General features: G+C 52.8%; 65 protein-coding genes. 34 read left to right on the top strand and 31 right to left on the bottom strand.

All coding sequences use genetic code 11. From position 1 onward, the window contains the following. Positions 1–207: 207 nt before the first annotated feature. Positions 208–549: a transposase family protein gene (locus tag HJG54_RS35620; protein ID WP_420717426.1), complete on the bottom strand. Its 342-nt coding sequence runs from the start codon at positions 547–549 to the stop codon at positions 208–210. Then, a complete protein-coding gene (locus HJG54_RS28395) occupies positions 464–1,129 on the bottom strand; it encodes a transposase family protein (RefSeq protein ID WP_316436478.1) in 666 nt (221 codons plus the stop codon). Before HJG54_RS28395 ends, HJG54_RS35620 begins: the two co-directional genes overlap by 86 nt. Before the next feature lie 269 nt (positions 1,130–1,398). Between HJG54_RS28395 and HJG54_RS28400 the strand changes: the two genes are divergently transcribed. Next, positions 1,399–3,336, top strand: a complete 1,938-nt coding sequence (locus HJG54_RS28400; RefSeq protein WP_316436477.1) for a protelomerase family protein — start codon at positions 1,399–1,401, stop codon at positions 3,334–3,336. A gap of 1,270 nt (positions 3,337–4,606) precedes the next feature. Here the strand turns inward: HJG54_RS28400 and HJG54_RS28405 are convergent. The 7 genes from HJG54_RS28405 to psb34 form a co-directional block, all read right to left on the bottom strand. Then, positions 4,607–5,365, bottom strand: coding sequence for a phycobilisome rod-core linker polypeptide (locus HJG54_RS28405; protein ID WP_316436476.1), 759 nt, complete (start codon positions 5,363–5,365; stop codon positions 4,607–4,609). A gap of 98 nt (positions 5,366–5,463) precedes the next feature. Then, positions 5,464–6,204, bottom strand: coding sequence for a phycobilisome rod-core linker polypeptide (locus HJG54_RS28410; RefSeq protein ID WP_316436475.1), 741 nt, complete (start codon positions 6,202–6,204; stop codon positions 5,464–5,466). Positions 6,205–6,345: 141 nt separating this feature from the next. Further along, on the bottom strand, positions 6,346–7,206 hold the full coding sequence (locus HJG54_RS28415; RefSeq protein ID WP_316436474.1) for a phycobilisome linker polypeptide: 861 nt from the start codon (positions 7,204–7,206) through the stop codon (positions 6,346–6,348). A gap of 365 nt (positions 7,207–7,571) precedes the next feature. Continuing rightward, positions 7,572–8,126 carry a phycobiliprotein lyase gene (locus HJG54_RS28420; protein WP_316436473.1) on the bottom strand — a complete coding sequence of 185 codons (555 nt, stop codon included), beginning with the start codon at positions 8,124–8,126 and terminating at the stop codon, positions 7,572–7,574. 268 nt (positions 8,127–8,394) lie between these two features. Then, positions 8,395–9,099: an ankyrin repeat domain-containing protein gene (locus HJG54_RS28425; protein WP_316436472.1), complete on the bottom strand. Its 705-nt coding sequence runs from the start codon at positions 9,097–9,099 to the stop codon at positions 8,395–8,397. A gap of 54 nt (positions 9,100–9,153) precedes the next feature. Further along, positions 9,154–9,735: a phycobilisome protein gene (locus HJG54_RS28430; protein WP_316436471.1), complete on the bottom strand. Its 582-nt coding sequence runs from the start codon at positions 9,733–9,735 to the stop codon at positions 9,154–9,156. Between the two features lie 230 nt (positions 9,736–9,965). Further along, a complete protein-coding gene (gene psb34 / locus HJG54_RS28435) occupies positions 9,966–10,133 on the bottom strand; it encodes a photosystem II assembly protein Psb34 (protein WP_036009753.1) in 168 nt (55 codons plus the stop codon). A 248-nt stretch (positions 10,134–10,381) separates the two neighbouring features. On the opposite strand from psb34, the gene HJG54_RS28440 reads away from it, so the two are divergent. The 3 genes from HJG54_RS28440 to HJG54_RS28450 all read left to right on the top strand — a co-directional run bounded on the left by HJG54_RS28440 (position 10,382) and on the right by HJG54_RS28450 (position 12,644). Then, complete coding sequence (locus tag HJG54_RS28440; protein ID WP_316436470.1) at positions 10,382–11,041, top strand: HEAT repeat domain-containing protein; 660 nt, start codon at positions 10,382–10,384, stop codon at positions 11,039–11,041. A 560-nt stretch (positions 11,042–11,601) separates the two neighbouring features. Next, entirely contained in the window at positions 11,602–12,132 is a 531-nt protein-coding gene (locus tag HJG54_RS28445) for a phycobiliprotein lyase (RefSeq protein WP_316436469.1), read from the top strand. A 29-nt stretch (positions 12,133–12,161) separates the two neighbouring features. Continuing rightward, positions 12,162–12,644: a glutathione peroxidase gene (locus HJG54_RS28450; RefSeq protein ID WP_316436468.1), complete on the top strand. Its 483-nt coding sequence runs from the start codon at positions 12,162–12,164 to the stop codon at positions 12,642–12,644. 40 nt (positions 12,645–12,684) lie between these two features. Here HJG54_RS28450 and HJG54_RS28455 read toward each other — a convergent pair whose 3' ends face one another. The 6 genes from HJG54_RS28455 to HJG54_RS28480 form a co-directional block, all read right to left on the bottom strand. Then, positions 12,685–12,921, bottom strand: a complete 237-nt coding sequence (locus tag HJG54_RS28455; protein ID WP_316436466.1) for a hypothetical protein — start codon at positions 12,919–12,921, stop codon at positions 12,685–12,687. Between the two features lie 231 nt (positions 12,922–13,152). Further along, on the bottom strand, positions 13,153–14,151 hold the full coding sequence (locus HJG54_RS28460; RefSeq protein WP_316436464.1) for a L,D-transpeptidase family protein: 999 nt from the start codon (positions 14,149–14,151) through the stop codon (positions 13,153–13,155). Then, complete coding sequence (locus HJG54_RS28465; protein ID WP_316436463.1) at positions 14,148–15,218, bottom strand: WD40 repeat domain-containing protein; 1,071 nt, start codon at positions 15,216–15,218, stop codon at positions 14,148–14,150. The genes HJG54_RS28460 and HJG54_RS28465 overlap by 4 nt, the downstream gene beginning before the upstream one ends. A gap of 18 nt (positions 15,219–15,236) precedes the next feature. Continuing rightward, complete coding sequence (locus tag HJG54_RS28470) at positions 15,237–15,815, bottom strand: WD40 repeat domain-containing protein (RefSeq protein WP_316436462.1); 579 nt, start codon at positions 15,813–15,815, stop codon at positions 15,237–15,239. Positions 15,816–16,007: 192 nt separating this feature from the next. Further along, positions 16,008–16,322 carry a hypothetical protein gene (locus HJG54_RS28475; RefSeq protein WP_316436461.1) on the bottom strand — a complete coding sequence of 105 codons (315 nt, stop codon included), beginning with the start codon at positions 16,320–16,322 and terminating at the stop codon, positions 16,008–16,010. A 265-nt stretch (positions 16,323–16,587) separates the two neighbouring features. Then, on the bottom strand, positions 16,588–16,758 hold the full coding sequence (locus tag HJG54_RS28480; RefSeq protein WP_316436460.1) for a hypothetical protein: 171 nt from the start codon (positions 16,756–16,758) through the stop codon (positions 16,588–16,590). A 682-nt stretch (positions 16,759–17,440) separates the two neighbouring features. Between HJG54_RS28480 and HJG54_RS28485 the strand changes: the two genes are divergently transcribed. Then, positions 17,441–17,686 (top strand): hypothetical protein, encoded by a 246-nt coding sequence (locus HJG54_RS28485; protein WP_316436458.1) that lies wholly within the window; start codon positions 17,441–17,443, stop codon positions 17,684–17,686. Positions 17,687–17,781: 95 nt separating this feature from the next. Here the strand turns inward: HJG54_RS28485 and HJG54_RS28490 are convergent, their stop codons facing one another. From HJG54_RS28490 to HJG54_RS28520, 7 genes are all read right to left on the bottom strand, one after another. Continuing rightward, positions 17,782–18,594 (bottom strand): HEAT repeat domain-containing protein, encoded by an 813-nt coding sequence (locus HJG54_RS28490; RefSeq protein ID WP_316436457.1) that lies wholly within the window; start codon positions 18,592–18,594, stop codon positions 17,782–17,784. Positions 18,595–18,725: 131 nt separating this feature from the next. Next, on the bottom strand, positions 18,726–19,571 hold the full coding sequence (locus HJG54_RS28495) for a HEAT repeat domain-containing protein (RefSeq protein WP_316436456.1): 846 nt from the start codon (positions 19,569–19,571) through the stop codon (positions 18,726–18,728). A gap of 60 nt (positions 19,572–19,631) precedes the next feature. After that, the gene (locus tag HJG54_RS28500) at positions 19,632–19,976 is read right to left on the bottom strand and encodes a type II toxin-antitoxin system VapC family toxin (RefSeq protein WP_316436454.1); all 345 of its coding nucleotides are present in this window, start codon (positions 19,974–19,976) and stop codon (positions 19,632–19,634) included. Positions 19,977–20,014: 38 nt separating this feature from the next. Continuing rightward, the gene (locus HJG54_RS28505) at positions 20,015–20,242 is read right to left on the bottom strand and encodes a hypothetical protein (protein ID WP_316436453.1); all 228 of its coding nucleotides are present in this window, start codon (positions 20,240–20,242) and stop codon (positions 20,015–20,017) included. A gap of 28 nt (positions 20,243–20,270) precedes the next feature. Further along, positions 20,271–20,516, bottom strand: a complete 246-nt coding sequence (locus HJG54_RS28510; RefSeq protein ID WP_316436452.1) for a hypothetical protein — start codon at positions 20,514–20,516, stop codon at positions 20,271–20,273. After that, a complete protein-coding gene (locus tag HJG54_RS28515) occupies positions 20,513–20,809 on the bottom strand; it encodes a type II toxin-antitoxin system RelE family toxin (protein ID WP_316436450.1) in 297 nt (98 codons plus the stop codon). Before HJG54_RS28515 ends, HJG54_RS28510 begins: the two co-directional genes overlap by 4 nt. A gap of 55 nt (positions 20,810–20,864) precedes the next feature. Further along, positions 20,865–21,056, bottom strand: a complete 192-nt coding sequence (locus tag HJG54_RS28520; RefSeq protein WP_316436448.1) for a hypothetical protein — start codon at positions 21,054–21,056, stop codon at positions 20,865–20,867. A gap of 509 nt (positions 21,057–21,565) precedes the next feature. On the opposite strand from HJG54_RS28520, the gene HJG54_RS28525 reads away from it, so the two are divergent. From HJG54_RS28525 to HJG54_RS28535, 3 genes are all read left to right on the top strand, one after another. Next, positions 21,566–22,027 (top strand): DUF29 domain-containing protein, encoded by a 462-nt coding sequence (locus HJG54_RS28525; RefSeq protein ID WP_316436447.1) that lies wholly within the window; start codon positions 21,566–21,568, stop codon positions 22,025–22,027. Between the two features lie 104 nt (positions 22,028–22,131). Continuing rightward, the gene (locus HJG54_RS28530) at positions 22,132–22,389 is read left to right on the top strand and encodes a CopG family transcriptional regulator (protein ID WP_316436446.1); all 258 of its coding nucleotides are present in this window, start codon (positions 22,132–22,134) and stop codon (positions 22,387–22,389) included. Beyond that, the gene (locus HJG54_RS28535; RefSeq protein ID WP_316436445.1) at positions 22,379–22,819 is read left to right on the top strand and encodes a PIN domain-containing protein; all 441 of its coding nucleotides are present in this window, start codon (positions 22,379–22,381) and stop codon (positions 22,817–22,819) included. The genes HJG54_RS28530 and HJG54_RS28535 overlap by 11 nt, the downstream gene beginning before the upstream one ends. A 110-nt stretch (positions 22,820–22,929) precedes the next feature. Here the strand turns inward: HJG54_RS28535 and cpcA are convergent, their stop codons facing one another. From cpcA to HJG54_RS28550, 3 genes are all read right to left on the bottom strand, one after another. Beyond that, positions 22,930–23,418: a phycocyanin subunit alpha gene (cpcA, locus tag HJG54_RS28540; protein WP_036009782.1), complete on the bottom strand. Its 489-nt coding sequence runs from the start codon at positions 23,416–23,418 to the stop codon at positions 22,930–22,932. Between the two features lie 73 nt (positions 23,419–23,491). Further along, the gene (locus HJG54_RS28545; RefSeq protein WP_316436444.1) at positions 23,492–24,010 is read right to left on the bottom strand and encodes a phycocyanin subunit beta; all 519 of its coding nucleotides are present in this window, start codon (positions 24,008–24,010) and stop codon (positions 23,492–23,494) included. A gap of 387 nt (positions 24,011–24,397) precedes the next feature. After that, the gene (locus HJG54_RS28550; RefSeq protein WP_316436443.1) at positions 24,398–24,628 is read right to left on the bottom strand and encodes a hypothetical protein; all 231 of its coding nucleotides are present in this window, start codon (positions 24,626–24,628) and stop codon (positions 24,398–24,400) included. A 536-nt stretch (positions 24,629–25,164) separates the two neighbouring features. Between HJG54_RS28550 and HJG54_RS28555 the strand changes: the two genes are divergently transcribed. After that, the gene (locus tag HJG54_RS28555; RefSeq protein WP_316436441.1) at positions 25,165–25,914 is read left to right on the top strand and encodes a Uma2 family endonuclease; all 750 of its coding nucleotides are present in this window, start codon (positions 25,165–25,167) and stop codon (positions 25,912–25,914) included. A gap of 232 nt (positions 25,915–26,146) precedes the next feature. On the opposite strand, the gene HJG54_RS28560 is transcribed toward HJG54_RS28555, so the two are convergent. After that, the gene (locus tag HJG54_RS28560; protein ID WP_316436479.1) at positions 26,147–26,890 is read right to left on the bottom strand and encodes a phycoerythrobilin:ferredoxin oxidoreductase; all 744 of its coding nucleotides are present in this window, start codon (positions 26,888–26,890) and stop codon (positions 26,147–26,149) included. 58 nt (positions 26,891–26,948) lie between these two features. Beyond that, positions 26,949–27,680, bottom strand: a complete 732-nt coding sequence (locus HJG54_RS28565) for a 15,16-dihydrobiliverdin:ferredoxin oxidoreductase (RefSeq protein ID WP_316436436.1) — start codon at positions 27,678–27,680, stop codon at positions 26,949–26,951. A gap of 182 nt (positions 27,681–27,862) precedes the next feature. Between HJG54_RS28565 and HJG54_RS28570 the strand changes: the two genes are divergently transcribed. The 5 genes from HJG54_RS28570 to HJG54_RS28590 all read left to right on the top strand — a co-directional run bounded on the left by HJG54_RS28570 (position 27,863) and on the right by HJG54_RS28590 (position 32,047). Further along, positions 27,863–28,312 (top strand): hypothetical protein, encoded by a 450-nt coding sequence (locus HJG54_RS28570; RefSeq protein ID WP_316436434.1) that lies wholly within the window; start codon positions 27,863–27,865, stop codon positions 28,310–28,312. A 339-nt stretch (positions 28,313–28,651) separates the two neighbouring features. Then, positions 28,652–29,206: a C-phycoerythrin subunit beta gene (cpeB, locus tag HJG54_RS28575; protein WP_036011943.1), complete on the top strand. Its 555-nt coding sequence runs from the start codon at positions 28,652–28,654 to the stop codon at positions 29,204–29,206. A gap of 64 nt (positions 29,207–29,270) precedes the next feature. Further along, complete coding sequence (gene cpeA / locus HJG54_RS28580; RefSeq protein WP_036009800.1) at positions 29,271–29,765, top strand: C-phycoerythrin subunit alpha; 495 nt, start codon at positions 29,271–29,273, stop codon at positions 29,763–29,765. A 290-nt stretch (positions 29,766–30,055) separates the two neighbouring features. Next, positions 30,056–31,354 (top strand): HEAT repeat domain-containing protein, encoded by a 1,299-nt coding sequence (locus HJG54_RS28585; RefSeq protein ID WP_316436429.1) that lies wholly within the window; start codon positions 30,056–30,058, stop codon positions 31,352–31,354. Between the two features lie 75 nt (positions 31,355–31,429). Then, a complete protein-coding gene (locus tag HJG54_RS28590) occupies positions 31,430–32,047 on the top strand; it encodes a HEAT repeat domain-containing protein (RefSeq protein ID WP_316436427.1) in 618 nt (205 codons plus the stop codon). Positions 32,048–32,064: 17 nt separating this feature from the next. Here the strand turns inward: HJG54_RS28590 and HJG54_RS28595 are convergent, their stop codons facing one another. Together HJG54_RS28595 and HJG54_RS28600 are read right to left on the bottom strand one after the other, a co-directional pair. Continuing rightward, positions 32,065–32,964 carry a HEAT repeat domain-containing protein gene (locus tag HJG54_RS28595; protein WP_316436425.1) on the bottom strand — a complete coding sequence of 300 codons (900 nt, stop codon included), beginning with the start codon at positions 32,962–32,964 and terminating at the stop codon, positions 32,065–32,067. A gap of 86 nt (positions 32,965–33,050) precedes the next feature. After that, on the bottom strand, positions 33,051–33,839 hold the full coding sequence (locus HJG54_RS28600; RefSeq protein WP_316436424.1) for a phycobiliprotein lyase: 789 nt from the start codon (positions 33,837–33,839) through the stop codon (positions 33,051–33,053). On the opposite strand from HJG54_RS28600, the gene HJG54_RS28605 reads away from it, so the two are divergent. After that, positions 33,833–34,621, top strand: coding sequence for a pentapeptide repeat-containing protein (locus HJG54_RS28605; protein ID WP_316436423.1), 789 nt, complete (start codon positions 33,833–33,835; stop codon positions 34,619–34,621). The two genes, HJG54_RS28600 and HJG54_RS28605, sit on opposite strands and share 7 nt — an antisense overlap. A 12-nt stretch (positions 34,622–34,633) precedes the next feature. Here HJG54_RS28605 and HJG54_RS28610 read toward each other — a convergent pair whose 3' ends face one another. After that, complete coding sequence (locus HJG54_RS28610; protein ID WP_316436421.1) at positions 34,634–34,780, bottom strand: hypothetical protein; 147 nt, start codon at positions 34,778–34,780, stop codon at positions 34,634–34,636. A 435-nt stretch (positions 34,781–35,215) separates the two neighbouring features. Between HJG54_RS28610 and HJG54_RS28615 the strand changes: the two genes are divergently transcribed. From HJG54_RS28615 to HJG54_RS28690, 17 genes are all read left to right on the top strand, one after another. Then, complete coding sequence (locus tag HJG54_RS28615; RefSeq protein ID WP_316436419.1) at positions 35,216–35,746, top strand: phycobiliprotein lyase; 531 nt, start codon at positions 35,216–35,218, stop codon at positions 35,744–35,746. Between the two features lie 60 nt (positions 35,747–35,806). Further along, positions 35,807–36,433, top strand: a complete 627-nt coding sequence (locus HJG54_RS28620; protein ID WP_316436417.1) for a chromophore lyase CpcT/CpeT — start codon at positions 35,807–35,809, stop codon at positions 36,431–36,433. Between the two features lie 483 nt (positions 36,434–36,916). After that, positions 36,917–42,580 (top strand): S8 family serine peptidase, encoded by a 5,664-nt coding sequence (locus tag HJG54_RS28625; RefSeq protein WP_316436416.1) that lies wholly within the window; start codon positions 36,917–36,919, stop codon positions 42,578–42,580. Positions 42,581–42,725: 145 nt separating this feature from the next. Then, positions 42,726–43,466 (top strand): hypothetical protein, encoded by a 741-nt coding sequence (locus tag HJG54_RS28630; RefSeq protein WP_316436415.1) that lies wholly within the window; start codon positions 42,726–42,728, stop codon positions 43,464–43,466. A 347-nt stretch (positions 43,467–43,813) separates the two neighbouring features. Next, positions 43,814–44,134, top strand: a complete 321-nt coding sequence (locus HJG54_RS28635; RefSeq protein ID WP_316436414.1) for a NucA/NucB deoxyribonuclease domain-containing protein — start codon at positions 43,814–43,816, stop codon at positions 44,132–44,134. Between the two features lie 72 nt (positions 44,135–44,206). Beyond that, a complete protein-coding gene (gene comJ, locus HJG54_RS35625) occupies positions 44,207–44,395 on the top strand; it encodes a competence protein ComJ (RefSeq protein WP_420717423.1) in 189 nt (62 codons plus the stop codon). Next, positions 44,326–44,730: a competence protein ComJ gene (gene comJ, locus HJG54_RS28640; protein ID WP_316436413.1), complete on the top strand. Its 405-nt coding sequence runs from the start codon at positions 44,326–44,328 to the stop codon at positions 44,728–44,730. The genes comJ (HJG54_RS35625) and comJ (HJG54_RS28640) overlap by 70 nt, the downstream gene beginning before the upstream one ends. Before the next feature lie 17 nt (positions 44,731–44,747). Further along, the gene (locus tag HJG54_RS28645; RefSeq protein ID WP_316436411.1) at positions 44,748–47,675 is read left to right on the top strand and encodes a polymorphic toxin-type HINT domain-containing protein; all 2,928 of its coding nucleotides are present in this window, start codon (positions 44,748–44,750) and stop codon (positions 47,673–47,675) included. Between the two features lie 4 nt (positions 47,676–47,679). Beyond that, positions 47,680–48,186, top strand: coding sequence for a hypothetical protein (locus HJG54_RS28650; RefSeq protein ID WP_316436409.1), 507 nt, complete (start codon positions 47,680–47,682; stop codon positions 48,184–48,186). A gap of 216 nt (positions 48,187–48,402) precedes the next feature. Next, positions 48,403–48,699, top strand: a complete 297-nt coding sequence (locus HJG54_RS28655) for a hypothetical protein (RefSeq protein ID WP_316436408.1) — start codon at positions 48,403–48,405, stop codon at positions 48,697–48,699. 10 nt (positions 48,700–48,709) lie between these two features. Beyond that, the gene (locus HJG54_RS28660; RefSeq protein ID WP_316436407.1) at positions 48,710–49,147 is read left to right on the top strand and encodes a hypothetical protein; all 438 of its coding nucleotides are present in this window, start codon (positions 48,710–48,712) and stop codon (positions 49,145–49,147) included. A 214-nt stretch (positions 49,148–49,361) separates the two neighbouring features. Continuing rightward, a complete protein-coding gene (locus HJG54_RS28665) occupies positions 49,362–49,661 on the top strand; it encodes a hypothetical protein (RefSeq protein ID WP_316436406.1) in 300 nt (99 codons plus the stop codon). 194 nt (positions 49,662–49,855) lie between these two features. After that, positions 49,856–50,344, top strand: coding sequence for a polymorphic toxin-type HINT domain-containing protein (locus HJG54_RS28670; protein WP_316436404.1), 489 nt, complete (start codon positions 49,856–49,858; stop codon positions 50,342–50,344). A gap of 382 nt (positions 50,345–50,726) precedes the next feature. Then, positions 50,727–51,155, top strand: coding sequence for a hypothetical protein (locus HJG54_RS28675; RefSeq protein WP_316436403.1), 429 nt, complete (start codon positions 50,727–50,729; stop codon positions 51,153–51,155). Positions 51,156–51,216: 61 nt separating this feature from the next. Continuing rightward, on the top strand, positions 51,217–51,528 hold the full coding sequence (locus HJG54_RS28680; protein ID WP_316436402.1) for a hypothetical protein: 312 nt from the start codon (positions 51,217–51,219) through the stop codon (positions 51,526–51,528). Between the two features lie 28 nt (positions 51,529–51,556). After that, a complete protein-coding gene (locus HJG54_RS28685) occupies positions 51,557–51,853 on the top strand; it encodes a hypothetical protein (RefSeq protein ID WP_316436401.1) in 297 nt (98 codons plus the stop codon). A 293-nt stretch (positions 51,854–52,146) separates the two neighbouring features. After that, entirely contained in the window at positions 52,147–53,229 is a 1,083-nt protein-coding gene (locus HJG54_RS28690) for a class I fructose-bisphosphate aldolase (protein ID WP_316436480.1), read from the top strand. A gap of 6 nt (positions 53,230–53,235) precedes the next feature. On the opposite strand, the gene HJG54_RS28695 is transcribed toward HJG54_RS28690, so the two are convergent. Then, the gene (locus HJG54_RS28695) at positions 53,236–53,418 is read right to left on the bottom strand and encodes an NblA/ycf18 family protein (RefSeq protein WP_316436398.1); all 183 of its coding nucleotides are present in this window, start codon (positions 53,416–53,418) and stop codon (positions 53,236–53,238) included. A 218-nt stretch (positions 53,419–53,636) separates the two neighbouring features. On the opposite strand from HJG54_RS28695, the gene HJG54_RS28700 reads away from it, so the two are divergent. Next, positions 53,637–54,218, top strand: coding sequence for a phycobiliprotein lyase (locus HJG54_RS28700; protein WP_316436397.1), 582 nt, complete (start codon positions 53,637–53,639; stop codon positions 54,216–54,218). A 129-nt stretch (positions 54,219–54,347) separates the two neighbouring features. Then, positions 54,348–54,779 (top strand): hypothetical protein, encoded by a 432-nt coding sequence (locus HJG54_RS28705; protein WP_316436396.1) that lies wholly within the window; start codon positions 54,348–54,350, stop codon positions 54,777–54,779. The last annotated feature ends 129 nt before the right edge of the window (positions 54,780–54,908 follow it).

Raw genomic sequence — 54,908 nt, forward strand, 5'->3', positions numbered from 1 at the left:
ACTTAAATATCCACAAACGATTTGTATAGATCTATATATTTTCAGAAAATATATAGATCTATACAAATCGTTTGTGGATATTTAAGTATATCTCATACATACAAATATTTTTAAGGCTCTTATATGACCAAATAAAGTATATGTATAGTAAACTTAATCGGAAATAAGGTAGAAGAAACATAAATAGGCAGCTTTGGGAATTGCTATCTAGGCAGTCACTAACTTCCGATGCGTGAGCCGAAAGTTATGTAAGCCACAAGCTGTTTCCATCACATCATCAGCAAAATGATCCGTTCGGCTCCTTAACGGATGCACCACAATATTGCATCGCTTGGTGCCACTGATGTGATGCTCAATCTCAACTCGTTGTTTGGATATCTCTCGATTTCGCTCCTTATCTGTCCCACTCAATTCTCGCTTGCGGGGTTTCTTCTTCGGTTGGAACGTCGTTACCCCCTCTGGTTCATACCCCTGAAATCCAGATATCTTTCCACAGCTTGCTGCCCTCTGGGAACTGATAATCCTCCTCATCACAGATGGCTTTGTCATGCTTTTTGCCCTCAAAGGTGTCACTCAAATACACCACCTTGCCCCGACGTTCGCTGACCAAGTTATTTTTGAGCGTAAACCCCTTCTTTTTTCCGCTGTAATACTGCTTTCGACGGGCTTTGTCCTTGGGTCGGTTCATCCGACGCTCCGTTCCATCAATGATCAATTCCAAGCTAGGGCACTCGTTGAGCACCTCCTCTAAACGATACGGTGCTCGTTCTGGCAACTGTTTCTCATACCCTAAAGCTTGGCTCAACACTCGACTGACTCGACTGAGTTTATGCACCCACTCATGGGCTTGAGGCTGACCGATACCAAACAGAAAGCCTTGCACCTCTTGGGTTGGATACAACCGATAGTAGACCAGAATAAACAGTAACTTGTCACAAGATTGCTTTAGTTGTGGGGTTCGTCCTCCCCCATAACGACGTTGTCGCCCTGGCTTTATATAGTATTCTTCGACATAATCTTGCCAAGCTCGCTCAAAACTCACCAGCAACTGCTCAAATTCTTTCACGTTCAGCCCTGTCAGGCTTTGTAGCACTCGTGATTTGTTCTGAACTTGCTTGTAAGACAGCATCGTAAACTCCGCAGTTTACCCTCGACTTTTTTCTATTAATCTAGCTTATTTTCATTAATCTAGCTTATTTCCGATGAAATCTATTATAAACGGTTTCTATAAATGCAAGCTGCCAACAGGTTAGATATACGAATAAAAAGATATGGGTATAAAAAATGAGATATAGATTGCTTATATGCACAGATTCAGGTATATATTTTATATTTTTAGGTATTATTATGTATGGATAGGAATAGTTCAAGATAAAGCGCAAGGGGATGAAGTAAGTGATGCGGCAGTGGCTCAAGGAATTGTTTGAAAAGCAGTATTTGCCTGCGGTTCGTTCGCTTCAAGATACACCAGAAGGTCAAACAGTTGCCAAGCAGTGGGCAGAGTGGATGAAGCAGCAGTGGGTAGAACATGGATTGACGACACTACGGCAGCAGGCAGGGGTGATGCAGGAGGTGAGAAATGCACTCAAGGCGATTGACTCAGACCATGTAGCGTTGGAATCAATGAAGTTTTCAACAGCGCAATGGATAGCCATTAATGAGTTGAGTCAGAAGGCAGTCGCACGACGCAATGAGCATGTGAAGCTGATTGATGACCCGGAAGCAATTGTGGCAAAAGCAGTACGATTGTTGGAATCACGAGATTGGGCAGCAGTGGCAGCAGGGCTGACAGTGCTTACCGGGCGAAGATCGAGTGAAATTTTGGCAACGGCTGAGTTCGAGAAGCAATCGCAGTGGAGTGTGCGCTTTACCGGAGCACTCAAGCGCAAAGGCGAAAGTCAGCGACTGTCGTTTGAGATTCCCACTCTGACAACAGCAGACCGAGTGATTGCAGCATTAAGGAAGTTGCGAGGGTGGGTGAACTGTCAGGGACTATCGGTCCGGCAGATCAATGCTAAGTACAGCCATGCGGTTGCAGTAGCTTGTGATAAGCATTTTTCAGGATTAGTACCAGTACGCGAGGGGGAAGATAATCTTTACACCCATTTGTTTCGCTCTGTGTATGGGGCAATTGCTGTGTTCTGGTATTGTCCACCCACTGTCGATGCGGATGAATTTAAGGCACAGATTCAAGGGCATTTTGCACTGTTGGATACACAAGGGAAAGAATTACGCCGATCGCTGGCCGCGGGTAGGCATTACAACGATTACAAGATTGGTGATGGGAAAGGTAATCTCGATGGCAGGCAAGGAATTAAGTTGGGGTTAGGAGGCATTGAAGTGATTGAAGCATTTGAGCGCAAGCAAGTAGCACAGATGGCAGAAACACTGGCTCAACTCCCAGCCAAGAAACAGCGGGAGGCGAAGGTGCGTGTGTGGCGCACCGATGTGGAACGGTTACAGCGGTGTCTGGAGCAATTAGGGATTGTGGCAAACAATCAGCCCGACCGGATTGGCCACTTCCTCGATTGGGTCGAGCATCAGCTTGGGAGCAAGCAGGCGGAAGAACCAGATGCCGATGTCATTCATTTGATTGATTTGGTCAAAACAGAGCAACAGGCAGATCGAACAGTGAAGCACGATGAGGGAACACCTGGGATCTCAGCAAAGGCAATCGAAGCGGTGGACAAAACACCAGTCACTTCACCTTCTCCTGAAGCTACTCCACCGCTCTGGGAACAACTCTCCCAGCAGATGCTGACTCTAACCCGGCAGATGTCTCGTTTGACCGAGGTGCTGCTATCTCGTGAGCAGCAGACCTCACTTGAACCAGGACAAACACAAACCACACCCTCGATACCGCTACAATCGCCCCAGATGCAAGGGGATGAGCCAGCCATTGGGATTGCGGCATCCACAATAAATCTGCACACCACTCAGTCTAAGCAGATGAGAGGAGACACCCTCAAGCCTAATCGCTCCAGTGAAGTGGCACTCGAAAAGGTCAATGCCGCTATTGACCAGATTATCGCCTACAATGATGCACCCGGACGAGTGCGCAGCCACAGAATCATGATTGGGGTCGCTGCTCTGAAGAAGGTCCGGGTGCGGGGTGAGTTATGTGGGCAGACCGCTTGGGAAGCTGTCATTGGTAAGGCGAATGCGCCAGGAAGCCGCACCGCAGAAATTGAAGCACATCACAGTCACTATGGCCTGGGCCTGATGCAAAACCGATCGCGCAATACCATTACCGGACTACCTTCAATTGAGGATGTCGCCAATGGCCGTTGGCACAAGACAGCACAAGACAGCACAGAGGCAGAATATCCTGCCTAAATACGAGCAGAGCAATCACCATCAAGGCAGATCCATTGCTCGCAAAGACATCTATACTTGCACAAAGCAAACTGTCAGGTATAGGTATGGAACCGTACTTAATTTGATCGATTTGAATGCTGATAGTAGCTATACTTGAGTCGCTGGCATCAAACATCGATGTCTGAGTATAGATAGCTGCAACACTTGGGGCTAACTATCAACCTGCAATTCAAGATATCGAAGCAGGGCAAGAGGAGAAATATCAGCGGTAGAAATGTAGAAGAGCAGCTGCTAACCGCTCTCTATCTTGATTTTAAGCGCTTTAGACACATCAAAAGCAGAATTCACATCCGCTTTCGTGGAGGTATGGATAGCTGCGTCGATGCAATTTACGGGATAGACTCACGCCCATCGAAACGAGTTCTGAAACTACCGTATTTAATCCAATAATGCCTAAGATCATGACACGGTGTATGTAAACTTGCCTTAGCCTGGTAAAGGATCACCTGCCGATGTCCGCCCATCCAGATCTTATCAATCGGCTCCACAGATATTAGAGTTCCTCCTAACACAGTCACACATTCGGTAAATCGTTCTACCGCACTATAGTCAACCGTCTCAAACACAAAAAAATGTCCCGAGCACACCAGATGGCGACTACGGATCCAGCCTTGCATTTTCTTTTGCGCTACAGGGGGTAGCATCTTAGCCTTAATGGTCTCTAGCTCGACCGGGAGCAGAGGGTTAAGCGAGGGCTTGAATGAGGGGGATGTCATCAGTAAAACTCTCCCGTTTCTCAAACCATAGAGTGCCAAAGCCTGAATCCCAGACCAGGGTGTGCGTTGATTTGTACGTTCGCACACCCAATCTGCATTTCCAACTTGCCCAGCGCGTCTCGATCACTTCTACCTCACTCACTGAATACGTTTCACCACCATTACACTCAATCCACCCTAGATAGACAGATTCAACGCAGCCCCGCAACAGCAAACGTTTTCGCTTGACTATTACCGAACCATGGTCGCAACACTTTAAACACCCGAACTTAATCGGTTTAAGCATCGTTTTTTGTTCAACTTCAGCGTATAAAGTGACAGCCTGCAGCCACAGATTGCGATATCAATTTGATCATCTGACCCTAATTAATCGATGCCGTTTCAGACGAGCGAGTCTCCACACGACGATATCCAACCGTGGCCACGGTTTCGCAGACGCTTGATCGCACAACCATCGTGCAGCCATGGACTAGCTCCACGTCAAGCGTTGACAGCTAGCCCCTATCCTCCACTCAAGTCACTTCGCTGATGCGAACAATTTTGCCACCCGTTCTATGAATGCTTTGAATTTTGGATGACAACTGCTCGTAATTAACCTCTACGGTGAATCGACTGCGATTGGTGCGTGGACCGAGATTGGCCGCCGCGATCGTAATCCGGAACCGTTTGTTCGAATTAGTATAGGCTCCTGCGCCCGTTGGGGCCAGAATCGGAGTGGGCAAATTAGCCGCCAGATCAGTAATCAACTGAGCAGATCTGCCGCTATCGCTAGCGGCGAAACCACGCATCAATGCCAAACTGCGATTAAAGGCAACCGCTTTTAGTCCCGCTTGAGTTTGGCTACCGCGCTCATAGGGGACTTGATGTTCACCAAAACTGCGCTGGTATTCGTCGCTATCGAGATAGGAATCAATTTCGGCCGCATAGCCATCGCGCACATAGCGCTGCACATGTTCCGCAATTTCCGTTTGATCAATCGGGGCACGCCCCAGTAAATGCTTAAAATTCAGTTCAATAAAGCGATAAGGCGAAGACGATTCAAAAAACAGCGACCGATACAGATCAGATTGCGCCACCTGCCGCACAAACCCTCGCACCGTCAGTTCGCCTTGACGCAGCAGCGATTCGGCCTCGGTCAGGCACTGACTTTCCATCAGGTGTCGATTGCCCAACACCTGGCGATACACCGCACGAATCACCGTTTGCAACTCTGCTTCGCTAGCCGCTGGCCGCAGTTCCACTGGCTCGGATGCCATTACCCAAAGTGCCATATGCAACGCTCCTAAAGGTGAATAGGATTGAAGTTGAGACCAGTGGGGTGAGCATAGCCCACCGCACTGGCCCGGGGTCAGACCGATCAGACTATGTCCTAGGCGATTTCAGTAATGCTGACAATCCGAGCGCCCGTGCGATTAATCCGCTGGATTTGGGGCGTCATTTTGCTGCCAGAAACAATGTATTCAGTAGTGCTGCGACGACGCGGACTATCGAATTTTGCGCCAGTGGCCACGATCTTAAACAGCTTTTCAGTCGCAGCATAGGCTCCCCCGCGGCTCGTTGCAGGCCGAATTGGCGTCGGGCTATTAGTCGCGACAGCATAGACGAGCTGCGAGCTGCGCACCGCACTGTCAATCTGGCTTGGACCCCGATCGAGGGCAAACATGCGGTTGTAGACCACCTGCTTTTGGCCAGGTTGGCTGACCGTACCTCGGAAATAAGGCACCATATGTTCCCCAAACGCCGACTGATACTCGTCGCTATCAATATACGAATCGATCTCCGCGTCATAGCCCTGCTCCACACAGCGGCGGATATGCTCAGACACTTCCGCTTGATCTTGCGGCGCACGGCCCAGCAAATGCTTGAAATTGAGTTCAACAAACCGATAAGGGGCACAAGGCTCGAAATAGCGCGACCGGTAAAAGTCAGATTTCGCCACAATCCGAACAAATTCTCGCACCGTGATCGTGCGGTTACACAACTGCGATTCCGCCGCCACCAACCGCTCGCTCTCCATCACATGCGGATTTCCCAAAACCTGCTTATACACCGCGCGAATAATCGTCTCTACATCCTCGAGACTGCTCGTTGGCCACAGTTCTAATGACATCGATGGATCTCCTTACTAATTATGAAATGTCAACACAGCGAAGTACCGCATATTGCAGAGCGCAAAATACGAAATTAGGAATAGCAAAAAGGTCTAAAGCGTACACACACTTTAGACAATGCAACGACCGCAGAACCGCCGTTAATCGATCGGCGTGATACTAGCGATCACTCCACCTTGACGATGAATGCGTTGATATTCTTGAGATAACTTCTCGTAAGGAACCAGATAAACCTGATTACTGCGACGGAATTTAGAAATGTTGTTGACCGTATTCGAGCGGTAGCCGGTCACTTCAATCCGGTAGACCTTACCGCCTTCGCTAGCGCCCACACCCAAGCGCGTCCGGGCCACACCCGGTGGCGTGCGGAAGGTCGCTCCACTGCTACCCGGAGAAACGACCGCCGTGGGAGTTGCCTGAATCACCAGCGCGTTCAACCGCGGGCTTTTACCGGCTAGGTTGCCCTTCAGCGAGCTGCTCGACGCACCACGCACCAATTCAAACATATGGGTAAACTGCACCATCGTCTTGCCTTGACTCTTATAGCCATGAATGTAAGGAACGATGTTTTCCCCATACCGATTTTGGTACTCATCGCTGTCGAGGTAGGAATCGATTTCCGCCTCAAAGCCTTGCGTATCGAGAATAGCACTGTGCTGCTTCATTTCCTCGTAGCCATCCGGTGCTCGCCCCAGCAAATGGCGAAAATTCAGCTCAATGGCGCGATAGCGCGGCACATTCTCGAAGAACCGAGACCGATACAAATCCGACTTGGCCACAGCCCGCACAAACTCGCGCACACTCAGATCGCCCTGCTTGAACTGCGATTCCGGCACGGCCAGCCGCTCGCTTTCCATCACATAGGCATTGCCTAACACCTGCCGATATACCGCCCGGATCATCGTTTCCAGTTCGTCGGCCGAACTACCGGGCACCCGCTCCAGAGGCGGGGTTTCATCAAACAGGCTAACCCCCAATCGGGACGCTGGTCCAAAAGCCATTCACAATCTCCTGTTAAACAACAGCGGTTGAGAAGAATTGTTTCAAGATGTTAAGGAATTTCAGAATTACCCAAACGTGCAACTCGATTCCTCAGTCTTGATCGTGCTCCGCACGGCCCAGAGGGCCATCGTGACATTCCACCGTAGAGTCCTACAGAAACCCACGGTAGAAGTAGCGTTGCAGCTATTTTATAAGCTTTATACGCATTGTTATGATCTAATATTCATACAAGGTTGTAACAATGCTCATCAAGAATTGTGAACTTTGTCGCTGAGAGGATGAGGCCACTGAGCAGCCGGTTCTCAGCCAAGTTCAGGGATCTACTCAACCGTCCACCCCAACTCAAATCGCTGCATGCAATTGCTTAATCAGCTTTTTGTTCAACCCCAAATCCCACCAGCACCACATCTGTTAGCGGTTCACCCTCAGCCGGACGGCGGTAGTTAAGAATTTTGCGAATCCGCAGGCGGGGATTGACCAGCGTAATCGAGTCAACCGAGACCACCCGCGTATAGTAGGTTTTCATCAGCAGTTCCCCGGTGTTGGGGTTAAAGCGAAACTGGGAAATAATCGGACGGGCCTCCTCGTAGGCCCGGTCTCGCAGATAATCCCCGCTCAAAATCGTCTCTGCTTCGCCCTTCGGCACAAACAGCATATTCAGCGCCTGCGCTACCGTTTCACCCGTTTCCGAGACCGTATGAAACTCCAGATGGAATCCCGGCAACGCCTCAACGGCCGTCGGCTCATACTGGTTATCGCTCAACACCGTTTGCTTTTGCTCGACCGTGAGCGGATGAATCACAAAATCGGTATGCGAGCGCTCCACCAGCGGCTGAGTCAAATAATGATAGGTCCGCTCGGTCTTCCAGCTGCCGACACAATGGTCAAAAAATTGGTGAAACGTGGATAGGGTACTCATGAAAAAGAGAGGATGAAGGGCTAAGGTTTGTTCGCGTCGCATCTCGGTCAGAGACCTTTGCGCTTTGCGCTTTGCGGTCTCGATTTTGCAGGTTCAGTAGCAAGGGTTGAATTGGGCGAGGGTGGTTGGCACCCTATGCTAGGAGATATTGTAAGTGCTATTGGCGAGCGGACTCGCAGCGATGGCTTAGAGCCAGATTCTGATGTAGCGCCACCCGCTCAGACCGCAGACGTTCTCCGACCAAGACCCTACGCACATCCCTCAACCCTCATTCCACCGCGCCGGCCTGTTTGAGTAACGCTACGGCTTGATCAGCACGAAACGAGCGTCGGGCTTCCCTCAAGGCCGTTGCCCCCCAGTTGTTTTTGGCATGCAGATCGGCCCCCGCTTGAATCAAAATTTCCATTGTATCGAGGTCACCTCTGGCCGAGGCCATCATCAGAGGGGTCCAGCCACCTAGATTATGGGTATTGACCTCAGCCCCCAAAGCGATTAACGTTTTCACCACATAGGCATGACCATTATCTACTGCCAGATACAGCGCTGTATCTCCTATCTTATTCACGGCATTAATTGGGGCACCCAGAGCAACCAGTCGCTGCACAATATCGGCATGGCCTTTGCGAGCAATCGCCATCAGCACCGTTTCCCCGTAAGCATTGGTCCCCTCAATCGCGGCACCGGCATCCAAAAGCGTGATGACAATCTCGCGTCGATCCGATTCTGCCGCATACATCAGGGCCGAGAACCCCGCCGAATTGCGCCAATTGGGGTCTGCGCCCTGCTGCAACAACAGCTGCACCACAGCCCAATGCCCCTCGACTGCCGCCCACATCAGCGCCGTATTGCCGCGGCCAATGGCCGTTGTCACCCCTGTCGTGTTGGGATTGGCTCCTTGCGCCAACAGCACCGCTGCCCTGTCGGCATCGCCTTGAATGGAGGCTTTGATTAGTTCATCATCCGCAGCAATCATAGATCAATCAAACGCATCAGCCGATTCAACCATTCCCCCATTGACCATGAGAATCTAAGTGCGAAACTGGCTTAACTGGACGATCAGGTGATCAAAATAGGGCGCTAGGGCGTCCGGTTGACCCCGTGCGACCCGGTTGAGGCTCGCGGTTTTAATGCCCTCGAGGCCCACCACCATTGCATCGAGCGGCACCTGCAGTTCTTGATAGAGCAACCGCATATAGTGCAGCCCTTCTGGGCTCGTATAGTCAAGATGCTGGCCAGCAATTCCGTAGGTGATGCAGCGCAGAAAATGCCAAAAATCGCGCCAGCACGCCTCCGCTCGCTCGCTTGGATAGAGACCACCCCCCGGTTGGGTAATCGTTGGAAAGGTATCCAAAACGCCAGCTCGCGCTTCATCCACAATCTCCGCCACTTGATCACGCAACTGCTGCGCCACCGGCAACCCCGCCGCTCGACTTGGCACCAGCGTTTGCAAGTGGGCACAATCCGCCTGACTTAGATAGCGTCCCTGATCATCTGCCGCTTGAAACAAGGCAATCGCTTCAGCCGGATGGGTAGACTGCCAACCGGTAAAGCTGACAATTCTCGCGTTTTGAATCAGTTCTCGAATCGCGTCATTAAATTGAGCAGGCATAAGCAATTATCAATTGTTCTGGCTGTAGGGCACCAATCATGACTGAGTGGATATCCACTTCCAGTATCCCTTGAGTGTTCCACTTCTGTTCACCGCCAGCCTCAGCAAAGCCGCCCTACAAAGCCATCCCGCATCCCAGCCGCAACTCACAAAAAAGCCTTAGCAGAATCTGCTAAGGCTCAAATCTTGTAATCGCTTGAAACACCCCGTTAACCCAATGCTGAGCTGACTTAGCTGACCGCCAATGCCGTTAACAGCGTCGTCACAACCAACAGCACAGCCAACGCTCCCTGAAACGCATAGCGCCGCTGCTGCTCAACCGACGGAAACTCCGCGTAATACATAGCCGGCTCGGTCGCATACAAATTTAATAGCCCCTCTGCACTTCTCGTCTGCATAACCCTCGCTCCTTTGTAACAATCTATGTCTTTATGTAAATAAATGTAACAAATATGTAACGAAATTGCAATAGTTTTTCAAGTTTGTGATATTGGAATTTCTTCTAGGGGTGATTAGGGGGTAGGGGGTAGGGGGTAGACTTTCTTTGGGGTCTCGGAGGCTGGACACTCCACTCGCCCGTTCCATTTCCGATTAAAGTGAAGGATGATCGCGGCTGATTGTGCTGGCCGCAGGCTAGGGATTGGGCATGGAGTTATCTGACATCGAAGCAAACTTACGAAACTCTGATTATCAGTATCGGCTCAAGGCGATTTCGGCCCTCAAAGACTACAGCGTCGAGATCGCGGTGCCGCGTTTACTCCAGCATCTGCATGATCCAGAATTTTTGGTGCGCACCTTTGTAGCCATGGGGTTAGGCAAACAGCAAACCGCCGAATCCTTTGCCGCGCTGCTGGAACTGATGAAATTCGACAATACACCCAGCGTCCGAGCCGAAGCCGCCAATTCCCTGTCCTTATTTGGTCGCATCTCTGCTGCTCACTTAGTGCAAGCCTGCATTCAAGACGATCATTGGCTGGTGCGGCGCAGCATTATGGCAGCCCTGGTGGATCTCGAATGCCCAGACGAACTCTACGAAGCTTGCCTGCAGTCCCTCAGTAGCGACGATGCCATTGTGCAGGCTGCCGCGATTGACGCCCTCGCCACCCTTGCTCCAACCCAGCAGGCCGCCCTCGCCCTCGCCCAAATTCTGCACCACCGCCACGCCCCCTCCTGGCAAGTTCGGCAGCATGTCGCCTATGCGCTCAAATCGTTTCCCCACTCCGACGCCCAAGCCGGCTTGATCGAACTGCGCCACGATCCCGATCACCGCGTCGCCGCCGCCGCCCTAGAGACCTTACTGCCGTAGCGGTTTAGAAGTTAGAAGTCAGAAGTCAAAAGTCAGGCTACACGGGCCGTCCCCATCCCCCACCCCCTCCAAAGCAATACCTCTCAAGACGCTAGGTAGACCACCTCGCCCTGCGCTATAGTGCAATTAGATTTGAATGCATACTTCGGCATCCTAATGGCGATAAATTTACAAATTTTTAAAATTTATCCAAACTTTACGATGCTGAGTATAAGTACTTACAGAATTTAGCTGTGAGTTTGGCAAAATTTGGGCAGTGTTTCGAGCCAATGCCCTGAGGTTATGCCCTAAAGCAGGGAGGCAAAACTGAGGCCAGACAGGAGCGAACATGCCATTTCATGCCATTCCGATAGCCTCTCTAGCCCCGGTTAACGCCCACCCCACGTTGCTTCGATGGTCCGGTCTGCACTACCATGAAGAAATCTAACAAAATGTAAACAATTGTTTTGAATTGCTTGACTAACGGTTCAAGAGTTCCGCTGGGGGCATTTTTAGCTCAGCGGTTGATGTCAAGATCGTCCATTCATTTGCAAACCACCCCTGAGAGAGGATAGCGCCGCATGATTCAGACCGTCCAGCTAGATCTAGCCCCTATTGTAGAAGCCTATTTTCAGCAGTCGGAGGGCGAGTGGGAATCGCATCGACGCTATTACACCCTCAAGGATGGCGAGACGCAAGAGGTGATCAGTTATTTAACCGTGCAGTTTTTGCCCCAGGGCAGCGAGCCATTGCTTCAACTGGCCCGGATGCACCAGTTAGAGGAGGAAACCGTGCTGACCTCTGGAGCCTTAACCACCTGGCAGAGCAATTATATTGGTCCGAGTCCCAAAACCCTGACCGGTTCGACCTTGTTTGGCGTCTTGGGCAATTTGTTGTATCGCGATCGCGGTTTTTCCACCGGCAAGCCGATCACCGCTCAGTTTTACATGCGTGATCCTAAAACCATGTGCCTCAAGACCGAATACAGCGGCAACTCGTTTGAAGAAGAAGTCAAACTGATTGGCACCCAGTACCGCACCCGGCAGACCATCATTTCGCGGGCTGGGGAAGAGCAGATGATTGGGCAGTATCTCGAAAAGCGGTTGAAGTAGGTGAACGGGCAGGAGAGCAACGTCTTCCCATGAGTACAACCATCACGGATCTTTGCGTTACGACGATTGAGGGTCACGCCAAAGCCCTGAGCGATTACCTCGGCAACGTGCTGCTGATTGTCAACGTCGCCTCTTACTGCGGCTACACGTCTCAATATCAGGGGTTGGAAGCGCTGTATCAGACGTATCGCCAGCAGGGGTTGGAGATTCTGGCCTTTCCTTGCAACGACTACGGCATGCAGGAACCCGATAGCCTCGACAAAATTCAGCAGTTTTGCCAGACCCGCTATGGGGTGACCTTTCCCCTATTTGACAAAGTGCATGCCAAAGGTGCCCAGCAGCATCCACTTTATGCCAAACTCACCCAGACCGACCCCAAAGGGGAGGTAGCCTGGAACTTCGAGAAATTTTTGATCAACAAACACGGCGCAGTTGTGGCCCGCTTTAAAAGCGCGGTCGCTCCTGATGCGCCAGAACTGATCCGCGCCATTGAACGCGAATTAGCGGCTTGAGCAGCGGTGCAGGTGTCCAGCAACCTGCAGAGGTCCTGTTTCAGGAGCGGTCAGCGTTGCCCAAGCTCGCCTGCTGCTCGCGCAACGATTGCAGAGCCGCGTCAATTTTGGCTAACTCAGGTTCGAGTTTGGCCATTACGGTTGCTTTTGGCATTTTGGCCCGTTGGGCCGTTTCCAGCGTTTCGTTGACCAATCGTTCGCGATAGTGTTCAAATTCGGCAATCACTTCGGCCAGTTCTGCTGCCGTGGCCGGTGAAGATTGTAACGGTTCGCTCATAATCCAGAAGTCCTACCCAAGGAGTGCAACAAGTGACCAGCGAATCGCCTCACCCCAGCGCTCAAATGACAGCAAGGCTAGTGGTCTGACGGCGAGTCAGGGGGTGGTCTATCTTGTTTCATTGTCTCAGGTTGTTGCCGTGTTTCAGATGGATTGTCGCTCAATTCTGTAAACGGCCCCTTGAGCAGTGGGCAGTGGCCTGCGGGCGGTTCAGGTTGAGTCACCATTCGCTTACGGTTCGACAGTAACCGGCGTTCCGAGTTGGACCCAGTCATAGAGGGCGCGCACGTCTTCGTTATACATCCGCAAACAGCCGTGGGAGGCAGCGGTTCCCACCGAGGCTGGATCCGGCGTGCCATGAAACCCAATCGCCTGGTGACCGTCGCTCCAAAACCCGATCCAGCGCTCGCCTAAGGGATTATTCGCTCCTGCCGGCACCGCTGCATCGGTCAGGGGATGGGTCCAACCGGGCTGTTGCAGCATTTGAAACACCTGAAACTGGCCCGTCGGCGTCTCCCAACCAGCTTGACCAACCGCTACCGGATAGCTAGCTTTCACCTGTTTGCCTTCATAGACCTGCACCCGGCGTTGGCTCAGCTGGACGACTAAGCGAATCGTTGCCGCCGGCTTGGCCGCTGGGGCAAGAGGCGCGGTCACCGCAACGGGCAACGGGGGCATCGAGGCACAAACCGCTTGGGCGCGACGCTGGGTCTCAGTGACGGGCGACTGCACCAGTGGATGGTCCTGAATTCGCCGGCAGGCTGTTGCTAACCAGCTGCGCCAATCGCCCTGCCACAGTCGCACTTCCCGATCCTGGCTGAGGCTGACAATCGTTTTTTCTCCCTGGGCCTCGTGCACCGCGATCGCGGCAATCGCACTTTGATGCCCGACCAAGGGGTGGCCGATGCGGTTACCGTGCCGATCGTTGAGCTGAAGCGTGCCATCCGCACTGCCGCTCACCAGCGTTTGACCATCGGCCGTCAAGGCAATGGCGGTAATCGGGGCCGCATGCACCGCGAGGGTTTGCAGCGATTGCCCCTGATGATTCCATTCCTGCAGACGGCCATCCGCAGCGCCAATCATCACGGTCTGACCATCGGGGCTAAATAGTGCCGTGTGGCTGGCCAGCGGCTGGCTGGCAGGTGAGGATAGGGGTGGGGTGATCTGCCACAAGCAGGTTTGGCCATTGGAAGTGCCGGAGAGGGAATCGGTCGAGGCCCAGCCACTCACCGCGTAGCGTCCATCCGGGCTAACGGCATATAGTGCGGCGCTTGGGTAAGGGGAATCGGTTGACCCAGCGCCTGCCCAGACTGTTCAGGTTTGTCTGGAGCCGGCAGGTGCCACAGTTGCATCCCAGCCGGACTCACCGTCAGCAGGTGCTCTCCCGTCGGACTGAGGGCAAACGAGTCGAGGGGGGGCTGCCGTGCAAGCGGGATCCGCCGGACCACTTCACCGTTGAGAGTCCACAGGCTGAGGCTGGAGCCAGATTGCACGGCCAGAGTTTGACTATCGGCACTCCAGCGCAGGTGCAGCGCTGACTGAGCCGGCCCCTCAATGGCTGCCAGGAGTGGCTGGTGGCGATTGCGAATCTGGATTTGCCCACTCCCATCACGTATCGCGATCTGGTTGCCATCCGGGCTCAGGGCCACCGTCTGTAGCGGCTGGGCACTCCATTCCTGCAGATGAAAGCGGGTGAGCAGGGTAGCGTCCGCTACATCCCACAAACGCACCGTGCCATCACTGCCACCGCTGACCAGTGTTTGTTGATCGGGGCTAAACAGCACCGTCGTCACCGCCCCGCTATGGCCGCGCAGCGGTTGCGCCGGCAGAGCAGATGCGGGGGCAGCCAGCGGCGAGAGTTGGATCGTGCCATTCGCCAAGCCTTGAGCCACCAGGGCATTGTCGGCACTCAAGTCTGCCGAGCGGACCCTAGGCGTTTGACCGAGCAAAAACTGGCTCCATTGCCCGGCCGCTCCATTCCACAGAAATACCTGGTGTCGCTGCTGGTCTGCGACGAAAATCCGCTGCCCAGACTGACTCACCCGCATTGCGCTCACCTTCGCCCCAGCCCACAGATAGCCCAATCGTTCGCCCTTGGCATTCCACAGATAAATTCGGCCATCCTCACCCGCACTCACCAGCGTTGCCGCCTGACTGGCCACCGCCGTTACCGCACCTTGATGGGGCGGATCCAGGCGACCAATCCACTCCCCTTGGCGCGTCCACAATCGCACATTGCCGCCATTGCTGCCCGTGATCAGCGACTGCCCATCTGCGCTAAAGGCTACCGCCGTCATCCTTGCCCAATCTGGCCGTTACCAACTCAGCTCCTTGGTGAGCGGCCACCGCTGGATCTGACCCGTCGCGGCGGCGGGATTGGCCAGCAGGATCTGACCGTCCGGACTAAACTCCATCGCACCAATCGCCGCCCCATTTCCCGGCAACACCTGCTGAGATCCCTGCCGCGACCAGAGCACTGCATTGCCGGATTGTAGGCCAATAGCCAGTGTTTGCTGATCGGGGCTAAAGCGCAGCGTCGAGATGGGATGGTTCAACGTCAGGCGATAGCGCTCTTTTGCGGTTTGCACCGCCGTGAGCAAATTTGCTTGCACCGCGGGTAACAGGTGCGGCAGTCGGGCTCGATTTTGACCCACCGCATCGACCGCGGCAACGAGGCCCATGAATGGATCGCGTTCCAATTGCTGTTGAACCTCAGCGGCCTGCGTTGCCAAGGCCAGCTTTTGCTGCTGCATCCAGTCCCTCCAGATGCATGGGGCAGCCACCAATCCAGCCCCCAGCAGCAGCAGCGCATATCGCCAGACCAAGTTGCGCAGTCCAGATTGGAGGGGGGTCGCCGGGGGCGACATCACCCGCGGTTTTGCGGTTGAGACCATCGGTTGCTCGGCAAACCAGAAGCGGTTGTACATAAGTCGTTTAAGGCAATGAAGCAGGTCAGATGATAGGCAAGGGTATCGTATTCAGTATGACCAGATTAATGCATGCACGAACCCCTTAACAGAGGCCAGCCATGATGCTGAAATTACTTCAGAACTTATCAGTAAGATATGAGAAAGAGCAGTGATGTTTTACCACAGGGCACGTGGCCGATAATAGCGGGGATCGACATAGTTATCTTTTGGGATATCCTTTGAGACATCTTTGATTGAATTAGATTCTTTCGTCGTGGTGATCACTTCTCGACTGGTATTGGTATGGATCACTCTGGGGTAGGTCCACGCCATGATCACGCTGCCGAGCAGCAGCAGCGTCCCCAAGCCAAATAAGGCCCAGGTTAATTTTGAGATCGTGCTCGAGGTTTGCTGGATCGACTGGGCCGAACTCCAGATCAGCCAGAGATCAGCGTCATTCCAGGCTTTATTTTTACCGTTAGGAGGAGACACGGGCGTCCATCCCTTCGGGGGTTTTCATTCACAGGATGTAGCTTTACGCCATTTAGCAGGGGGGGGAGCACCGTTTGCACCATACTCCTGACCGTTGGGGGAAATTGGCTCGTTCATCAGTGACCTCACTTAGAATTATCAAAAAGATGGTTAAAGTAATCAAGCATAGATGCGTTAAGGAATGATAAACTGAAGATAGGAGGAGTGGATGAACAGGGTCTGTCCGACCCACTCGCATTCCTACAGCAATGGGATTCGGTTATTGTCATCCCTCGTCAACAGCTTGGACGTCGTATTGATAAATCGGTTGAGGTAAACAAACCGGTGGTTTCGCTTGCACTTCGGGTTGAACAACCAGCGTCGGTTCGAGATGCACGGGTAGCGTTTGCTTCACACCAAGCGCAGGTTTAATGAAGGGATAGGGTTCAATAAACACCGGAATGTTCAGCCGAATGGGAATCGTTCAAAGGATTGAGACATGAATAGAACTCCTAATGAATTTAAAGGTGGTAAAGTTGTTCTAAACACAGTTTCAAGTCAATCCATTTGCGTTTCGGAAACTTAAGTTTAAAAGTACCCGTCTGGGTAATTTTTCTGGATTTTAGCCCAAACTATGATATATAAATTGCGTTAGCATAAAAGACTCGGTAATATTAAAAATTACATCTACTTATTTTCAGCAAAAATAGACCTAAATGCTTATCATTTAGGTCTATTTTTCAGATTTATTAATGGAACTTTAATTTATCGTTTAACGTTTAATACTGCGACTCATCTTAACTTTCAGCCAACCTAGTTTCTAGAGCACTCAGACCAGTAAAATAGCTTTTAATTAGGGTGGATTTCAATGCGTCAATAGAAATTCGTTTTGCAGTTCAATCCTCAACCACATCCACAAGTGCTTTTGTGGCACATTTGGATCGTGCCGACTAGCTTAACGCCTGAAGCTGAATTCAACCTGAGAACACCCTGAACTTTTTCTCAGTTAAGAGCGATGTCGCGTTTATCTCGCCCAATTCTAAAATCCGTCCGGGGTCAGACCTCCTCCTCCCTACTCCGAGAGAGGCTAGACGCCGCTCAGATTGGTTTGGTAGAAATAGTCGTTTAAGGATGCGGCGATGCACGAGACCAAACCCACCTCTTCGGAGCAAATTCAAGCACGAGAACGCATTCATCGGCGGGATTTAGTCAATAGTTTGTTGATTGGCATCGGACTCGGAGCCTTATTGTTGGGTGCTCCGCTAGGATGGTTCGCCCATCGGTTTTATGCCCAACAGCGCACGGCCCAAGTCTTGCTTTGTCGGCAGCAGAATTTTGGATTATCCGAAACCGAGTTGCAGGCCCGCTGTGGTCAACCCTATTAGAGTCGTTCCGACCCCTTTGGGGTTTTGAACTTCAAAAACTCTGACGAGTTGACTGACTTGCCGTCAGAGCGATGGATCGGTAGCCAAGCAGCAGTTCAAGCCTCGGGTAACGGAACCGTCATCGACGCAGCCAAATCTCGAAACCGACGCGGATCGCCTTCGGGTAGGGGCCGTTCTTGCGATTTGCGGCGATAGAGGTTTTCCAGCGTTGAGCGCCAGTTGGCAATCACCTCGTGGATGGGTTCGGCCCCGACCGACGTTGGCGGTTCCGGCAGTTGCTGTAACTGCTGTTGCGCCCACCACACCCGCGCCCGCACCGCCCAAATTGGATCCTGAGTGCCGAGCTGCTCCAATTTCGCCAGAATCGGCGTGCGCCAATCTGGTTGGCTATGCCAGATCGCTGCCGCCAAGGCTTGCAGGCCAGTTACCGCCGCGTAGCGCACCACCCATTCTTCGTCATCGCAGACAAACAGCAGCGCATCCAATGCCTCAGCCTGGGCCATTTCTAACTCATCGGCTGGAAACTGAGGCCAGTTGAGCGTGCCTAACCCCCGCGCCGCCGCGCGCCGCACACTCATGGCAAAATCAGCGGTGGCCGCTCCCAAGAGGGTCGTCAGACCTCGCGGATCGCCAATCCCGGCCAACGCCCGAATCGCCCAGGCTCGTGCCGTATAGTTATGCCGGTCCAGCTGATCCAGCAGCGCCGGCACCGCCGGTTCTCCAATTTTGATTAACCCATCTACCGCGGCCACCGCCGCTCCTGGATTGTTGTAGCTGAGGGCCGCAATCAGCGTAGGCACCGCCCCAACGTCCGCTGCATTTGCTAAGTCTTGCACAGCTTCGAGCAAGCGGGCCGACGAATCCGCCGCATCAACCGCCGCAATCAGAGTCTTGAGAGTATCTGGCATGGAGGCAGAAAACAGGATTGATGATCAGGTCTATATGGTATTGTCGAATGCCGATGGCCCGCAATGCGAGCGGTTGGGGTCAGGTGTAACAAATCGATTCAATCGCTCAATCGCAATTCAAACGAGCGGCCCTATAGCAACTCATCCATCAACGCCATCACCCGGATGGCCCCCTCGTTTAAGCCAGGTGGCTGGCGTTGCTGAATTTGGGTTTCTAAGAGACCTTTGAGGGCAATCAGCTTGAGGCTATTTTCAGCTAGGGTTTGGGCAATCGGTTCGGCGGCTGCCAGATAGCCAATCGCGCCCAAATCAGCCAAGGCGGCCCGCCGCAGTTGCAATTCATCGCCGGCCAGTGCCGCCACCAAGCGATCGCCATACTGACTGGCCTCACGCGGGTCTGGCGTCAATTGATACAGGGCACGCGCCGCCGCATATTGAATCCGGGGAATTTCATGCTGCAAAAACGGCACAATCAAGGGAACCGCTGCGCCCGCCTGTAGGGTGCCGAGGGCTTCTAGAATGGCGTCGTAGGGCTGCACCAGATAGGGCGGTTCGGGAGCCGGTAGCGTGCCAGGAATTTGATCTTGCAGTAGAGCGAGCAAGGCCGGAATCCCGCTTGGGTCTCCTAAGAGTTCCAACGACTGGGCCGCCGCTTCCCGCACATAGAAATCCGAGCAGCTGAGGGCTTGAATCAGAGCCGGCACCGCCCGCCGATCACCCAATTTCCCCAAGGCACGAGCCGCATTGCGCCGCAGGGGATAGCCCCCGGCCTCGGTGCGGTCGGCCTCATCGTCTAGGGCTGTGATCAAAATATCAATGGCGAGGGGTTCATCGACACGAAACCGGCCCAGCCACCAGGCCGCATACACCCGCAGGCCCAGATCTTCGCCTTGGAGGTTGGCGATGGCCTGCTCGACGGTGAGTGAATCGCTGCTGATGGCCTCGTTGGTATCGTGATCAAACGGTTGTTCGGGCATAGGAGGATGGGATAAAGGATATGAAAAACACCTTGGTTGAGTGACCGACCAGACGACAAGCTAGACGGATTCGATTTCCTGAAAATGGGCATCGCGACTGACCAGGCGTAAATCAGGTTGACCTGCAATCGCGGCAATCCAACTATCATTTTCAGGCAGGGGGCAACCTTTGAGGCGCAACGAATATTTAATTTCACCATACCAACGGGCCGGAGTTGCATCACAGCCAAGCACCCCAGTGCTGGCAACGAATGCGTCGATCCGAGCTAAGTTGGCCTGCACTCGGCTTGATTTGCGCGCCCCATAATTCAATTCAGCAATGGCAATGCAAGGGATAAACACTTCGGTAGCTTCAGCTAGATGCTCTCGAACCGTTGATTCATTGGCAAAAAGCGCAATGCGCAATGATGATGTTGGTGTTGGTATTGGTATCGAGCAAATATCTACCACTCATTCCAATCCACTTGTTCACAGTCTTGCTCAATGGCCTCGCGCATCAACTGGAGATCATCGCTTGGAATGGTGCCCGCAAATTGCAACAGCTGAGCACCAGAAATACCTTGAAGCTGCGAATGAGCCAGCGAGCGGACAAACTCCAGCACCTGCTGCTGTGATGGTTGAGGCAATCCTTCTAATTGCTGAACGATAGTTTGGATGATCGAGGGTTCCATGCTAGTCATGTCAGAGAAGGTCAACCTTTCAAATTCCTAATCGTTTGCGGGCATCTGCCAGAGAAACTCGACGAGTTGAGCCAGAGCGCCAAGAGAGAAAAGCGATGAATTCCTCGTTTTGCCGTAAGGCGTCCACTTCAGCCGCCAAATCATCCACTAGCGACAATACAAACTCTGTCCCATCGGGTTTCTTTAGAATCAGCGTGTCCTGTTCTGCCAGTTCAATCAGTTCAGCTACCGTCAGATTAGCCTGAGCCAAATCAACAGTTTTCATACGTTGACTTCTTGATTGCGAATATAGAGTTTATTCCGATCTTTGTATCCCACCGCAACCACACTCACAACTACAATAGCCTCAATCACATCATAAAAAACGCGGTAGCTGCCAATGCGTAACTCCCAGTTAAATTGTGATCCAGGCCGTAGCGGTTTGCGGTTTCGAGTTTCTTGCAAAGGTTGATCACTAAGCTGCCGTTCAATGGCATCGAGAATCATGACTCGTGTGGCTTTATCAAAATACTCTAGATCCTCAATCGCCTCTTCGGTAATTTCAATTGTGAACTGCATCACTTGCTATTCTAAAGGCCCCACAGAACGAATCCGCAGAGCCTCCTCTGCTCCACTATTGCTGCGAGTGAATTTCAGCAGGTAAGAACGTAGGTTGTTGTGAATAATTGATCCACAACACTGTCCCACCGACTAACACAATCACTCCCCCAAATACAAATACAGTAACCTTCCCCCGTGCAATTAGCTTTAGGAAAAAATTGCCAGGTGCTTTGAGTTCGAGGCTGAAAGAGTCAGCTTCTTCCATAAGCAGTGCCCTCCATGAGGTGAAACGGTTTACGTCGAGGACACTGAACAAATACTTTTATCCAGAAAGAATTTGTCAACGCCTCGATATAAACAAGCTTAGCCCGCCCTCACGAGAGATCGCAATAGGCAGGCTTGACAAATTCTTTCTGGATGCCTTTATCTTACATGGTTGAAACATGAAACGTCAACTTAAAATCACTCAATTTTTTACGCACACGGCTAGGAAACGAATATTCTACAAGTCTTTTCCTACAATGATTCTAGAGTACGACTATTTTCTCTCTGATTTGAAAACAGTGATATTATTGTATATTTTCATACTAATTTATTCAAGTAAAAACACCAGGGTTAGATAATTTAACGGATTAGCTCAAATCCAGTCTCATCAAGACATTGTTCGGATAATCCGGACAACATGACGTTCTCAAAATTGGAACGTTCTCAATATTAGATCACTGCTGATCAGTCTCCGTAATGAAGTTGATTGCAAAAGTGCAATAGGTTAAAATGCTCTCCCTCTACGAAACCGACTTCTATGCTTGGACCCAAGAGCAGGTGACGTTGCTCAAAACTCAGCAGTGGCAGCAATTAGACACACCCAATCTAATTGAGGAACTCGAAACCTTGGGTCGCAAAGAACGGCAAGAGTTACGCAATCGCTTAGCTGTTTTGCTGGGACATTTATTGAAATGGCAGTTCCAGTCCGAACATCGCAGCAATAGCTGGTTAGGCACAATTCGAGAACAGCGTATTCAAATCAAGCTGCTCTTGCAAGATAGCCCCAGTCTGCGACCCTATTTGGAACAGGGCTTTGCCGATGCCTATCAACTCGGTTTAGCCATTGCCATTCAAGAAACACAGTTGAGTGAGCAGGTGTTTCCAGAACTTTGTCCCTACACACTAGAGCAAACGCTGAATCCTGAGTTTTGGCCAGAGCCAGATTCAGCATCCAATCCGTTCAACGGTTAATCAAGCTGTGAACCCGCCCTGCCCAATCCATTGAGACCCATTGCCTCACTTCCACCCACTTAAAATAGTAATGTATAATGTGCTGTATACATTATGTTATCCGTATGATGGCCAAAGTCCGCAAGCAAATCTATTTAGACGCTCGACAAGACACCCTTCTCAAACGCATTGCCCAACAAACTGGAGTCAGTGAAGCCGAAATTATTCGCCAAGCGTTAGATCAGCATCTTAGTGCGGTGCATGCACCGTCGCCCAACCTAGCTGCATGGCAAGCCGAAAAAGCCTTCATTGCCCAACACAAGCAACGTCCTGCCTTACCCGGTGGGCGCGATTGGCAACGAGCAGACCTCTATGAACGATAAAGTTCTGTTGGACACCAATATTTTGGTTTATCTTTACGACAGCTTCGAGCCGAGTAAGCAAGAACGCGCGATCACCGTCGTGGATGCATTAATTCAAAGGGCCAGTGCCGTGATTAGCCCCCAAATCATGGGTGAGTTTTTTATGGCAACCACTCGCGCTAACCGACCGCTGCTGACTCCAATAGAAGCACTTGGACGCATTCGCAATTATCTCAGCACTTGTCAAGTCGTTGAACTCACAGGCTTAATTACGCTGGAAGCCGTTCGAGGCGTAGAAACTCACCAGTTTCAGTACTGGGATGCCCAAATTTGGGCCACGGCTCGGCTGAATCAGATTACTGAAATTTACAGCGAGGATTTTAATGCCGGAGCAATTGTAGAAGGGGTGCGCTTTACCAATCCCTTAGCAGATGAGTTTCAATGCTGCTGAATTCTACTGCGTCAACCAAAAGCAAGGCCCGGAGCAATCAACTCTCATCGACACGCGACAACCGTTCATCACTCCGGGCCAGATTAAACCGACTAAATCAACCCGCTGAATTAGCTGAGGGCATTGATTGCATAGTCGATGTAGGAGTTGGCTTCTACCGCCGGGTCACCCGACAGACCGTGGTTGGCCTTGATGTACTTGAGGGCTTCCACATACCAGCTCGGCGACAGATCAAAGGTGCGGTTGATTTCAGCCAGACCGCTGATCAGGTAATCGTCCATCGGGCCAGTGCCGCCCACCACCAAGCAGTAGGTGACCATGCGCAGGTAGTAGCCAATGTCCCGCACGCACTTCGAGCGACCCGTGTTGGTCGAGGCATAGTTTGGGCCTTGCATTTGGGTCGTGTAGGGGAACTTTTGGTACACCGCATTGGCCGCACCTTCAGCCAAGCTTTGCGCCTTCGACGACAGCGCTTTCGCAGCTTCCAGGCTAGCCGCCGCCTGCCGGAACCGACCAAAGGCAGCCTGCATTTCGGTCGAGCTGAGGAACCGGCCTTGCGAATCTGCCGCAGCCACGGCTTCGGTTAAAGGAGTCTTCATGGTCAGGTTATCTCCCAAGTAATATCGGTAAATCAATACAAACGAGAATTCGTGAATCAGCCGCGCAACGCGACTAGGCGACGGCGCTAGCAGCGCGATCAAAATAGCCACCCAGTTCTGCGATCAGGTTGCTGCAATCGCCCGGGGTGATGTTGTTGCGGTCGTTGGCAATCGCAATCGCCGCATCCTTCATTTTCTGGACGCCCACGGCTACCGATGCACCCGGAGTCCCCAGCGCCAAGTAGGTTTCCCGCAGACCGTTGAGGCAGCGATCGTCAAGCACCGAGGCATCGCCGGCAAACATCGCATAGGTGACATAGCGCAAGATAATTTCCATATCGCGCAAGCAGGCCGCCATCCGCCGGTTGGTGTAGGCATTGCCACCCGGAGCAATCAGCTGAGGCTGCTCATCAAACAGGCTGCGCGCCGCATTCGCCACAATCGTGGAGGCATTGCTGGTGATGCGGTTCACGATGTCCATCCGCTTGTTACCATCGGCAACCATAGCGCTGAGGGCATCTAATTGAGAAGAACTGAGGTATTCACCCCGTGCATCAGCCTGGGAAACAACCTTAGCAAACGCATCTAACATAAACTCAATCTCCTATCTGTTTGGTTGAGTGAGGTCCAATTGAACACTGAATCAAGCTCAGTTACGGTTGGGTTCTAACCTGATGAGTACTACTGAGGGGCCTCTACGCGCGAACACGTTTCCCCATCAGCCTGCGTCTCACTGCCTCATTTTTCAGCCCAGTTTGTTACAAATCATTGCAACAAGCCAGGCTTTCTGAAAACCAGGGGAGCCGCATTTGGGTTCTTATGAGGACTGGGTCGGTCGCTCAACGCCGGGTCATGCAAATGAATCCTGGCATTGGGTGCCTTCCACCTTCTTTTTTATACTATGTAGTTGGATCAAATGTTTGTTACGAATTTTGACAATTGTGGGGGAGTCAGGTGAGATGGATGGCGCCGGCCTCGATTAGTTGCCGCAGTTGGGTGGGCAGCCACGCAGCCCCTTGTTCAGCGAGCAAACGTTGCCGCATCGCACATCGCGCTGAGCCGGGATCTGCTGCTCTAAGCGCACAATCACCACATCAGCCCCGATTCGCTGCGGCAGCCCGAGTTGACTAGGTTGGCTCACGGTCAAGATGGCATACAAGTTGGGGTCGAGTTGGCCCAAGTCAACCGGACCGACGAGTTCACCGGCCACCGCCACCGCCGCTTGACGAGTGACTTTCCAACTGCCCAGGAAATCATCGTCATCAAACCAGCCAACGTCTTGCTCATGCAGGCTAATCGTTGTTTGCCCGTTAAAGCTGACTTGCAGCGGATTGCCCTTTTATTCAATAAATCGACATCTTCATCGTTTAAGCTACGCGCCATTTAGTAGACCCATTCACCCGCAGATAGGGTTCATCTGCTCTGGTCCAGTCTTCGGTTTCGATGCAGCAAAGATTCTTCAACGTTAACATTGCCATAGTTGTTCTCCGTTCAGATTGCATTCGATAAATAGCATTCAACGGTTCAGGCAAAATTCAATCTAGATACACTGCTGTTTGCCATTTTGGTTTACAAGGTTAAGAATTGATTGCTCAGCTTATTGTTCACTTATTCGGTAGCAATCGTGAGTTTATTCACAGCAGCCAATCATCTGATTCAACCCGGTTGAGCCAAAATTCGCCGGTTTAGGGTGACTTGACCCTACGCTAGAATGACTCCATCCATTGGTGCTTTGCGAGGTTGCCCATGTCCTTCACTAAACCCTGGATTGAACAAACCGATCCGCCTCGTCCGGCGAAAGAGACCCTGCCCACGATGTACGATCTCCCCAGCGAAGACCCGGAGGAACCTGGCTTGCCCGATCAGTTTCATGACCTGCAACCCGAACTGCTGCGCCTCACCTTCCAGCCGCCGACCTACTCGCCAGAGCAGGTATTTAGTGGCAGCGACCTGAATCTCTATTACGATGTTCGCTACCCAAGCCGCTACAAACGCCCCGACTGGTTTGGCGTGGTCGGGGTATCGAGGCTCTATGAAGGTCGAGAGTTGCGCCTCAGTTATGTGATCTGGCAGGAGGGCATCAGCCCGTTTGTGGTGGTGGAGTTGCTGTCACCCGGCACCGAAGCCGAGGATTTAGGACGCACCCAGCGAGACCGAAACCAACCGCCCACTAAATGGCAGGTGTATGAGCAAATTTTGCGGATTCCTTATTATGTGACCTTCAGTCGCTATAGCGACCAGCTGCAAGTGTTTACCTTACAGGCCGGCCATTATCAAGAACTGACGCTGCCGGAACCGCGAGTTTGGCTGCCGGAAATCAGCTTAGGTCTGGGGCTATGGCAAGGCGAGCATGCCGGCATTGAGCGGCGCTGGCTACGCTGGTTTGACGCCAATGGCGATTGGATTTTGACCGAAGCTGAACAGGAACGACAACGGGCTGAACGACTCGCCGACCGCCTGAGAGCACTCGGCCTCAACCCAGAGGATGAACTATAACTCAAGGCTTAACGCCAGGAACGGGCCTCACCGCCAGCCAGGTCTTCTCGACTCCAGGGGCAACCACTCCCACCCATGCCGCCCAGCGCTTCATTTACAATTCAACCACCGGCACCCTATTCTATGATGCCAATGGCAATCAAAGCGGCGCTGCAACGATTCAGATTGCCACCCTCACCACCCAACCGCTCCTCGATCCAACCCAACTGGTCGTGATTGCTTAACGGCCTCCTCAGGACTTCACCTGCTGCCGCTCTAAATCAAACAAAAACCCGTGAATATACGCCTCGGTCCAGTCTGGCCCATAAAAGCGCGTGAACATGCCGCGAGCCGGATCCTTCTCGGCCCGATAGCGGATATAGCGCAACTGCGCCGCCTCAATCGCCTGCAACTGCACCACATCGCTGACGGGTTCGGCCTGCTCCACCAAGTCTAAATAGGCATTGAGATAGTCCTGAAAGGCAGCCAACACCTGCGTTTCCACCACATTCGTCTCCTTGGGCCGCGTCCACAAAAAGGCGGGCGAAAAAAAGGCTTGGGCATCTTCAGGAAACTCGCCGCCCCACTCGAGCTGCTGGCGATAGCGCTCAAAGATCGGCCAGATCGGGGCCGTGTATTTCGCTTGATACTCAGGATCGTCCCGAAACAACGGCTGCATATCCAGCGCAATCAAATGGCCGCCCGGCAGCGTCACCAAATCCGCCCCAAAAAACGGCAAGTCATAATTCAGCCGCGGAAAGATCACAAAATTCAGCACCTGCAACGCCGCGCCACCCTGCACATGCGCCGCCCGAATCTGCCGCAGCTTGTCCGATTGAAACGCCGTACTTGTGGTTTGCACCAGCGAGGCATGCTTGCCTTTACCCACCATCGCCTGCTTCGCCTCAAACCCGGCTGGAATCGGATAAGGCTGTAAGTCCAGCCGCTCGTGCAACCGCGCCACGGCCCAATCGAGAAACGGTTGATACAGCGTCATGGCAAACCTCCGGTCACAAGCAAAGCTGAATATTGATATTCATGGAACTGGATGCCGCTTAGCGGCTTGCCGCCACCGCCAACGGCACCGCATCTTCAAACAAAAACTCGTAGAGAAACCGTTCGGCCCACTCGTGGCCAAAGTAGCTGCTAAACAAGCCTGAGGCCGGGTCGCGGTCCGCGCTGTATTGGTCGTAATCTTTTTGCGCCTGCCCAATCCGCGCGATGGCATCCGGGTCGCTCAGGGGTTCCGCTTGATCTAATAACTGCCAATAGAGGTTGAGATAGTCTTGAAACGCGGCAAACACGCGAGTGGCCACCGTTTCGGCATCGGTTTTGGCAAACAAAAGATATTTAGAAAAATACTGATTGGCATCATAGAATTTCATTTCCAAATTCTGAGCCAGATCCGGATAGCGGTCGTGCAACGTTTGCAGCGGCTGAATATAGCGGGCTTGATAGGCCTGATCTTGAAATAACGGCTGAAAATCCATCACAATCAGGTTTTTCACCTTACCAAACGAGAGAAAATCAATCCCCAATAGCGGCAGATCATACTGATGATTGGGATAAATCACGCTATTAAAAATCTGCGCACTTTCCCCCGCATCAATGTAGGTGTAGCGAATCTTGCGCAACTGCGGACATTGATAACACCAACTGCGAATCGTGGCCGGATGGCGACCCCGTTCACTCACCCGAGTTGCAAGGCCGGCTGGAATTGGGCGCGCCTGTAGCTCAAAGTTTTGCGATAAGGACTGTTCGAGATAGTCACGAAAGGGCTGGTACATAGGGGATGTCCACGGACGCCGTCAGAAACACTGCCGATGGCACACTCCTTGGAGCGGACCACATCTTTTGCAGCATAGGGGATTCTCCCAACCCCAGTCTCTTTTCTGAACTACAAAGTAATATTCCTTAACAATGCCAGGTTAGGATAGACGCCAACCCCTAGTGTTGGAGTTGGGTCGCCATGTCATTACCAGCCGTGATCGCGTTTGCTTCCCAGTTGATTGATCAGCATCGAATTGAAGTCGGGCAGCACCCCGACACCACACCCGTCGATTGGCTGGGTTTAGCGATGAGCCTCGAGGAAGCCAAACTCGTCATTGCCGCTCTAGAGCGCAAACAGCAGGAGCTAGAACAAACTCGCAATAGCGCCCGGTTAGGGAGTGATATTGTCACACTCGCCTCCGGTGGAGCCGGCTTAGTCGTGATGCTGACTGGAGCTGCCCTGATGCTGTTTCCCGTCACGACGCTCGCTGGCGTGATCACCTTTGCCTCCGGAGCCGGCACCGCCGGGATTGGCAAAATCGTCAGCGATCAAGTGAAACAAAGGGCCACCGACGACCAAAGTCTCACCATCGAGCAGCTTGAGCAAGCGATTCATGACCTGCGCACTGCGGTGCTGTTGGTGCTTTAGGAGGCAGGAGGCAGGAGCTAGACGCCAAACGCCAGAAGCTAGAAGCTAGAAGTCAGAATGGTTAAATCATTAGTTGACGACCGGCTCTCCCAATGGAGACAGCCGGGAATTTTTATGCTGCAACCGAATGCAATAACCGGCTGACTCACCGTGTCACCGGAAACACCCACTCGCGTTACCCGCACCGACGCAGATCGGTCCCTAGACCGATTTAATTATTAAGGATTGTTACTTTGTTTTTCATAACTGAGACGGCGGTTCAGGTCGTCTTTTATGGTCATTAGTGTCTTGTTCCAGCAACAGGCAGTTTTTACAGACTACTATTTTAAGGAGAGCGAAATGCTTGACGCTTTTTCTAGAGCTGTTGTCGCAGCCGATGCCAGCACGTCTGTTGTATCAGATATCAGTGCATTAAGAAAGTTTGTGGCCGAAGGAAACCGTCGTCTGGATGCAGTGAATGCGATTGCGTCGAACGCGAGCTGCATGGTCTCGGACGCGGTAGCAGGCATGATCTGTGAGAACCAAGGCTTGATCCAAGCGGGCGGCAACTGCTATCCCAACCGTCGGATGGCCGCTTGCCTGCGCGATGCCGAAATCATTTTGCGCTATGTCACCTATGCGCTGTTGGCTGGTGATGCCTCGGTGCTTGACGATCGCTGCCTCAACGGGTTGAAAGAAACCTATGCAGCGCTTGGCGTGCCCACCACCTCCACCGTGCGGGCGGTGCAAATCATGAAAGCGCAAGCGGCCGCTCATATTCAAGACAACCCCAGCGAGCAATTTGCCGGTGCCAAACTGCGCAAGATGGGAACTCCCGTCGTTGAGGATCGCTGCGCCAGCCTGGTGGCCGAAGCATCGAGCTACTTTGATCGCGTGATTTCGGCCCTCAGCTAGGTCGCTTTGGATTTCGATTCCTCAAACCACAATCCATACTCGAAACTATTGGGAGATTCAAGACATGAAATCTGTTGTTACTACCGTGATTGCAGCGGCTGATGCAGCCGGACGGTTTCCGAGCACCTCGGATCTCGAATCGGTTCAGGGTTCGATCCAACGGGCCGCTGCTCGCCTAGAAGCCGCAGAGAAGCTGGCCAACAACCTCGATAACGTAGCTCGGGAAGCTTATGATGCGTGCATCAAGAAATATCCCTACCTGAACAATGCGGGTGAAGCAAACTCTACCGACACCTTCAAAGCCAAGTGTCTGCGTGACATCAAGCACTACATGCGCCTGATTCAATACTGCTTGGTGGTTGGCGGTACCGGTCCGCTCGATGAGTGGGGCATTGCTGGCCAGAAGGAAGTGTATCGTGCTCTCGGTCTGCCCACCGCACCCTATGTCGAAGCCCTCAGCTTCGCTCGCAACCGTGGCTGTGCTCCGCGCGATATGTCGGCTCAAGCCCTGACCGAGTACAACGCCCTGCTTGACTACGCCATCAACTCGCTGTCCTAGTGACCGCAGTGCGATCTGAGCGGATTACAGGGTAGTTGACCCAAACGACCTGGAGGGTCTGAGCACTTGGCTTTGCCGCTTGACGGTGCAGCTGTGGCTCAGAATCTCCAGGTTTATTGTTGTCTGGAGGGGGCTGCCGCTCTATCTACAGCCTGAATTAGCCAATTGTTATTCTAGATTCAGTGCATTATTCAGGTCATTAATTCAGGTCATTATTCAGGTCATTCATCGAGCCATTCATCGAGCGATCGGTGAATTCATTGCTGAATCAGCCAGGTTTTTTATCAATTATGGATAAACGCTTTTTTCAACTATTTGATCTCAGCGAAGAGCAGGCGATTGTCGTTTTAGATACGCCTCACGATCAAGTTGGGGAAGCGGATTCGCGCTACATTGCCGCCTCGCATTTAGTGCATTTCCCCAGCGAGCGTGCCATCGCCGCTTTGATGCGGGCCGTGCAGCAAACCGATCCAGCCCTGCAAAATCGGATCGTGCGACGCAAAGCCGTAGAAACGCTGGGACGGCTCCACGCGACGGCAGCCCTGCCGCTGATTCATGCCTGTTTGCACGACGATGATTGTTATCTAGTCGAAAATGCCGCTTGGGCGATTGGCGAAATTGGCACCCAGGATCCACGCCTCTTAGCCGACCTGGCCCAATTGCTCGACCAACCTGGGCAAACCTATCGCGTGATTATTCACACCCTGGCCAAGCTGAATTACACGCCCGCTCTGGCTCAGATTCAGCGCTTTGTCACCGATGCCGACCCGCTGATCGCCAGTGCAGCCATCACCGCCGTTTGCCGGCTCACGGGCGACTATCAGAGGATGCCGCAGGTGGTGGCGCTGTTGCAACATGCCAATGTTTTAGCGCGGCGCTTATCGATTCAGGATTTGATTGACGCCCGCTATTACGATGCGATTCCGGCAATTGCTCGCTGCCCCGTTTCGCTTGTATTTCGCTTACGCGGCATTCGCCTATTGGCTGAGGCCGGCTTGACCACCGGGACGCTTTCGTTTACCCAGATTCAGCCCCACCTCGAACAAGTGCTGCGCGATCATCCCCAGGATTTGCAGTTGGTGCATGCCTATGATCAGCCGCCCAGCCTCGCGTTTCTGATCCGCGAGTTATACGAAACCGACTTTGGGCGGTGCTACCTGGCCACACAGACCATCCTGGAGCAGTATGCCGATGAGGCTCCCGCCGCTTTGTTGGCCACCTATGCGGACGAAGCCCACAGCGACTATGGCGCGCATTTCCATGTAATCAAGCTGTTTGGCTGGCTGCGGCATGCCCCGGCCTATGAGCTGCTGATCACCGCCTTGCACAACCCGCAACCCCAATTCCAGAAATCTCGGGCCGCCGCCGCGATTGCGCTCGCCGAACTGGGCGATCCGCAGGCGATTGGCGAACTCCACCGCTGCCTCGATACCCCGATCTGGGACCTCAAATATGCCGTACTGATGGCGCTGGACCAGTTGGGCGATCCCAGCGGCTATGCCCACGTGAACGACCAGGATGATTGGATCATTCAAGCCAAAGCTCAGACCAGGCTCAGATCGACTCAACCCACCGCCCCAGCAAACTGACCTTTAGCCGTGTTATTTGTCGCCTACTGATGCCCTAATCTCTCTACTGATCTGACCACTTATATCTCCACTTCTATGTCTACCGAAGCATTATTTCAACAGCTCAAACATCCCAATCCCCATCTGCGCGACGAGGCGATGTGGCAGTTAGTCGAACAGCGAGACGAGACCACGATTCCTCGGTTGATGGCCATCCTCGATGACGCCGATACGAACTATCGACGAGCGGCCGTCAAAGCCCTAGGCGCGATTGGCATGGATGCCGTGCCCCCCCTCGTCGAGGCGCTGCTCCACAGCGAGAATGTCACCGTGCGGGGCAGTGCTGCCAAAGCCTTGGCCCAAGTCGCCCTCAACTATCCAGAACAGCCATTTCCTGAAACAGGCATCGCCGGATTGCAAACCGCCCTCAGTGATCCCAATCCGGTCGTGCATATCGCCGCGGTGATGGCCCTAGGCGAAATTGGCACCCCCGAAGTTGTAGAGGTGTTGATTCAGGCGCTGCGCACCAGCGATAATCCAGCCTTGGGCGTGTCGATTGTCAATGCCCTAGCGTCGATTGGCGATAGTCGCGGCGTCGCAGTGCTGCAAGACTTAATTCAAAATCAAACCACCGACTCCTATGTGCGCGAAACGGCAACTAGCGCCCTGTCTCGGCTGGAGATGACCAATCGCTTTCAGCGCGGCGAACGCTAGCTCATGCACCGATGCAATTACCAATCTGCATCGGCCTGTCGCTCGATCTGAGCCACCGCCAGTTTCGCCAGCACCCGCACCACCTCGGGTTCGGCTGCAGACTCCGCATTCAGCAGGGCTTGCAGCGGTGCCAAGGCAGCGGGATCACCCATTTTTCCCAGCGCATTGATTGCCGCTTTGCGTACATCTAACGCTGGATCGTGAATCGCCTCGAGCAACGGCGGCACCGCGGCCGGATCATGGACCTGCCCCAGGGCGGCCGCGGCTTCGGTGCGAATCAGCGGTTCCGGATCGCGGAGGGCCGCCACCAGCAGTTGACCCGCCTGGGCATCGGGCTGTTCCTGCGCCACATGCCCCAGCGCCCCAATCACGGCACAGCGCACATCCAGCGAAGCATCATCGAGGGCGCGATAGAGATGGTCTGACGCTTCTGAGCCAATAAAGGCTAAGGCCCAGGCCGCATGCCCCTTAATATCTTCCGGCTGATCCGGCGAGGCCAAAATGGTCAACAGCGCAGGAACCGCCGCTTCTCCGGTGCGGGCCAGCGCCCCAGCCGAAGAACTGCGTACTACCATATCCTCATCGTGCAAAAACGCCTGCAGCAACGCCGGCACCGCGGTCGGATCGGCAATCAAGGTCAGGGTTTTGGCCGCCGCACGCCGCACCACCACATTCGGATGGTCTGCTAAGGCCGCCACCAGCACCGGTGTAGCCACTTCGCCAATCTCGCCGAGGGTTTCGGCAAACCGTAAGCGCATCAGGCCGCGCGGATCGCCCAACCCCTCAACCAATCGCCGCAGCAACGGCTCACTCGGGTCCAGCGTGCCCAAGGTAATTTGGTGATTCACGGCCTCGATCAAGGCATCATTGGCCGCCGGATCCAACGCAGACGATTCCAACTGGTGCAAGTCACTCATCTATCGTGCATCTATCGCATTCAATCGAATTCAACTCTATCACTAGCTAGCCTTGGGGCAGGACTCACCGCCCCGTTTCTATTGTTTCATGATTCTGGGCGGTCTGGGCTGGAGTTGGCCGCCCTGGCCCGATTGTGCTCAATCATCGCCGCTAAGTCAGCATCTGAAACATAGCGTTGTTCCGAACAATAGGTCATCAAATAGATGCCGTTGATCATCCGCACCGTGCTGACCCGCACCCGAAAATCGTCGGTAATAAACCAGCAGCGTTCCTGACCTTGATGATGCTCATACTCGGTCTCAATCGTCAAAATCCCATCCTGGCCAAACCAATAGCGGCTGACGACCGGAATCTTTTCGACATAGCCTTGATTGCGCAACAGTTTGCCCGCTTGCCCGGTAGCATCATCCGGCACATCCACCAACACCGCCGCCTGCTCAGGATTGACCGTCGCGCTCGCGTCATGCGCCTGCCAGAGAAAGCGAGCGCCGCCCTTGGCCAACGCCGGATCAATTCCTTGCAGCTTACAGATTTGGGCAATCTGGGGGTCATCAACCGCAATGACCTGCACCTGCAACCGCGATTGGCCCGATTCATCGGGGACGGCATCAAAATGATGCACGCTGCGCTGGGTGAACCAGACGCCTTCACTTTTGTGAAAAAAGTCCATCATCGTCATCGGAGCCACCGCCATTGCCATTTCCCTCACTTCGCACTGGGCTGCTGCATTCCGCCTGTCCGAGCATACCGTTCTAGCGTCCTTCGGATCAATCGGCTCCAGCGGCTCCAGCGGCTCCAGCGAGGGAACCCAAAACGGTACAATACCTCTGAAGCGGGATGCTGTGATTGTCCAGGAGACCCTGCCCGATGCCAACTTCTCCAGACGCCGTGCGACAGGCCGTCCACGCCAACGTAAGGCTAGACCACGCCGATTTGTACCAGATTGATCTGAAGGGCCTGGATCTAGAGGCCGCTCAGCTGGCGCAGGCGATTTTGATTCGCGCCGATTTGCGCCACACCAACCTCAGGCGGGCCGATCTGCACGGGGCCGATCTGCGCGGCGCTGACTTGCGCGGCGCCGTCCTGCACAACGCCAATCTGACCGGAGCCTGCCTGTATCGCGTCGATCTCAGAGGGAGCGATCTGCGCGGCGCTGATTTACGCGAGGCGCGCCTGCAGGGCGCTTACTACGACCGTCAGACCCAATTCCCCGACGGCTTTGCCTACCGCTCAGCCGGAGCGATTGGCCCGGGTGCTCAGCTGAATGGCGCGCCGCTCAATACGGCCAATCTGCGCCAGACCGATCTAGCCGGCGCCCAGCTATTGGGGGCGTATCTCGGGGGGGCCGACCTAACCGGGGCCGATCTGCAGGGGGCCCGACTCGTGCAGGCCGATTTGCGCGGAGCAACGCTGACGGGAGCCTATTTGCGGCAGGCACGGCTGAATGGCGCCAACCTCGCGGGCGTGGATCTGCGGGCGGCCGATTTCAGCGAGGTCGAATTCGAGCAGTTCGAGAGCATTGCCGGGGCCGATTTTACGCTCGTGCAAGGGCTGAGCGCCGCGATGCGCCAGCGCCTGCTGAATCATCCGCCCGCCCAACTCGATGCGATTCACCCGCTGACGCTCAAAACCACCCGGGCCAGTTTGAGCGAGTAGCACCCGCTGTAACTAGGATTGCACCGCGATCCAATCCTTTTTCAACAGCGCCAGAAACGTCGCAATCCCTTTGGAAAACCCGTCGGGATCCGGCAGCGCATACTGCGGAAAGTCTTCGTAGGGCCGCCACGGCTCCGAGTCGTTGTGGCGTAAGTGCAACACACGCTCCTCGCCCTCGCGCTTCCACAGCATTTGCCCACCCGTCGGAATCTCCGCCATTCTGTCCTCCTAGACCTTCAACTCAATCCATGCCGTCCGTGGCTTCCCTTTATTCTGCGCCTCTTGGCCGCAAATTCTGTCAAGATTATTACGTTTTGTTTAGAGGACGCGACAGCCAGGAATCAAGCCTACCTTCACTATAGAAAGGCCGATTCAGTCTGCCCCCTCCCGCAGGGGGTACTTTTAGCCGCCTGAATTGAGGCGGGCTGGGTGCAGGGGGGGCCAGCGGGATTTACAATTTGGATGCTGGGACTGGTTGGGGCAGCCGCGCCTCGAGGCCGGCAGTCAATCTCGCCCAGGCCCCTTGCGCCGGTGCATCGGGTTGAGGGGTATAGGTAGTTGTATACAGTTGCGAATTCAGGTGTGAATGAGGGGATGGATATTACAGCGTTTGTCGCGAATTCAGTTGGCCGCTGGCGGTCGCAGCGCAGTGCCCATCATTTGGCATTTGGCCATTTTGAAGCCATTCAGTCGGAGATTGAGATTGTTGCCCTGGCCCCCGAGGATCCAGCGGTAATCGGCTTATGCCAGCAGTATGCGATTGATCCGGCCCTGGCCGTGTCGCCCTTTCGCATGAGTTGGCAGGGACAATCCGATTGGGATGAAAACGAGGTGCAGGGCAGTTGTGTCTTGGTGCCGATTCCTGACCCCACCCAGACAAATCACGGCAAGCTATTGCGCGACCAGGGGTACGCCGAAGCCATTGCGGCCATCGGCGAGTACTATCTGAGTGAGGATGGCACGTTTGTCCTCACTACAGCCTATGACCGGGCTGCCGCCGAAGAAAAAATTTGGTTCGTCAATCCGAATGTGCGCTGCCGCGTCTCCCTGATCAAAACCAGTGCTGGCACAGGGGTGGTCACCGCCTCATTTTCCTCGGAGATTCGTCAGTCATCCTCGACCTAGACGGCAAGCTGGCGAGTCTTGTTCGTTGTTCCGTTCATTGTTCGATTCACGTTGATTCTCATGTCCTTCTCTTCGGCTGCCTCATCCCCCTTCACCCCGTCGTTCGATCTGCTGACCTTGGCCCAGTGGATGGCGAGTCATTTTAGCAATTTCCAGCAGGCCCAAGCCCAGCCGCAGCAGTTTGCTCATATTCATATCTTTTTCCGGCCCTTGCCGTTCGAGTTTTTTGGTGGGATTGGCCTCTATTCCGAGCAGGTGTATGACTATGATTGGTGGCGGCCCTATCGTCAGGGTGTGCATCGCTTGATCGACCAGGGCGATGCGATTTATATCGAAAATTATGCCCTCACCGATGCCCTGCGCTATGCTGGAGCGGCGCGTGAACTCAGTATTCTGCACTCGATTCGCCCCGACCAGATCACGCGCCGCGATCATTGTTCGATGGTGTTTCGGCGGCAAGGTGATGCGTTCCACGGTGCGGTTGAACCCGGCAATCGCTGTTTGATTACCAAACAGGGCTGTCCCACCTATCTGGTCAGCCAGGTCGAACTCACCGAAACCACCTGGATTAGTTTAGACCGCGGCTTTGACCCCACTACGCATCAGCCGGTGTGGGGATCTGAGTTTGGCCCACTCGTGTTTGACAAGCAAGCCTCGTTCGCTGAGGAATTACCGCAATTGCCGTGATCGGCTCAGGGAGCGCTTCAGTACAGCCATCGGCCAGCTTCTGCTTACCTCTCATCATGTGGCACCAGCAATAACTGGTTCACACCTACCCTGCGCTAACTCAGACGCCATGCGTTCGTGATGCGGCACTGCGGCACTGGCACTGGCGCTTCCTCGCTCCGGCCTCAGCTCAACGGTCAACCAATCAGGTTCAATTCCGTGAGCCAGTTCAGTCAGCTTAACTCTCTAGATTGGTTGCTTCATGCTTTAACGAAGCTTCACAAACCCAGCCACGGCTTCATCAAACATCCATCTTGAAATTCCGTAGTTCTGATCAAGGCCGCTCATTGGAACGGGTTTAAACTGAGGCCAATGGGTGATTGACCCGACTTGCAACAGTCTTTCACAACCACAGAATTTTTCGAGCCATTGTTGCTAACTCAACGCAGCAGTGCCTGATTTCTGCTGACCTCAATTACTTCGTTTTCTTGACTAAATAGAACGATGAGCAACGAGTTGCAGAGTGCTTCTACCTCCTTTCAAGCTGCGATCCTCGACAGTCAGGGGTTGATTCCAGGTTCACCGCTCGATCCGCTGATGCCAAACCGTGAGCCGCCCACTTCACTGCCAATCGTTACAGCAGCGATTGAATCGCCCTCTATTTACGCTTATCACGCTGATCATTCCACCGTTGTTCCACGGACAACTACTCACCGAGTCAACCCCAGCCTAGTTCAAGCTAATCCAGCGAGAGCTAGCCATCATCAATCGTTCGATGCCTTAACGGGCACACCTGATAACACCGCGTTGGTTCAAGCTGACCATTCTGCAATGGGCGACTTCACCGCAACAACCAGCGCTTGGATGAGCGAGACCGTTAGCAGTGGGGTATTTACCGTCGGCCCCTCAGGACTTGTCAGCCTTGATTATCTCTATGACGGCGGAGCCTATGAGGGCGAGCTAGCCCTATTCTCGCTCGAAGGATTAGAGACCTTCCAACCGGGTTCGCGGGCCTTCATGCGGGAGGCGGCCCGTCGTGCCCTCAGCGATTCGCACCTCGGCGCGGTTGTGATTCAAGATGCCACCGACGCGGCTCGCTTGAGCGGGGCCTTTCCCGACGACAAGGACGTGAATGCGGGTATATATAAGGGCGTGAAAACCGTGAGGATGCAGCCGGGAACACGCTTTGGCTTCATGCTCGTCCCGCATGGCACGGTCCAAGAGGTGTTCGAGCGACCGAAGCGATCCGGCGCGAAACGTCCCTTATTTTCGCTGGCAACCGCCAATCCCAATCACGCCGTTCAGGTTGGACAGATTGGCAATGTCACTGGCGCGGGGCATTTCTTGGCCTTTGAAGACCTGCGGACCGATCGCCGCAGCGACCGTGACTATAACGATGTCATCATTCACATTCAAGGTGCGATTGGTCGAGCCACGCCCATTGATGCATTGATTGCGCCCCGCCGGGATTGGCGCACTACGCCACTGGGCCAACAGTTGCTTGAGTATGTAACAGCCAACACCCGACTTGACCCGCAGCAGCCCTTGATTGGCATCATTGATACCGGCTTTGCCGCGGCTCATCCGGATTTGAATTATCACCGGATCACGCTGGGTCCAGATTATCTCGATGGCGATGGGAATCCTTTGCTGCAACCGGGTGACGGCCATGAGCATGGCACGCCTATCTTGGGCATGATTGCGGCAACGCGAAACAATGGCTTGGGCATCGATGGCATCAATGATGCGGCTCCGATTTGGATCAGTCGAGCGGTGGGATCGGGGCGGTGGGCCGAAGCCCTCATCGAGTTTGTCGAAGCGGCCAAAGCCTCAGGTCAACCGAATGCCGTGGTCAATCTCAGTTTTGATTTGACGCAAATTAACCCGGATGGGTCGGTCACCACACGCTATGAGTTAACACCGCAAGAACGAGTGGCAATCGAATATGCACGTCAGCATGGTGTGATCATCGTGGCAGCAGCAGGCAACGATGGTGGGGTGATGTCGGCGTTGGGACAAGCCTCGCAAGAGTTCGATAACATCATCACCGTGGGGAGCGCCCATCAAATGAAACGTGCGTTGTATTCCAGCTATGGCGCTGGGCTGGATATTGTCGCACCGGGCGGAACAGCATCACAGCCCATTGTTTCTACGGTTGGCGTTAGCATGGGTACGATGGCCGGTAGCTCGATTGCGGCAGCCCAGGTGACAGGAGCAATTTCTCACGTCTGGGCGGCGAATCCTGACCTCAATTATCGTCAAGTCATCGAGATTCTCAAACGAACGGCAATCGATATCGGTGAATTCGGTTGGGATGCTGAAACTGGGGCCGGATTATTAAACATGATTGGGGCGGTCAGCTTGGCCAAACTCGTCGAGCCAGAACCTTACACTCCGCTGGCGCGGATCGCTCCCTTAACTTGGAGTGGCGCAGGCTATGTAACTGCGAGTGAACGGGCCACCGATGGTGAAAACGGCTTTAGGTCTCGTGTAACTTATGAGAATGGTTCGTATGCCGATATCTTCTACGACCGTTTCGGTCAGCCAGTTGGGCAAGATGCCTACAATGCTGCGGGACAATTGATGTATTCAGAACGCGGCCATCGCGGCACCTACTTCCACTACATGCCCGATGGCAAACTGGTGGTTTTACATGTCGAAAGCTTCTACTACGATGAAGAACGCTTGGTGATCCAGCCGGTTGAAGTGATTTTTGTGGATGATACACCCGATGATTTGTCAGATAACCCAAGGTTTCGGATTGTCTATACCGATGATCCAACTTCACACCCCGAACAAGTGAATTTGCCGACGAATATTGGCACTTGGGATGGCGTCTCGTTCGATTTCATCTCGAAACGGTTGTCTTTCTATTTCAAGGATGACCAAGGGCATCGTCACGAAGTCTCCATCTGGTACGATGAGCGCAAAGCCGCTTGGTATGATCCTGCGACCGCTCAATGGCAAGATATAACGCCACCGGCTTCTACATCCACACCCAATTTGCCCAATGCCCCCCAACCCGGCCAAGGCAACGTTCCTGAAACCGCAGGAGCCTTTGACAAAACAGTGGTGAGCAATGGAACGACAACGCATTATTACACGAATGGTTATTTGAGTATCCAACCCAATGGACAGAGTACCTGGTACACCGTGGGCACTGGGGTACCCGTCGTCATTCCTCCCAGCAATGTCCCCGCTCCAGTCGATGGCCCTAGTGGTGGTGGGAGTTCTGGCGGGGGTGCGGGAGGCAACGCTGGTAGCGGTTCGAGTGGTAATCCTGGTAGCCCTAGTAGCCCAACTGGACAGGATGGATCCGGCGGCAGTCCAGACGGCGGGACTGAAACCAACACAGTCACAGAGATTCGCACCACAACCGGCACTCCAGTCGCCGGATCCGTGCGCTTCTTCTTCTCCTCGAACCGCACCAAAACCACCCCGACTGACACCGACCGGGAGTTGATTCAAAATCAGGGAAACGGAAGCTGGAGTCCTGATTTCTATCGCCAACAGGCACGGCGCTTCCATGACTCCTTCACCTCGACACAAACAGTTGATGGTACGGACACTTACCGCCGTTCTCATTTTTCCAAAGGCGAATCCCAATCCCAATTTGAATGGTACAAATCGGCTGGAGAACGACATTATGAGGATGGCAGTTGGGAAAAGGGCACCGAAGCAGAAATTTCCTACAGCCGCGATACCCTGACTGGCCTCAGCCGTCATAGCCAACGGACTCAAGGGTACACGTCTCATCAGTACTATCGCAATCGCGACGGCCAGGAACTCGTCAATCGCACCGAGCGCATGCAGCGGGAATCATCCAGCGATTACACCACCGAGCAAAGCCACTACCGGGATTCCAGCCGCACAGAAACTCGTCGCCAGGATCAGGCGCAACAGCAAGAAACCGAAGAGCGGGTGATTGAGGAGTTTGGCCGGTGGACCACGAATCAAACCACAAAGCTGGCGAATCAGCTGCGGACCCACGTGCAAACCACAATCAACACCGACACGGAAATCACCATCGGTACCAGCGAGGCGATCGAGGAATCTGAGACTATCTTGAGCAAACTCAGTGATGCGGAGCAAATTAAGGAAACAGAAGCATTTTGGGGCCTGCGCTCTACTGCTGGGCAAACGCAAACCACCTATATCGGAGAGCAAACCGGCAGCGGCAGCAGCGAATATCGGCAAGAAAGTCGTACGCGCAGCCAGGTGACGCAAGTCAACGGAATGCAGTTTGATTCGACCGAGATTCAAACTAAAACCCGAGAGCGGGCAGAGCGTGAAACCCTCGATGGGCGGGGAACCCTTCAGAAACACCAGCGCTTTCACTCAACGACTGAATCGGAACACAACCACGTTAGCGATGGAACGGAACAGTTTCGCAAAACCACCGCTAGTTTGAGCTATGCCTATCGCAAAACCGATGCTGTCGATGCCGATTCCTGGTCGTTGCAGATTAGCCGCGCTCAGTCCCAGTTCGGCACCGATCTCGACCCTGAAAGCGTCATGTGGTCCTGGACCAAACTCGGCTGGCTCTCGGATGTTGAGGCCGATCGCTGGAGTGAGCAACTCAGCTACACGCGACAAGGCCGCCAGACCCAGTCTGGGGTCGGACTGATTACAGCGACGCCCGATGCGGTGGGTGCACAGGAGTTGAAGTACAGTGACGAACTCGCGGCTGAGCTGCTTCAGCTTTTAGAACAAACGGGGGAATCGGATGGCACCGACCTCAGCCACCACTCGTATCCGGAGAAGTTGGCGGCGATTCTGGATCACGCGAGCAGCTTGCTCGATTCCGAACTAGCCGCCCAGCTTCAGGCCCAAATCCCAGATCTGCTGGCGCTCGGACAGGTTGCTCAACAGTGGCAGTGTCATGGATTGCTGGACCCATGGGTGGGAGGATTGTTCTCCGAAGCGTTGGCAGTCCAGTCGAGTTGGGATGCCAAGCTGTTTGGGATTGACTTCAAGTGGTTTGTCAAAGCGGGAACTCAGCAGTCCTCGCTGCCAGCGCTGTTGTTTCCAGCCAAACTGATTGCAGCCGCTCGCAGCCAACCGGAACTCGCGGAGTCGCTCGATGACCCGGCATGGGTTAAGGCATTGGTGGAACTGGCAAGAGCGTATGCGGCACTCAATCCAATGGCAACCGCGAGCGAACCACCGCTCAACTTCTTCCTGGATACACTATGGACTTCTCAAGATGGAGCTGGATTGCAGAAGGGAGCCATAGAGCTTGGAAAGTTTTTGAAAGGCGCAGGCAATTCTATTCAAATGATGGAGTATGAACAAAAGCTCCTAATGGCCCTCAACCAATTTAGTGCTCTCAATGGAAAGTTGAATGATGCGGCTTTCATAAAAAGTAATGTTGATCTCGGAGCGTTGTATCTAACCTTACACTCCACAGACGTGGTAGTTGCTGATCCAAGTAATTTCCTCCTTAAGATTTGGGAGGCTGAGAATGAAACAGATATTAAGATTGCTGCTACCCACCTGCAAAATTTCATTGCCGATCTAACTAGCAAAGATAGTGAGAAAGTTTATTCTCTTCCTTCTTTGCAAGATGAATCCTTACATGCTGCCGCAATAGCAATACCCATCGTTGTTTTAGATGTGCTGATTGTTGTCTCTGCTGTAGGGATAACCATTTCTTTAATTGGCACTAACAACAATGAAGCTGAGGAAGCCTTCAAAATCATCGTTGACACTACGACAGATACGGTCGCTGATATTGGCGATAGAATAATTCAGCTTATCAGTCAAATTAGCGGTTCGGCTAGTCAAGCACTTGAAGGATTCCGTGGGCTGGTAGAAGATGTTGTTCAGCAAAACTTCTTCCCCATCAATACAGGAAAACTGTTTGGAGAAACAACCAAACTTGCTCAGCACTTAGCTCGTTATTTACGAGTTTCGTCCGTTGGTGGCATTCCTTCAGGAGAACCTCCAGATCCAAGTGAAGATCCTGAAAATCATTGGTGGAGAGAAATCAAGGCATTTCTCAAAAATATTCAAACTGCAATCAAAGGTGCTACTCGAAAACAAGTGTTGCGGGAATTACGTAAGAAATTTACAGATGAACAAATTGAAGAAATAGAGAGAGCACTAGCTGAAGTAGCTAAACGCAGGGGAGAACCTACTCCTCCTTTCCTTCCGCCACCGCGATAATTTAGAATGGAAAGCATAGCTGCTGCCAGCTTGCTGAGAATATTAGACAAGCAGAGGTGCGGGGATTTGTATCCTCAGTTAGAGGTTCTGCCCCTGCACCCTATTCCAACCCAATGACTTGGCTACAAGCATCTCAACAAACCCTATGAGCCAATGTTCTTCGATACTACCCGGTTTACCAAACACCAAAGCCTTCAATGACCTGCGTTTTCAGATTAAGGCACTGCGTTCCGAGTTGATGAATCTTGGTCAGGAAGTCGAGGAACTGGCTAGGAGGCGGTTCTGTACGCCAGAGGACTTCCTATCGCTGCGCTATCAGCTGAGCAGTATCAGTGCTGGCCTTGAACATGTGGTCTCGTTCCATTACGCTGAATTGCTTAGGCTCATCGCTCAACTGTTCAACGAGCAGGCACTCTTAGCAGAAAGTGAACGCCTCAGCCAGGTTGAAATCGATTGGGATGTTAGAGACGCTTCGGCTTGCCTTGATCGGTTGCACAAAAACTTACAACAACTCGCCACAACGCTTCAGGTCGCTAGAAACGAGTTGCAGCAGCTTGCGCAGCACCCGGACCCCGAATCGCAGGGAGTAAAACCGCTAGCACCTAGGCTCGCGCGACTGACAGAGATGCTAGTCAATCAAGGGTTGCTTGCGTGTCAGACGTTGTTGGGACAGGCCGTTCAATTCCACCGTGACGCCGATCCAGTCGCCGCCGCCGCAGAGGACTACTGGGCGATCGTGGATACTCCGCTGCGGGAAGAGCATCATCCTGCCGCGCTTCAGCTCGCTTACTGCCCGTACTGTGGTGCTAAGCTGACGTCTGAGGATCGATCGTTTGATGGGTCCTATTGTGAGAATTGTCGAACTCGCTGGATTCAAACCGACTGAGCGAGAATGTAGGGTATAGCGTCTCTTCTCCCTCAGCAAGCCGCGTTACTTCCAACTTACCGCAAGCAATGGTTTGCGCTCAAGTATGCTACTGGCCCCACGAATCCTGAACGGATTGAAGCCGCCATCCATCGAGCTTACCGGGCTTTCGGTCAACAGACGCCTGAAACGATCATTTGTGCCAATCCTCAGCAGGCGATCCAGCGATTGCATGAATGGAACGATCACCCCATGATTCCCTTGATGAACTTGGGATGGCAGTTGAGACGTGAATTACCTAAAGCTGGACAACTGGGGATCAAAGACAGGAAACCGATCGGCCATCCAGAAGGATCGTTGCAGACCATGTGGTAGATGCATGGAGCTATGGATATCCGAGAATACTAACAATTGACCGCAACAAACAACGTCTTGACCAGCGACGCAATGAATCTCAAACCAGATACTACGACAATCCTGCTAATCCTGATCCACGGCCGGGACAAGATTTGGATGAATATCCACCCGCTATGTTTGTCGAGAATTATGGTAGGGCGCATGTGAGACCAATCAATGAGTCCCAGAATCGAGGAGCAGGTGCAGTGATAGGGCGACTGCTTGAACCCTATAGTGATGGGGATAAAGTTGAGATCATCACAAATTATGAAGAGCTATTTGGCAATAGCTAGAAGGGTCTCAGAAGATCACCGCTATCATGCCTAAACGCTACTCAGATGTTCATGTGCTTTTTGAATTGAACAATGAAACTGCTTGCATCATTCCAATTAAGGGCTTTATACAATCAAGTTGCCGTTTTTGATCCCAGCCTTGAGTATCCTTACAATGACTGGCTGCCCCAACATGCCGCTCAAGGCTTTACTTGGCGACCAGGGAGTGTATCCTTTGGAACACTTACTCAAAGTACCGAGTCAAGATTGAGGTGTGGCTAGCTGATCACGCCAGTATTCAAGAGGATACAATTCGCGCCATCGTAGTGCCTTTTTCGGTTGGTTCCTCTGGCACTGTTGCCGTTCAAAGTGTGATTGATCGACCAGGTAGCAGCCTAGTCTCAATTCCTGAAGGGAACTATGCTCTCGTGTTTGAAGCTGGCGTGAGAGCAGAATACAGGCAGGATCCAGCCTATCAAGGCAGAAAAGCCGCCTTACTGCCAAGTTGGTGCCGTTTGACGTTCATTCCTCAGGAATCGGTCCAACCTGAAATCTTACGAGCCGATGAGCGGTTGTCACCCACCTACCCACTGCTGATGGCAGCAGAACCCGCTTGAGGAGGCTGACTAGCAGCTTGCTCGATTCCGAACTAGCCACCCAGCTTCAGGCCCAAATCCCAAATCTGCTGGCGCTCGGACAGGTTGCCCAACAGCATGGCGTGATTGTGGTGGCTGCTGCCGGCAATGCTCCAGGCCGCTCGTCGGCCTTAGCCCAGGCTGCCACCGAATTTGACCATCTCCTGATTGTCGGAGCCAGTCAGCCAGATAATCATGCACCCGACTCGCTAGCGGGTTGGAACGTGGATTTGGTCGCGCCGGGACGGTTGGCAGACGCTTCGGCCTTCATGCCTGGAATAGCCATGCCATCTATGGCTGGAACCTCGGTGGCCACGGCACAAGTCACGGGAGTAGTCTCGCAGGTCTGGGCTGCCAATCCCGCCTTGAGCTATCCGCAGGTCATTGACCTTCTCAAGGCCACGGCCATCGATATCCACACACCCGGATGGGATAGCCAAACCGGAGCCGGGATCTTGAATGGCACGGCAGCCGTCGAGAGGGCGCAATCAGTACGGCCCATTCCCACCGAGCGAGTGCTCTCGAACCAGGTGGCACGCCCTTTGTTTCCGGCCTCCAGTCACGTTGAGGCCATCGCGCGGGAACGTCCAGCCGCCTATCAGGAAACCTACATCGTCACCGGGGATTACTATGGCACAGGCCGATCCACGTTGGACTATACCCGCACCGAATCCGAGTCCAACCAGGATGACCGATCCAGTTCCTCCAGCCACTATTTTGGCTCTGGAATCGTGAAGCGGCAATGGCAAATCCAAGCGCATGGGGAATTTGACTATACCCAGCAATGGCATCACCAATCGCAATCCCACTCTCAAAACCGCTATGACGATGGCCTCCTCACGCGAACCAGCCACGGCACCAGTACGTATGACGAACGCGGCACCGAGCAGCATGATGATAGCCCGACTGGGGATACCGGAACCAGTGAGCAGTTTTCCTACTCCACCAGTACCGACGAAACCAGATCGGTTCAGATTGGCCACCTGACGATTAACAGTCACAGCACCGATTCCAGTCAGAATTACCGCCATACGCAACGAGAGTATCGACCTGGGTTTGATCACACGCAGTATGATTTCGATGAATACTCTAAGAAAACCGCAAAGGAAACTAGCCAGTACAAACAGTGGGGAATCTCGAATTTCTATGAAAAAGAAACCGATTGGGAGGAACAGAAGGATACCAACCTCACGGATGACTGGATCAATACGCTGAGATTTGGCACCGAAGAGACTCTTATCACCTCCCGCTTTCGTGATCACTTTTTCAATCAGGATGCCACCAGCGCACCCGAAACAGTTCATGCGGGCGGCCAATCCCAGCAAACCAAACGGCAGATCAAAACGATTTATGACGGCCAGACCTGGCGGGTGATTGACCAGATCGAGGAGGACCGCTATTGGCATCACTATACGCGCGAGCAATACGAGACCGGGTTGGTCTACACCCAGTCCCACTCTCGCTCGACCGATTGGCAAAGCCGCACTGAGTATGACGCGCAAGGACGCTCTCAATCGGTTGCCCGAGAACAGATCTACGACTATACCCACCAGAACTATGACGACGGCAATGGCAAGCAGACGATTCGCACCACCCTAAGCACGTCCACCACCGAATCGGGAGTAGACGCTGAGGGTCGCCGTTGGTCGCGCACCGAGGAGTGGTCAAGCACCCATTCGCGCTTGATTGAGGCTGGCGTTGCTGACTGGAGCGAGTCGTGGTCGCGTCGCGTCTGGCACAATGGCGAGCTGGTTGAGGAACACGCTGGCTCCACCCGTGGCCGAGTGAGCACCCAGGAGGACGGAGCAGTCGATCTGACGCTGCCAGCTCCTCCCACCCTAGATCTGTCACATCTGCTGGGTCCGGGTGTGAGTTTGGCGTTGGATCTGACGCCGGGGGTGGGGGAACTCAAAGGGCTGGTCGAGGCCGTGACTGGCAAGGATTTGATCACGGGCGAAGACCTGGCTGCGTGGGAGCGCATGATTGGCATTCTGCCCTACGTTAGCGATGTGGGGAAGCTAATCCAGAAGGCCGGGGATATTGCCAGAGCGGTTCAAGGCGCGAGTGATGCAGCAAAAGCGGCGGGTGCGGCCGGTGATCTAGCCAACGCCCAAAAGGCGGCACAGCAAGCCGACCAGGCGACGGACTTCTTAGAACAGATGGCACCTGGCTCTCCGGAGGCAACCTTGGCCCGCCAGAGCGCTGATGAAGCCCTCGAAGCGGCTTGTTTTGTAGCGGGAACTTTGGTATTGACGCCAACCGGATACCGAGCGATTGAAACCCTGCCAGTCGGAGCGTGGGTGCTCGCTTGTGATCCAGAAACGGGAGTCGTGAAAGCATGTCGGGTTCTGCAAACCTTTGTGCGCGAGGTTCCGGTTGTCTTGGATATTCAAGTCGGGGAGGAGACCATTACCTGTACCCCAGAGCATCCTTTCTGGGTGCCAGGACAGGGATGGACAGCCGCAGGACAGTTAAGCGTAGGGATGCCACTGTTGACCAGCGACGCTCAGATTGTTTCAATCACAGCTATTGAACAACAGGAAGGGCACTTTGAAGTCTACAACGTTGAAGTTGAGGAGTTGCATACCTACTTCGTTTCTCATTTGGGTTGCTTGGTTCACAATACCTGTGAGAGACGTTATTCCCCTAGTCCTAAACATGAACCTGGTGGTTGGGGAACAGAGATGGATCTTGATCCAACAACTGCTCAACAGGTATTAGATGAAGGTATCCTGGGTCCTAATGGAAGACAAGTCTATGGCTATCACAACGGGAAAATGTATGAATTTCAACCAGACAATATTGGGGGGTACCATGGATATCCTGTACCTGGAAATGAAGTTCCTACAGCAGTTTTAAGAACGTTGCGGGATACAGGAATTATAACAAGGTCAGAATACGGTAGATTTCTTCGCGGAAAAGCGTAAATCGATGGATAATAAACTTCGTTTTCAATTTGAATTGAGCCACAACATTCAGCAGAACGAGACAAACTCCGAAATTTGGGGGTGCATTTCGATTTCGCTACTGACAGACCATCAGCTAGTGTCCTTGCTTCAAACCCAGTGGGACCTGAGCGGGCTAAAAGCATGGTTTGAAGAAAATCAAGACTTCATTCGCAGTGAAGTTTTATCGATTGACGGTAGTTCACCGTTACCATCAGAAAGTTTGGCTCAGGCTCTAAACCGATTACAAGAGAAGGAATTTTCGGAGAACGAGCAAGATGCCGAGGATCACTGGTTTGATGCCTTATTTGAGTTTCGTCAACGCCACTCTTTAAGATTTGCTCTACGTGGAGCCAATATTCCAGAAATCATCATTGGTTACCACCGGGGAGCAGGTGAGATATCATTAAGCAATAGAGAAGATGATTGGTCCTACTTGTTCGACATGGATGATTTTATCAGCGACCTACGACAAAAACTAATCTACACATAAAGAATGTATTGTATCCAAAGCTGTCGCCAGTGAAGCTCAATGAATTCTTTTAGGCGAGAGCAAAAATGAAAACTGATGTAACCAACGTAATTCAATCTGCTTTTTCGTCATCTGCTTGGAAATCTGAATCGAAGCAGTCCAAGAGAAAGTATCACCTGGAACACTGATGGGTAATCTAAACGATATCAATCCAGTCGAGAGAAGCATGGTAGAAGAATGACTGGGAAAGGTAAAGCCGTTGAAATCGTCCCAAGAGGTTCTAGTAAAACTCCTGACTTCCGAATTAATGGCGTTCCTACAGAACTTAAAACTTTAACCAGTGCTGGTCCAAACACTCTCAAAAATGCTATACAAAAGGCTGCCCAGCAGGGTGAGCAAATCCTCGTGGATGCTAGAAACGTTCCGATATCAGCAGAGAATGCACGCCTCCAAATCCTACGTGCTCAAGGCAATATTGGAGGTTTAGAAGGACGTGTTACAGTTTTAACGACAGAAGAAACTGTCACTTTTTAAGGAGATGAGTATGGGTTTAGATGCTGTCGTTTACACTCATAGGAATCACTTGAAGATTGATATTGATTCAGATAGTCTTCAAGTCGATGAAGAAACAGGTGAAGCTTTTATTGCGGATTACAATCTTGCGTCTAATTATCCAAGTGCTAATTTTATAGCAGCTCAGTGTAGACTGGGCAATTCCAGCGACATCGGCTATTTCAGTAAAGCAATCTCAAACCTATTTCCGGATGGAACTTCTTTACTTCTGGAGAAGGTACTGTACAGTGGATCTCACTGTGGAGACACACTAGATCTAGGAGAATTAGATCAGCTAGAAGCTGAGATCAACCTACTCAAACGACAATTAGACGAAAATCGAACAGTACTTCTAGAGCAATTCATTCAAAGTATGACAGAACTTATTCAAGCGGCTAGAAGGGAAGGGAATCCAATCGTATTTGTGTAGGCATACGGACGAGCGACAAGTTCCTAATGATTACGGTGCACCAACAGGTGTAGGATTTACGAACGTTGGTAGTCGGAGGAATCCCGTAATTCAACCAGTCAATCTAGGAGAGACCACTAAAATTACAATTAGCTTTCGTGCTGACTCAGCAGCACCCGATGGTTTTCGTCTTGAAAGTGCCTTTCCTACATATCCTTGAGGAGGTAATAATAATATGAACCATTATGAACTGATTTGGAATTTCCTTCGAGAATTCTTTGATCATGAACATTATGTCATAGCTGTTGAAAGGGCTAGAAAAGCGATTTCTACTGAGACTATGTATCAGCAAAATTGGTTTAAAGTTATGACAACCATTCAAAGTCGATCTCTTCTACCTGATCAGCCACTTAAGCTGGTTCACGAAGCAGCGAACAAGATTTTGGACGACAATACAGACGATGAAGCATATGTTTGGCTAGACAAGATGGTTTATAACGTCGAAAGGACAGATGGCAAAATTGAGGAATATTAACTGTGAATTGTCTTCCAAGTCGATTCGGCTTGAACAGTAAATAGTCTTCAGACAAAGATACCACTATTGCTTCACTCTGATTTCAAGCTGAAGCAGGTAGTGATCTTGCCAAAACCGCTGCCGAGGCCGGTGATTGAGCCAACGCCTAAAAGGCGGCACAGCAAGCCGATCAGGCGGCAGACTTCTTGGAACAGATGGCACCCGATTCTCCGGAAGCACTCTTGGCTCGTCAGAGCGCTGATGAAGCCTTAGCAGCAACTTGTTTTGTAGCCGGAACCTTAGTATTAACGCCAACCGGATACCGAGCGATTGAAACCCTGCCAGTCGCAGAGTGGGTGCTCGCTTGTGATCCAGAAACGGGAGTCGTCAAGGCAGGTCAAATCCTCCAGACCTTTGTGCGGGAGGTTGCGGTTGTCTTGGATATTCAAGTCGGGGAAGAGACCATTACCTGTACCCCAGAGCATCCGTTTTGGGTGCCAGGACAAGGAGGGGTCCAGGCTGGAGAGTTGCAACTAGGCGATGCATTGATCTCAAGCACTGGAGTCCTTTGTGAGGTCAAGAATACGCAAGCGAACCAAGAGAGAACCAGAGTTTATACCATCAAGGTTGAGGAGCTTCATACCTATTTCGTTACAACTCTTGGAATTTTAGTTCATAATGCTAACTGCGATCCAAGAAGTTAAATACGTCTTGAAGATGTAACTGATGGTCCACATGGACCAGATCGTCCAATAGCGAATGTAGTCTCAAGAGCAAGAGTAACCAGACAACCTCAAGGTAGATGGTTTTCACGAAAAGCCGCAGAGAGAGCAGTTGCAACCCTAGACATTGATAAAATGGAAATGAATGTAGGTTATTCTATTCCTATCGAGGAAGGAGCAGGTGGAATTGTAAGGGTATATGATGAGTATCCACCTACGGGTACGCCACCCAGTCAGCGATACATTATAGATCCTGCTGATAGAGCCATAGTCATTCGGAAATCAGACGGGCTTCATACATTTCCAATTGACCTGAACACCCTGACTATCATAACCTTGCTCCAACACTGTAGAGGATTGATAGATGAATTTCAAAACAGCTCACTTAAACGTTAATTATACACCTCGATCAACTCAAATTCTTCGGAGTTTAGATCTCCGCATGGTGAAGAATAGATTGTTAGATATGGGATACGAAAAAATACTACTCAGTGGGGCGCTTATTGAGCAATTTAGCGAGGGAATTTACTTATTCGTAGATGATGATGTAGTACATTGGCTAGAGGCATACTTACACCTAGAGGAACTCCTCTTAGCAAAAGAACCCTATCAACATGCCGCTTTTCTGAATGATGGAGCACTAACGATAAAGGCAGATGTTGAATTTAGATATTGCCCAGGCTTAAACATAGCAAATTTGGTCACTTATAATGCAAGCATTGCTGCTGATCAATACATATGGTGGTGGAGAAATATTGCTTACAAAATACTGAATCTTTCAGTAGGCAAGTGAGTCATCTTGGTTGTGATCTGGTAGAACAATCACTGAGGACGAAAATGATCAATTACAGGCAATGAATCATAGTGAAAGTAATTACAAGTTGATTCAAAAATTTGTCAGCATATTCTTCAACAATGAATTTTATGTGGATGCAATTAAAAACGCCAGGAATAGCATAGCTAATCATGCTAAAAGTCAAGCTGATTGGTTGAAGATTTCCTCTATTATTCAGAATCGACAACTCGAGCCAGGACAACCATTAAACCTAGTGAACAATGATGCAAACCAGGTAATTGATGAGAACTCAGACGAAGAAGCGTATGTTTGGTTAGACAAGATGGTTTATAACGTGGAAAGGACAGATGGTAAAATTGAGGAATACTAGCTTACTTTCTAAGCCGTTTAGCTTGACCATGAGTAATCTAGAAACAAGATGCAGGCTTCTAGAAAAGTGCATCGAAGAATTTGAAGCAGAAAAACTATCTATTCACGCTCTAATTAATCGCCTTCAGCGCATACTCGACAACATAGACAATCAGAAAGTATGGGTCGATGCTTTTCGCAGTGAATGGTGGACGCTCGAACAAGTTTATGCAGTTGCACGGGATCGCGGAGAAACGAGCTTGAGTTGGGAAAGTAGAACTTTAGTTCATGAGGCTATCCACAATATGAAACGGCTTTTGAAACAGGCAAACTCGTTCGAAGAATAAAGTAACTGTAGTGTTAGCAGGATAGTTTTGCGTTGATCCTGCTCGATGAAGAGATCACTATCGCCCCTGTTTGACTCCAGGAATGGGTGAACTCAAATCACAGCAAAGACCGCATGGCCGCCCCACCCCCCCTTGATCCTCTCGCGTCTTCCCGATTCACACTCTGCCCTCAGACCGAATTATCACCCGCGCTCAGCCCCGGCTATCGCAGCGATTCGCTATCGTGAAGAGAGCAGCCGTGGCTTGCTGCAAGCCCGACTCATGCCATCCTCGTGTTATTGGTGGAGGTTCTTGTGGTTGCCTCGCTATCCGCGCCCGCGTCTATTGCATCCCTGCTCGGCGATGAAGCCGACGATCTGCTGTCCTATCAAGCCAAAGTGCCCAAAGACTTACTGCATTTGCCCGGTCCCGATTGGGTCGACCGGATCTTTGCCCCCACCGACCGTTCCCCTCAGGTGCTGCGCAGTCTGCAGCACCTCTACTCGCACGGCCGGCTGGCCAATACCGGCTATCTCTCGATTTTGCCGGTCGACCAAGGCATCGAACATTCGGCCGGCGCCTCGTTTGCTCCCAACCCGATCTATTTTGACAGCGAGAATATTATCAAACTCGCCATCGAAGGCGGCTGTAATGCCGTGGCCACAACCCTGGGGGTGCTCGGCAGTGTCTCGCGCCGCTATGCCCACAAGATTCCGTTTATTCTCAAACTGAATCACAACGAACTGCTGAGCGTGCCCAATCAGTTTGACCAGCTTCTATTTGCCTCGGTCGAACAAGCTTGGAATCTAGGCGCAGTCGCGGTTGGAGCCACGATTTACTTTGGCTCACCCGAATCGGGCCGTCAGATCCAGGACGTCAGCCGCGCCTTTGCCCGCGCCCATGAGTTGGGTATGGCCACGATTCTGTGGTGCTATCTGCGCCATCCGGCCTTCAAGCAAGACCAGGATTATCATCTAGCCGCCGACTTGACCGGACAAGCCAATCACTTAGGCGTCACGATTGAAGCTGATTTAATTAAACAGAAGCTGCCGGAGGTGAATGGGGGTTATCAGGCCGTGGCTCAGGCCATCGGTCAGGGCTATGGTAAAACTGACCCGCGCCTGTATTCGGAACTGACCACGCCCCATCCGATTGATTTGACCCGCTATCAGGTGCTCAATTGCTATGCCGGCCGGGCCGGCTTAATTAATTCGGGCGGCGCCTCAGGCAAAACGGACTTCGCCGACGCCGTGCGCACCGCCGTGATCAATAAACGCGCCGGCGGCTGTGGCCTAATCTCGGGGCGCAAAACCTTTCAACGCCCCTTTGCCGAAGGAGTGCAATTGTTTCACGTGATTCAAGACGTTTATCTCTCGCCGGAGGTGACAATTGCCTAACGGCCCCTACACCGGCTTGAGCAAATCGTCTTTGAGCAGGGACTTGATCACGTTTTCTTTGATCATCAACTGCCGTAACACTTCGAGCAACATTTCCTGCGCCTGCTCTTGATTGAGCTGCTTGATTTGGTCGGCATAGGCGCGTAGGTTGAATTGCTGCTCTAAACTCAGTCCAATCGGTAGCTCCATGCTCGTGCTCCTTGCTCTACTCGGGGGCTAACTCTATTAGTTGTTAAATAACGTAACACATACCTTGACAAAGTGTCGATTTTCTGGGTGTTCTACTCTTTAGGTATCTTTAGTGAAGCATGGGGGGTCAAGGTCTATCATCGATCTGGGGATGGACCGCTGTGGGGCGGGCCTACCGATTGCGGTCTATGTAGTTTGAAGGAGACAATACGCGGCGCATGAATGCGATTGAGTTTTTTCACCACAGTGCCGGCCACTGGCGCTCGTTGCGCACCACTCACCATTTGGCCTTTCGCCGCACCGAAGCGGGCGAGTCTGAGATTGTCGTCGAACCGCTGGCCGCCGATGATCCGCAGGTCGTGGCGATTTGTCAGCTGCATCAGGTGGACCCGGCCACGGCGATTGGCGGCGCTTATGTGCGCTGGGACGGGTCGATGGCCTGGGACCGCTCGGAGGATGACACTCATACCGGCTCGACCGTGTTTGCCCTGGTGCCCGAGGATGCGAGCCAGCGCTCGGGGCAGTTGCTGCGCGAACGCGGCTATGCCGAAATTGTGCCGGTGGTGGGTCAGTTCCAGATGGACGAGGCGGATGGGCTGATTTTGATCACCGACTATGACACGATGAGTTCGATTGAGCGCTTTTGGTTTGCCAGCCCCAATCTGCGCTTGCGCACCAGTACGGTCAAACGCTTTGGTGGCTTTAGTACGGCCACCTTCTGTACCGAGGTGCGCACTGAGGCGGCGCTCTCGCCCGACGAGAATGCGCCGGCGGAGTATTTCTCGCTGTTGGGCTGGTAGCCTATGCCGTCCATCGAGTCGGAGCAGCGGGGGTTGGCCTATCTCTATCAGATGCGGGCCTTGGCCCCGGAACCGGAGTTGATTGATCTGGTTTATCAGCTCGAGCTTCGCCGCTCGATCTGTGTCTGGATGGGCCAGCACATCGAGACGGTCAATGCTCAGGTCGCTGACTTGGGGCGGGCCTGTCAGGCCTGTTTTCATCCCTGGCAGCAGCGCTCAATCGCCCTCTTTGCGGTGCCGCTCTCCCACCGCTTGGGCCTCGATGGCGTTTGTAATCTTCAGACGCATCCGGTCACTATCCTGGTCGATGTCGGTCGGGTCATGCCGGCGGATTGGTTGGCCTTGGTGGCTCATGAGTATGCCCATGCCCATCTCGGCGTGCCGGGCCATCCGCGCGAGTTTGTCGAGGTGCTGGCGCATCTCGCGCGCGGGCTGAATTTGAGGCTGCCGCCCCTATCGGCTCCGCCGGCCTGCTGGCCAGCAGCTCCGGCCTATGCTCGCACCCCGGACCCTCACGCCTTCTGGCAGGGACGCGCTCATTCGCCGCCCCGCTCCCACTGAGGCTGCTACATCCGCTCGCGCTGACCGATGCCATCTCCCTGGGGCGGACCGGTGCCGCGGCTGCCGCTCAACCGACGGACACAAGGAATAGATAAACCTCTATCAAGTTGGTCGTTGGAGTTGATGGAT

This window comes from Leptolyngbya sp. NK1-12 (assembly GCF_032598965.1).
Classification (GTDB): Bacteria; Cyanobacteriota; Cyanobacteriia; order Elainellales; family Elainellaceae; genus Elainella.

Bases quoted from the DNA above. Each gene is read 5' to 3' on its own strand.
- HJG54_RS35620 (WP_420717426.1), bottom strand. From the start codon at position 549: ATGACAAAGCCATCTGTGATGAGGAGGATTATCAGTTCCCAGAGGGCA.
- HJG54_RS28395 (WP_316436478.1), bottom strand. From the start codon at position 1,129: ATGCTGTCTTACAAGCAAGTTCAGAACAAATCACGAGTGCTACAAAGC.
- HJG54_RS28400 (WP_316436477.1), top strand. From the start codon at position 1,399: ATGCGGCAGTGGCTCAAGGAATTGTTTGAAAAGCAGTATTTGCCTGCG.
- HJG54_RS28405 (WP_316436476.1), bottom strand. From the start codon at position 5,365: ATGGCACTTTGGGTAATGGCATCCGAGCCAGTGGAACTGCGGCCAGCG.
- HJG54_RS28410 (WP_316436475.1), bottom strand. From the start codon at position 6,204: ATGTCATTAGAACTGTGGCCAACGAGCAGTCTCGAGGATGTAGAGACG.
- HJG54_RS28415 (WP_316436474.1), bottom strand. From the start codon at position 7,206: ATGGCTTTTGGACCAGCGTCCCGATTGGGGGTTAGCCTGTTTGATGAA.
- HJG54_RS28420 (WP_316436473.1), bottom strand. From the start codon at position 8,126: ATGAGTACCCTATCCACGTTTCACCAATTTTTTGACCATTGTGTCGGC.
- HJG54_RS28425 (WP_316436472.1), bottom strand. From the start codon at position 9,099: ATGATTGCTGCGGATGATGAACTAATCAAAGCCTCCATTCAAGGCGAT.
- HJG54_RS28430 (WP_316436471.1), bottom strand. From the start codon at position 9,735: ATGCCTGCTCAATTTAATGACGCGATTCGAGAACTGATTCAAAACGCG.
- psb34 (WP_036009753.1), bottom strand. From the start codon at position 10,133: ATGCAGACGAGAAGTGCAGAGGGGCTATTAAATTTGTATGCGACCGAG.
- HJG54_RS28440 (WP_316436470.1), top strand. From the start codon at position 10,382: ATGGAGTTATCTGACATCGAAGCAAACTTACGAAACTCTGATTATCAG.
- HJG54_RS28445 (WP_316436469.1), top strand. From the start codon at position 11,602: ATGATTCAGACCGTCCAGCTAGATCTAGCCCCTATTGTAGAAGCCTAT.
- HJG54_RS28450 (WP_316436468.1), top strand. From the start codon at position 12,162: ATGAGTACAACCATCACGGATCTTTGCGTTACGACGATTGAGGGTCAC.
- HJG54_RS28455 (WP_316436466.1), bottom strand. From the start codon at position 12,921: ATGAGCGAACCGTTACAATCTTCACCGGCCACGGCAGCAGAACTGGCC.
- HJG54_RS28465 (WP_316436463.1), bottom strand. From the start codon at position 15,218: ATGACGGCGGTAGCCTTTAGCGCAGATGGGCAGTCGCTGATCACGGGC.
- HJG54_RS28470 (WP_316436462.1), bottom strand. From the start codon at position 15,815: ATGGTCTCAACCGCAAAACCGCGGGTGATGTCGCCCCCGGCGACCCCC.
- HJG54_RS28485 (WP_316436458.1), top strand. From the start codon at position 17,441: ATGCACGAGACCAAACCCACCTCTTCGGAGCAAATTCAAGCACGAGAA.
- HJG54_RS28490 (WP_316436457.1), bottom strand. From the start codon at position 18,594: ATGCCAGATACTCTCAAGACTCTGATTGCGGCGGTTGATGCGGCGGAT.
- HJG54_RS28495 (WP_316436456.1), bottom strand. From the start codon at position 19,571: ATGCCCGAACAACCGTTTGATCACGATACCAACGAGGCCATCAGCAGC.
- HJG54_RS28505 (WP_316436453.1), bottom strand. From the start codon at position 20,242: ATGGAACCCTCGATCATCCAAACTATCGTTCAGCAATTAGAAGGATTG.
- HJG54_RS28510 (WP_316436452.1), bottom strand. From the start codon at position 20,516: ATGAAAACTGTTGATTTGGCTCAGGCTAATCTGACGGTAGCTGAACTG.
- HJG54_RS28515 (WP_316436450.1), bottom strand. From the start codon at position 20,809: ATGCAGTTCACAATTGAAATTACCGAAGAGGCGATTGAGGATCTAGAG.
- HJG54_RS28520 (WP_316436448.1), bottom strand. From the start codon at position 21,056: ATGGAAGAAGCTGACTCTTTCAGCCTCGAACTCAAAGCACCTGGCAAT.
- HJG54_RS28525 (WP_316436447.1), top strand. From the start codon at position 21,566: ATGCTCTCCCTCTACGAAACCGACTTCTATGCTTGGACCCAAGAGCAG.
- HJG54_RS28530 (WP_316436446.1), top strand. From the start codon at position 22,132: ATGATGGCCAAAGTCCGCAAGCAAATCTATTTAGACGCTCGACAAGAC.
- HJG54_RS28535 (WP_316436445.1), top strand. From the start codon at position 22,379: ATGAACGATAAAGTTCTGTTGGACACCAATATTTTGGTTTATCTTTAC.
- cpcA (WP_036009782.1), bottom strand. From the start codon at position 23,418: ATGAAGACTCCTTTAACCGAAGCCGTGGCTGCGGCAGATTCGCAAGGC.
- HJG54_RS28545 (WP_316436444.1), bottom strand. From the start codon at position 24,010: ATGTTAGATGCGTTTGCTAAGGTTGTTTCCCAGGCTGATGCACGGGGT.
- HJG54_RS28555 (WP_316436441.1), top strand. From the start codon at position 25,165: ATGTCCTTCACTAAACCCTGGATTGAACAAACCGATCCGCCTCGTCCG.
- HJG54_RS28560 (WP_316436479.1), bottom strand. From the start codon at position 26,890: ATGACGCTGTATCAACCGTTTCTCGATTGGGCCGTGGCGCGGTTGCAC.
- HJG54_RS28565 (WP_316436436.1), bottom strand. From the start codon at position 27,680: ATGTACCAGCCCTTTCGTGACTATCTCGAACAGTCCTTATCGCAAAAC.
- HJG54_RS28570 (WP_316436434.1), top strand. From the start codon at position 27,863: ATGTCATTACCAGCCGTGATCGCGTTTGCTTCCCAGTTGATTGATCAG.
- cpeB (WP_036011943.1), top strand. From the start codon at position 28,652: ATGCTTGACGCTTTTTCTAGAGCTGTTGTCGCAGCCGATGCCAGCACG.
- cpeA (WP_036009800.1), top strand. From the start codon at position 29,271: ATGAAATCTGTTGTTACTACCGTGATTGCAGCGGCTGATGCAGCCGGA.
- HJG54_RS28585 (WP_316436429.1), top strand. From the start codon at position 30,056: ATGGATAAACGCTTTTTTCAACTATTTGATCTCAGCGAAGAGCAGGCG.
- HJG54_RS28590 (WP_316436427.1), top strand. From the start codon at position 31,430: ATGTCTACCGAAGCATTATTTCAACAGCTCAAACATCCCAATCCCCAT.
- HJG54_RS28595 (WP_316436425.1), bottom strand. From the start codon at position 32,964: ATGAGTGACTTGCACCAGTTGGAATCGTCTGCGTTGGATCCGGCGGCC.
- HJG54_RS28605 (WP_316436423.1), top strand. From the start codon at position 33,833: ATGCCAACTTCTCCAGACGCCGTGCGACAGGCCGTCCACGCCAACGTA.
- HJG54_RS28615 (WP_316436419.1), top strand. From the start codon at position 35,216: ATGGATATTACAGCGTTTGTCGCGAATTCAGTTGGCCGCTGGCGGTCG.
- HJG54_RS28620 (WP_316436417.1), top strand. From the start codon at position 35,807: ATGTCCTTCTCTTCGGCTGCCTCATCCCCCTTCACCCCGTCGTTCGAT.
- HJG54_RS28625 (WP_316436416.1), top strand. From the start codon at position 36,917: ATGAGCAACGAGTTGCAGAGTGCTTCTACCTCCTTTCAAGCTGCGATC.
- HJG54_RS28630 (WP_316436415.1), top strand. From the start codon at position 42,726: ATGAGCCAATGTTCTTCGATACTACCCGGTTTACCAAACACCAAAGCC.
- comJ (WP_420717423.1), top strand. From the start codon at position 44,207: ATGAAACTGCTTGCATCATTCCAATTAAGGGCTTTATACAATCAAGTT.
- HJG54_RS28650 (WP_316436409.1), top strand. From the start codon at position 47,680: ATGGATAATAAACTTCGTTTTCAATTTGAATTGAGCCACAACATTCAG.
- HJG54_RS28655 (WP_316436408.1), top strand. From the start codon at position 48,403: ATGACTGGGAAAGGTAAAGCCGTTGAAATCGTCCCAAGAGGTTCTAGT.
- HJG54_RS28660 (WP_316436407.1), top strand. From the start codon at position 48,710: ATGGGTTTAGATGCTGTCGTTTACACTCATAGGAATCACTTGAAGATT.
- HJG54_RS28665 (WP_316436406.1), top strand. From the start codon at position 49,362: ATGAACCATTATGAACTGATTTGGAATTTCCTTCGAGAATTCTTTGAT.
- HJG54_RS28670 (WP_316436404.1), top strand. From the start codon at position 49,856: ATGGCACCCGATTCTCCGGAAGCACTCTTGGCTCGTCAGAGCGCTGAT.
- HJG54_RS28675 (WP_316436403.1), top strand. From the start codon at position 50,727: ATGAATTTCAAAACAGCTCACTTAAACGTTAATTATACACCTCGATCA.
- HJG54_RS28680 (WP_316436402.1), top strand. From the start codon at position 51,217: ATGAATCATAGTGAAAGTAATTACAAGTTGATTCAAAAATTTGTCAGC.
- HJG54_RS28685 (WP_316436401.1), top strand. From the start codon at position 51,557: ATGAGTAATCTAGAAACAAGATGCAGGCTTCTAGAAAAGTGCATCGAA.
- HJG54_RS28695 (WP_316436398.1), bottom strand. From the start codon at position 53,418: ATGGAGCTACCGATTGGACTGAGTTTAGAGCAGCAATTCAACCTACGC.
- HJG54_RS28700 (WP_316436397.1), top strand. From the start codon at position 53,637: ATGAATGCGATTGAGTTTTTTCACCACAGTGCCGGCCACTGGCGCTCG.
- HJG54_RS28705 (WP_316436396.1), top strand. From the start codon at position 54,348: ATGGGCCAGCACATCGAGACGGTCAATGCTCAGGTCGCTGACTTGGGG.